Source organism: Mycobacterium sp. 852002-50816_SCH5313054-b (assembly GCF_001667185.1).
Taxonomy (GTDB): Bacteria; Actinomycetota; Actinomycetes; order Mycobacteriales; family Mycobacteriaceae; genus Mycobacterium.
Map to the genome: position 1 here is coordinate 1 of NZ_LZIC01000071.1, position 55,892 is coordinate 55,892.

Annotated in this window: 56 protein-coding genes; 30 read left to right on the forward strand and 26 right to left on the reverse strand. The window is 67.4% G+C overall.

Annotated features, from left to right (window positions below; genetic code table 11):
• Positions 1-348: hypothetical protein (locus tag A5787_RS15530; protein ID WP_197507161.1), on the forward strand; the 348-nt coding region annotated here is incomplete at its 5' end.
• A gap of 82 nt (positions 349-430) precedes the next feature.
• Here A5787_RS15530 and A5787_RS15535 read toward each other — a convergent pair.
• Positions 431-955, reverse strand: a complete 525-nt coding sequence (locus tag A5787_RS15535; protein WP_066968476.1) for a gamma carbonic anhydrase family protein — start codon at positions 953-955, stop codon at positions 431-433.
• 121 nt (positions 956-1,076) lie between these two features.
• Here A5787_RS15535 and A5787_RS15540 point away from each other — a divergent pair, with 121 nt between their 5' ends.
• Positions 1,077-2,237, forward strand: coding sequence for a Rieske 2Fe-2S domain-containing protein (locus A5787_RS15540; RefSeq protein WP_066968478.1), 1,161 nt, complete (start codon positions 1,077-1,079; stop codon positions 2,235-2,237).
• Positions 2,238-2,241: 4 nt separating this feature from the next.
• A complete protein-coding gene (locus tag A5787_RS15545; protein ID WP_066968480.1) occupies positions 2,242-2,688 on the forward strand; it encodes a hypothetical protein in 447 nt (148 codons plus the stop codon).
• 1 nt (position 2,689) lies between these two features.
• Here A5787_RS15545 and A5787_RS15550 read toward each other — a convergent pair whose 3' ends face one another.
• Positions 2,690-3,292 carry a TetR/AcrR family transcriptional regulator gene (locus A5787_RS15550; protein ID WP_066968481.1) on the reverse strand — a complete coding sequence of 201 codons (603 nt, stop codon included), beginning with the start codon at positions 3,290-3,292 and terminating at the stop codon, positions 2,690-2,692.
• Between the two features lie 103 nt (positions 3,293-3,395).
• Between A5787_RS15550 and A5787_RS15555 the strand changes: the two genes are divergently transcribed.
• Genes A5787_RS15555 through A5787_RS15570 form a run of 4 tightly spaced genes read left to right on the forward strand, consistent with a single transcriptional unit; the run spans position 3,396 to position 5,372 of the window.
• A complete protein-coding gene (locus tag A5787_RS15555) occupies positions 3,396-3,683 on the forward strand; it encodes a hypothetical protein (protein ID WP_066968597.1) in 288 nt (95 codons plus the stop codon).
• A 44-nt stretch (positions 3,684-3,727) separates the two neighbouring features.
• On the forward strand, positions 3,728-4,417 hold the full coding sequence (gene nthB, locus A5787_RS15560; protein WP_066968483.1) for a nitrile hydratase subunit beta: 690 nt from the start codon (positions 3,728-3,730) through the stop codon (positions 4,415-4,417).
• The gene (nthA, locus tag A5787_RS15565) at positions 4,414-5,034 is read left to right on the forward strand and encodes a nitrile hydratase subunit alpha (protein ID WP_066968485.1); all 621 of its coding nucleotides are present in this window, start codon (positions 4,414-4,416) and stop codon (positions 5,032-5,034) included. Before nthB ends, nthA begins: the two co-directional genes overlap by 4 nt.
• 14 nt (positions 5,035-5,048) lie before the next feature.
• Complete coding sequence (locus tag A5787_RS15570; RefSeq protein ID WP_197507163.1) at positions 5,049-5,372, forward strand: nitrile hydratase accessory protein; 324 nt, start codon at positions 5,049-5,051, stop codon at positions 5,370-5,372.
• A 10-nt stretch (positions 5,373-5,382) separates the two neighbouring features.
• Here A5787_RS15570 and A5787_RS15575 read toward each other — a convergent pair whose 3' ends face one another.
• From A5787_RS15575 to A5787_RS15610, 8 genes are all read right to left on the reverse strand, one after another.
• Entirely contained in the window at positions 5,383-6,528 is a 1,146-nt protein-coding gene (locus A5787_RS15575) for a sulfotransferase (RefSeq protein ID WP_066968489.1), read from the reverse strand.
• The gene (locus A5787_RS15580; RefSeq protein WP_066968491.1) at positions 6,528-7,310 is read right to left on the reverse strand and encodes an SDR family oxidoreductase; all 783 of its coding nucleotides are present in this window, start codon (positions 7,308-7,310) and stop codon (positions 6,528-6,530) included. The genes A5787_RS15575 and A5787_RS15580 overlap by 1 nt, the downstream gene beginning before the upstream one ends.
• Before the next feature lie 2 nt (positions 7,311-7,312).
• Positions 7,313-8,440, reverse strand: coding sequence for a hypothetical protein (locus tag A5787_RS15585; protein ID WP_066968493.1), 1,128 nt, complete (start codon positions 8,438-8,440; stop codon positions 7,313-7,315).
• Between the two features lie 88 nt (positions 8,441-8,528).
• Positions 8,529-8,831, reverse strand: a complete 303-nt coding sequence (locus A5787_RS15590) for a hypothetical protein (RefSeq protein ID WP_066968495.1) — start codon at positions 8,829-8,831, stop codon at positions 8,529-8,531.
• Between the two features lie 78 nt (positions 8,832-8,909).
• Positions 8,910-10,127: a PPE family protein gene (locus A5787_RS27765; protein ID WP_066968496.1), complete on the reverse strand. Its 1,218-nt coding sequence runs from the start codon at positions 10,125-10,127 to the stop codon at positions 8,910-8,912.
• 139 nt (positions 10,128-10,266) lie between these two features.
• Positions 10,267-11,322, reverse strand: coding sequence for a 4-hydroxy-2-oxovalerate aldolase (gene dmpG, locus A5787_RS15600; RefSeq protein ID WP_066968498.1), 1,056 nt, complete (start codon positions 11,320-11,322; stop codon positions 10,267-10,269).
• Positions 11,319-12,251 carry an acetaldehyde dehydrogenase (acetylating) gene (locus tag A5787_RS15605; protein ID WP_066968500.1) on the reverse strand — a complete coding sequence of 311 codons (933 nt, stop codon included), beginning with the start codon at positions 12,249-12,251 and terminating at the stop codon, positions 11,319-11,321. Before A5787_RS15605 ends, dmpG begins: the two co-directional genes overlap by 4 nt.
• 41 nt (positions 12,252-12,292) lie before the next feature.
• Complete coding sequence (locus A5787_RS15610) at positions 12,293-13,078, reverse strand: 2-keto-4-pentenoate hydratase (protein ID WP_066968502.1); 786 nt, start codon at positions 13,076-13,078, stop codon at positions 12,293-12,295.
• 72 nt (positions 13,079-13,150) lie between these two features.
• On the opposite strand from A5787_RS15610, the gene kstD reads away from it, so the two are divergent.
• The 4 genes from kstD to A5787_RS15630 all read left to right on the forward strand — a co-directional run bounded on the left by kstD (position 13,151) and on the right by A5787_RS15630 (position 18,562).
• Positions 13,151-14,833 (forward strand): 3-oxosteroid 1-dehydrogenase, encoded by a 1,683-nt coding sequence (kstD, locus tag A5787_RS15615; protein ID WP_066968599.1) that lies wholly within the window; start codon positions 13,151-13,153, stop codon positions 14,831-14,833.
• A gap of 1 nt (position 14,834) precedes the next feature.
• The gene (locus tag A5787_RS15620) at positions 14,835-15,695 is read left to right on the forward strand and encodes a MaoC/PaaZ C-terminal domain-containing protein (RefSeq protein WP_066968504.1); all 861 of its coding nucleotides are present in this window, start codon (positions 14,835-14,837) and stop codon (positions 15,693-15,695) included.
• An 86-nt stretch (positions 15,696-15,781) separates the two neighbouring features.
• Complete coding sequence (locus tag A5787_RS15625) at positions 15,782-17,536, forward strand: patatin-like phospholipase family protein (protein ID WP_066968506.1); 1,755 nt, start codon at positions 15,782-15,784, stop codon at positions 17,534-17,536.
• A 78-nt stretch (positions 17,537-17,614) separates the two neighbouring features.
• Positions 17,615-18,562: an adenylate/guanylate cyclase domain-containing protein gene (locus A5787_RS15630; protein WP_066968507.1), complete on the forward strand. Its 948-nt coding sequence runs from the start codon at positions 17,615-17,617 to the stop codon at positions 18,560-18,562.
• Positions 18,563-18,566: 4 nt separating this feature from the next.
• Here A5787_RS15630 and A5787_RS15635 read toward each other — a convergent pair whose 3' ends face one another.
• From A5787_RS15635 to A5787_RS15660, 6 genes are read right to left on the reverse strand one after another with little or no spacing between them, the layout of a single operon-like run.
• Entirely contained in the window at positions 18,567-19,724 is a 1,158-nt protein-coding gene (locus A5787_RS15635) for a lipid-transfer protein (RefSeq protein WP_066968509.1), read from the reverse strand.
• The gene (locus A5787_RS15640; protein WP_066968511.1) at positions 19,724-20,125 is read right to left on the reverse strand and encodes a MaoC family dehydratase; all 402 of its coding nucleotides are present in this window, start codon (positions 20,123-20,125) and stop codon (positions 19,724-19,726) included. The genes A5787_RS15635 and A5787_RS15640 overlap by 1 nt, the downstream gene beginning before the upstream one ends.
• Entirely contained in the window at positions 20,122-21,069 is a 948-nt protein-coding gene (locus tag A5787_RS15645; RefSeq protein ID WP_066968513.1) for a bifunctional MaoC family dehydratase N-terminal/OB-fold nucleic acid binding domain-containing protein, read from the reverse strand. Before A5787_RS15645 ends, A5787_RS15640 begins: the two co-directional genes overlap by 4 nt.
• A complete protein-coding gene (gene fadE29, locus A5787_RS15650; protein ID WP_066968515.1) occupies positions 21,066-22,229 on the reverse strand; it encodes an acyl-CoA dehydrogenase FadE29 in 1,164 nt (387 codons plus the stop codon). Before fadE29 ends, A5787_RS15645 begins: the two co-directional genes overlap by 4 nt.
• On the reverse strand, positions 22,220-23,233 hold the full coding sequence (locus A5787_RS15655) for an acyl-CoA dehydrogenase family protein (RefSeq protein ID WP_066968517.1): 1,014 nt from the start codon (positions 23,231-23,233) through the stop codon (positions 22,220-22,222). The genes fadE29 and A5787_RS15655 overlap by 10 nt, the downstream gene beginning before the upstream one ends.
• Entirely contained in the window at positions 23,233-24,486 is a 1,254-nt protein-coding gene (locus A5787_RS15660) for a cytochrome P450 (RefSeq protein WP_066968519.1), read from the reverse strand. Before A5787_RS15660 ends, A5787_RS15655 begins: the two co-directional genes overlap by 1 nt.
• A gap of 183 nt (positions 24,487-24,669) precedes the next feature.
• On the opposite strand from A5787_RS15660, the gene A5787_RS15665 reads away from it, so the two are divergent.
• The 4 genes from A5787_RS15665 to A5787_RS15680 are packed head-to-tail and all read left to right on the forward strand — an operon-like array spanning position 24,670 to position 27,184.
• Positions 24,670-25,833 carry a steroid 3-ketoacyl-CoA thiolase gene (locus tag A5787_RS15665; RefSeq protein ID WP_066968521.1) on the forward strand — a complete coding sequence of 388 codons (1,164 nt, stop codon included), beginning with the start codon at positions 24,670-24,672 and terminating at the stop codon, positions 25,831-25,833.
• Positions 25,833-26,207 (forward strand): hypothetical protein, encoded by a 375-nt coding sequence (locus A5787_RS15670; protein ID WP_066968523.1) that lies wholly within the window; start codon positions 25,833-25,835, stop codon positions 26,205-26,207. The genes A5787_RS15665 and A5787_RS15670 overlap by 1 nt, the downstream gene beginning before the upstream one ends.
• Before the next feature lie 21 nt (positions 26,208-26,228).
• Positions 26,229-26,684, forward strand: coding sequence for a nitroreductase family deazaflavin-dependent oxidoreductase (locus A5787_RS15675; protein ID WP_066968525.1), 456 nt, complete (start codon positions 26,229-26,231; stop codon positions 26,682-26,684).
• 2 nt (positions 26,685-26,686) lie between these two features.
• A complete protein-coding gene (locus A5787_RS15680; protein ID WP_066968527.1) occupies positions 26,687-27,184 on the forward strand; it encodes a nitroreductase family deazaflavin-dependent oxidoreductase in 498 nt (165 codons plus the stop codon).
• A gap of 23 nt (positions 27,185-27,207) precedes the next feature.
• Here the strand turns inward: A5787_RS15680 and A5787_RS15685 are convergent, their stop codons facing one another.
• Together A5787_RS15685 and A5787_RS15690 are read right to left on the reverse strand one after the other, a co-directional pair.
• Positions 27,208-28,122 carry an SDR family oxidoreductase gene (locus A5787_RS15685; RefSeq protein ID WP_066968529.1) on the reverse strand — a complete coding sequence of 305 codons (915 nt, stop codon included), beginning with the start codon at positions 28,120-28,122 and terminating at the stop codon, positions 27,208-27,210.
• 14 nt (positions 28,123-28,136) lie between these two features.
• Entirely contained in the window at positions 28,137-28,895 is a 759-nt protein-coding gene (locus tag A5787_RS15690) for an SDR family oxidoreductase (protein WP_066968601.1), read from the reverse strand.
• 84 nt (positions 28,896-28,979) lie between these two features.
• Here A5787_RS15690 and echA20 point away from each other — a divergent pair, with 84 nt between their 5' ends.
• The 6 genes from echA20 to A5787_RS15720 all read left to right on the forward strand — a co-directional run bounded on the left by echA20 (position 28,980) and on the right by A5787_RS15720 (position 33,954).
• Positions 28,980-29,738, forward strand: coding sequence for a (7aS)-7a-methyl-1,5-dioxo-2,3,5,6,7,7a-hexahydro-1H-indene-carboxyl-CoA hydrolase (gene echA20, locus A5787_RS15695; protein WP_066968531.1), 759 nt, complete (start codon positions 28,980-28,982; stop codon positions 29,736-29,738).
• Entirely contained in the window at positions 29,735-30,619 is an 885-nt protein-coding gene (gene ipdA / locus A5787_RS15700) for a cholesterol ring-cleaving hydrolase subunit IpdA (RefSeq protein WP_066968533.1), read from the forward strand. The genes echA20 and ipdA overlap by 4 nt, the downstream gene beginning before the upstream one ends.
• Positions 30,616-31,362: a cholesterol ring-cleaving hydrolase subunit IpdB gene (gene ipdB / locus A5787_RS15705; RefSeq protein ID WP_066968535.1), complete on the forward strand. Its 747-nt coding sequence runs from the start codon at positions 30,616-30,618 to the stop codon at positions 31,360-31,362. The genes ipdA and ipdB overlap by 4 nt, the downstream gene beginning before the upstream one ends.
• A complete protein-coding gene (ipdC, locus tag A5787_RS15710) occupies positions 31,359-32,429 on the forward strand; it encodes a (3aS,4S,5R,7aS)-5-hydroxy-7a-methyl-1-oxo-octahydro-1H-indene-4-carboxyl-CoA dehydrogenase (RefSeq protein WP_066968537.1) in 1,071 nt (356 codons plus the stop codon). Before ipdB ends, ipdC begins: the two co-directional genes overlap by 4 nt.
• 140 nt (positions 32,430-32,569) lie before the next feature.
• Positions 32,570-33,217: a SatD family protein gene (locus A5787_RS15715; RefSeq protein WP_082977249.1), complete on the forward strand. Its 648-nt coding sequence runs from the start codon at positions 32,570-32,572 to the stop codon at positions 33,215-33,217.
• Positions 33,214-33,954 (forward strand): hypothetical protein, encoded by a 741-nt coding sequence (locus A5787_RS15720; protein WP_066968539.1) that lies wholly within the window; start codon positions 33,214-33,216, stop codon positions 33,952-33,954. Before A5787_RS15715 ends, A5787_RS15720 begins: the two co-directional genes overlap by 4 nt.
• Positions 33,955-33,975: 21 nt before the next feature.
• On the opposite strand, the gene A5787_RS15725 is transcribed toward A5787_RS15720, so the two are convergent.
• The 3 genes from A5787_RS15725 to kstR2 all read right to left on the reverse strand — a co-directional run bounded on the left by A5787_RS15725 (position 33,976) and on the right by kstR2 (position 36,769).
• Positions 33,976-34,884, reverse strand: a complete 909-nt coding sequence (locus A5787_RS15725; protein ID WP_066968541.1) for an endonuclease domain-containing protein — start codon at positions 34,882-34,884, stop codon at positions 33,976-33,978.
• Positions 34,885-35,002: 118 nt separating this feature from the next.
• A complete protein-coding gene (gene fadA6 / locus A5787_RS15730; RefSeq protein ID WP_066968543.1) occupies positions 35,003-36,163 on the reverse strand; it encodes a steroid 3-ketoacyl-CoA thiolase FadA6 in 1,161 nt (386 codons plus the stop codon).
• 3 nt (positions 36,164-36,166) lie between these two features.
• Positions 36,167-36,769: a TetR family transcriptional regulator KstR2 gene (kstR2, locus tag A5787_RS15735; protein WP_066968545.1), complete on the reverse strand. Its 603-nt coding sequence runs from the start codon at positions 36,767-36,769 to the stop codon at positions 36,167-36,169.
• Positions 36,770-37,056: 287 nt separating this feature from the next.
• On the opposite strand from kstR2, the gene A5787_RS15740 reads away from it, so the two are divergent.
• The gene (locus tag A5787_RS15740) at positions 37,057-38,712 is read left to right on the forward strand and encodes a PPE family protein (RefSeq protein WP_066968547.1); all 1,656 of its coding nucleotides are present in this window, start codon (positions 37,057-37,059) and stop codon (positions 38,710-38,712) included.
• 234 nt (positions 38,713-38,946) lie between these two features.
• A complete protein-coding gene (locus tag A5787_RS15745; RefSeq protein ID WP_066968549.1) occupies positions 38,947-40,584 on the forward strand; it encodes a PPE family protein in 1,638 nt (545 codons plus the stop codon).
• Between the two features lie 49 nt (positions 40,585-40,633).
• On the opposite strand, the gene ipdF is transcribed toward A5787_RS15745, so the two are convergent.
• Together ipdF and ipdE1 are read right to left on the reverse strand one after the other, a co-directional pair.
• Positions 40,634-41,422: a (5R,7aS)-5-hydroxy-7a-methyl-1-oxo-2,3,5,6,7,7a-hexahydro-1H-indene-carboxyl-CoA reductase gene (gene ipdF, locus A5787_RS15750; RefSeq protein ID WP_066968551.1), complete on the reverse strand. Its 789-nt coding sequence runs from the start codon at positions 41,420-41,422 to the stop codon at positions 40,634-40,636.
• A gap of 28 nt (positions 41,423-41,450) precedes the next feature.
• Complete coding sequence (ipdE1, locus tag A5787_RS15755; protein WP_066968553.1) at positions 41,451-42,599, reverse strand: acyl-CoA dehydrogenase IpdE1; 1,149 nt, start codon at positions 42,597-42,599, stop codon at positions 41,451-41,453.
• Positions 42,600-42,658: 59 nt separating this feature from the next.
• On the opposite strand from ipdE1, the gene fadD3 reads away from it, so the two are divergent.
• Genes fadD3 through A5787_RS15780 form a run of 5 tightly spaced genes read left to right on the forward strand, consistent with a single transcriptional unit; the run spans position 42,659 to position 48,384 of the window.
• Positions 42,659-44,203, forward strand: coding sequence for a 3-((3aS,4S,7aS)-7a-methyl-1,5-dioxo-octahydro-1H-inden-4-yl)propanoate--CoA ligase FadD3 (gene fadD3 / locus A5787_RS15760; RefSeq protein ID WP_066968607.1), 1,545 nt, complete (start codon positions 42,659-42,661; stop codon positions 44,201-44,203).
• Positions 44,203-45,336: an acyl-CoA dehydrogenase family protein gene (locus A5787_RS15765; protein ID WP_066968555.1), complete on the forward strand. Its 1,134-nt coding sequence runs from the start codon at positions 44,203-44,205 to the stop codon at positions 45,334-45,336. The genes fadD3 and A5787_RS15765 overlap by 1 nt, the downstream gene beginning before the upstream one ends.
• The gene (locus A5787_RS15770; protein WP_156763963.1) at positions 45,333-46,274 is read left to right on the forward strand and encodes an acyl-CoA dehydrogenase family protein; all 942 of its coding nucleotides are present in this window, start codon (positions 45,333-45,335) and stop codon (positions 46,272-46,274) included. The genes A5787_RS15765 and A5787_RS15770 overlap by 4 nt, the downstream gene beginning before the upstream one ends.
• Entirely contained in the window at positions 46,271-47,218 is a 948-nt protein-coding gene (locus A5787_RS15775) for an acyl-CoA dehydrogenase family protein (RefSeq protein WP_066968557.1), read from the forward strand. Before A5787_RS15770 ends, A5787_RS15775 begins: the two co-directional genes overlap by 4 nt.
• Complete coding sequence (locus tag A5787_RS15780) at positions 47,215-48,384, forward strand: pyridoxal phosphate-dependent aminotransferase (RefSeq protein ID WP_066968559.1); 1,170 nt, start codon at positions 47,215-47,217, stop codon at positions 48,382-48,384. The genes A5787_RS15775 and A5787_RS15780 overlap by 4 nt, the downstream gene beginning before the upstream one ends.
• Here the strand turns inward: A5787_RS15780 and A5787_RS15785 are convergent.
• The gene (locus A5787_RS15785) at positions 48,374-50,152 is read right to left on the reverse strand and encodes a fatty acyl-AMP ligase (RefSeq protein ID WP_255361727.1); all 1,779 of its coding nucleotides are present in this window, start codon (positions 50,150-50,152) and stop codon (positions 48,374-48,376) included. The two genes, A5787_RS15780 and A5787_RS15785, sit on opposite strands and share 11 nt — an antisense overlap.
• A gap of 187 nt (positions 50,153-50,339) precedes the next feature.
• Entirely contained in the window at positions 50,340-51,170 is an 831-nt protein-coding gene (locus A5787_RS15790) for an arylamine N-acetyltransferase (protein ID WP_066968563.1), read from the reverse strand.
• Positions 51,171-51,349: 179 nt separating this feature from the next.
• Here A5787_RS15790 and A5787_RS15795 point away from each other — a divergent pair, with 179 nt between their 5' ends.
• Positions 51,350-54,445, forward strand: a complete 3,096-nt coding sequence (locus tag A5787_RS15795; RefSeq protein ID WP_066968565.1) for a serine/threonine-protein kinase — start codon at positions 51,350-51,352, stop codon at positions 54,443-54,445.
• A gap of 121 nt (positions 54,446-54,566) precedes the next feature.
• Positions 54,567-54,977, forward strand: a complete 411-nt coding sequence (locus A5787_RS15800) for a hypothetical protein (RefSeq protein WP_156763964.1) — start codon at positions 54,567-54,569, stop codon at positions 54,975-54,977.
• 56 nt (positions 54,978-55,033) lie between these two features.
• Here the strand turns inward: A5787_RS15800 and A5787_RS15805 are convergent, their stop codons facing one another.
• Positions 55,034-55,861 carry a CHAD domain-containing protein gene (locus tag A5787_RS15805; RefSeq protein ID WP_066968568.1) on the reverse strand — a complete coding sequence of 276 codons (828 nt, stop codon included), beginning with the start codon at positions 55,859-55,861 and terminating at the stop codon, positions 55,034-55,036.
• Positions 55,862-55,892 lie beyond the last annotated feature (31 nt).

A 55,892-nucleotide genomic window follows, 5' to 3' on the forward strand; every position in this document is an offset into this window, starting at 1 on the left:
GTGGTCGGGGGCATGGGTGGTCGAGGGGGCATCGGCGGCATGCTGGTCGGCGACGGCGGCGCGGGCGGCGCCGGCGGCCTTACCGCCATGGGCGCGACCGGCGCGGCAGGCGGGGCCGGCGGCAATGCCGGGCTGGTCGGCTCCGGCGGGTCCGGCGGCGCCGGCGGGCAGGCGCTCGCCGTCGGTGCCGTTGGCGGAAACGGTGGTAACGGCGGCAACGCCCAGGACATCGGTAACGGCGGTAACGGCGGTAACGGCGGCGTCGGCCAAGCGGGCAACGGCAATGGCGGCACCGGCGGCGGCCGCGGGCTGCTGCTGGGCTTGCCCGGGGCGCCCGGCCTGACGTAACCGACGAAGGCTTTCGAGGCCGAATGCGAAACCTGTGGCACGACAGCCCGATTCAGCGTCGAAGGCTTGCGCTCGGCGAACCCTAGATCGGCTCCAGCCCGACCAGGTGCCGCTGCGCCAGGTCGCGGTAGGCCTGCGGGTTGACGTTGATCCACATCTCCGCGCCGGTTCCGGCGACCGGTCCCTTCACCTGCGCGGGTGACCCGACCGCCAGCATGCCGGCCGGAATCTGGGTGCCGGCCAGCACCAGGGATCCCGCCGCGATCAGGCTGCGCGCCCCGATCACCGCCCCGTCCAGAACCGTTGCGTGGTTGGCGATCAGCGCCTCTTTGCCGACGTGGACCCCGTGCACGACGCACATGTGCGCCACCGTCGCCCCGGGGCCGATATCGACGGGAATGCCCGGCGGCGCGTGCAAGACCGATCCGTCCTGGATGTTGGCACCCTCGCGCACCACGATCGGCCCGTAGTCGCCGCGCAGTACGGCGTTGAACCAGACCGATGCCCCCGCCTCCACAGTGACGTCGCCGATCAGGGTCGCGGTCGGGGCCACGAACGCGGTGGGATCGATCCGCGGCGACCGACCTTCGAAAGCAAACAGCGGCATCGTCTAGATATACCCTAACGTCAATATGCTCGCTGAAAACCGCAGCCAGACGCATCGTCATTGCGCCGGGGACACCCAAAACTGTAACGTGTTCTAGTTAGAGACTACTTGGAGGTGGAAGGTGAGTACCGACACCAAGGCGGTCGGCATCCGGGAGATCGACCCCGGCGCATTGCCGACCAGATACGCCCGCGGCTGGCATTGCCTGGGCGTCGCAAAAGACTTTCAGGACGGCAAGCCGCACTCCGTGCAGGCGTTCGGCACCAAGCTGGTCGTTTTCGCCGATTCCCACGGGGACCTGAAGGTGCTCGACGGCTACTGCCGGCACATGGGCGGCGACCTGTCCGAGGGCACCATCAAGGGCGATGAGGTCGCCTGCCCGTTCCACGACTGGCGCTGGGGCGGTGACGGCCGCTGCAAGCTGGTGCCGTACGCTAAGCGCACCCCCAAGACCGCACGCACCCGGTCGTGGACCACCGACGTCCGTGGCGGCCTGCTGTTCGTCTGGCACGACCACGAGGGCAATCCGCCGGACCCCGCGGTCAGGATCCCCGAGATCCCCGAAGCCCACAGCGGCGAATGGACCGAATGGCGGTGGAACCGCATCCTCATCGAGGGGTCCAACTGCCGCGACATCATCGACAACGTCACCGACATGGCGCACTTCTTCTACATCCATTTCGGGTTGCCGACGTCCTTCAAGAACGTCTTCGAGGGCCACATCGCCTCGCAGTACCTGCACAACGTGGGCCGGCCCGACGTGGACGACCTGGGGACGTCTTACGGTGAGGCGCACCTGGATTCGGAGGCGTCCTACTTCGGGCCGTCGTTCATGATCAACTGGTTGCACAACAGCTACGGCGGCTTTAAGGCCGAGTCGATCCTGATCAACTGCCACTACCCGGTCACGCAGAACTCGTTCGTGCTGCAGTGGGGCGTCATCGTCGAAAAGCCCAAGGGCATGGACGAGGCGATGAGCGACAAGCTGTCGCGGGTCTTCACCGAGGGGGTCAGCAAGGGCTTCATGCAGGACGTTGAAATCTGGCAACACAAGACCCGGATCGACAACCCGCTGCTGGTCGAGGAGGACGGCGCGGTCTACCAGCTGCGGCGCTGGTATCAGCAGTTCTACGTCGATGTTGCCGACATCACGCCAGAAATGGTGGAGCGCTTCGAGATTGAGATCGACACCACCCGCGCCAACGAATACTGGAACGCCGAGGTCGAGGAGAACCTGAAGGCACGGGAGGTCCCGGAGGACGTCCCGGCCGAGCAACACTAGGACCATGGCCGAAGATCAGCCGGCAGTACCCGACGTCGATCGGCTCGCCCGGTCGATGCTGATGCTGCATGGCGATTACCACGATCACGACGAATCGTCTGGGCGAAACGATGGGACGGGATCCTGGTCCAAATCAAGGGATTTCGCTGACGACCCGCAACGCGCCGCCGCCGTCGCCGAGGCCAGCCGCGCCGATCGGGAGCGCTACCTGACGTCGGGGCTGCTGCCGGTGGATTGCCGGTTCTGCCACGTCACGGTCACGGTCAAAAGGCTGGGCCCGGGTCACACCGCGGTGCAGTGGAACACCCAGGCGGCGCAGCGTTGCGCGTACTTCAGCGAGATCCGCGAAGCCGGCGGGGACACCGCCCGTGCGCGCGCCTGCCCGAAGCTCAGCGACAGCATCGAGCACGCCTTCGCCGAGGGCTACCTGGACCACCCGGACGACGACTGAGTCAGTCGCCTTGGGGCAGTTTGGTTATCGCCTCAAAGGCCTCGAGGAACACCGCGGCGATGTCGTCGTCGCGCGCGCCGGCCAGTGGCTTCTTCTGTAACAGCACTCGCTGCACGCCGATGCCCAACAACAGGGCCGTGACCATGTCCGCGCGAATCCGCGGATTCTCCGCGGTGATCCGCTTCGCCAGATTGCGGGTGAGGCCGGTTTCGATCTGCAGGTTGAGGCGCGCGACGACCTCGGGGTCTCCGCTGGAGCGCAGCAGCGCGAACAGGGGAGCGTCGATGTCGCGGCGAGCTTGCAGAACCCGGTCGATCAACAGCTGTCCTACCGCGTCGTCGGCGGCGCGGCGGGCCGCGGGAACGTTGTCTGAGACGTCGGTGGCCGCGGTAAAGAGTTCCTGCTTGGAGCCGAAATAGCGGCGGATCAGCATCACATCCACGCCGGCTTGGGCGGCGATCGAGCGCAGCGAGGTGCCCCGGTACCCGTGTTGCAAGAACTGTTGCCTGGCCGCCTCCAATAGGCGGTTGCGGGTAGCCGCGGCGTTGCGAGGGCGCGGCGGCCCAGGCTCGGATTCGGGATCGCCGCCGGCCTGTTGCGTCATGGTGTCCTCCGAGTGTGTCTACAACCGTAGACATCCTATTGATACAGCGCTATCATTGCATATCTACGACTGTAGACATGCGGGAGTGATCATGGTTGGAGTCATGCTCGTCAAGCAAAAAGTCGAGAGCGTCGGACAGTGGAACGCCGTCTTCCGCAATCCTGACTTGGATGCCGTGCGCCGTGAGCACGGTTTGGTAGTGACCGGGACCTACGCCGACGCCAACGATCCGAACACAGTCATCGTCGTGATGGATATGCACGACCTCGCCAAGGCGCGCAGGTTCGCAGGCTCCGCGGAATTGGCGGCTGCCCGCGAGCGGGCTGGCGCAATCGGGTCTCCGGACGGTGTGTGGTTCGGGTCGCAGCAAATAATCTGGCCTGCCTCCTGACGCTAAACACCAGTACCACAAGCTACGAGTGACGGAGGAGACCCGTGAACGGAGAGCATGACCAGGGCGGAACGCAATCCTTCGGGCTTATTCCTCTTCCACAGAACGAGCCGGTCTTTCACGCCCCCTGGGAGGGACGCGTCCAAGCCATGACCATCGCGTTGCTCGTCGCCGGGCACTTCGGTAGCGGCGGTGTGCTGCGCTACGCCATCGAAAGCCTGCCGCCGCTTCGGTACTTGCAATGCGGCTACTTCGAGCGCCACCTTGAGGGGTTAGAAGGGGCGCTGGTGAAGCGAATGCTTTTGGGCCGAGCCGAGATCGACGATCGTCTACAACATCTCGCTAGCGGTGGAGATGGCAATGACCCGCAGCGGAGCAGCACCGGAGCTCACCCCGCGAGCACACCGGGTCCGCCGACAAAGGGTGGTGATCCGAGTAACCGTCGCGAGGCTGACCACCCGCGATGCTTCGCGGTGGGCGACGAAGTCATTGCGCGCAATCTTCACTCCCGCGGTCACACCAGGCTGCCCCGCTATGTACGCGGTCGTCGCGGCCAAATCATCGGAATTCACCCAGCAGCGGTCTTCCCGGACACCGACGCTCATGGAATGGGCGAAAACCCCCAGGCCATCTACACGGTGAGCTTCGACGGTCAGGAACTGTGGGGCGACGTCGCGGAACCCAATCTGAAAGTACAGCTCGGACTGTGGGAAAGCTACCTGGTTGCGGCATGAATCATCAAAGCCGCCAACGATATTCCGCCCCGTCCGATCCCGCCCTGCGTACCCGGGCGATCGAATCACTCCTGCTGGAAAAGGGGCTGATCGTCCCCGAAGCAATCGATGCGGTAGCGGCGATGCTTGAACACGACATCGGACCGTTCAACGGAGCACGGGTCGTGGCCCGAGCCTGGAGCGACCCCGAGTACAAAAAGCGGCTACTTGCCAACGGTAATGCCGGTCTCGAAGAACTGGGCCTCACCGCCCCAACCGAATTGATCGTCTTGGAAAACACCGACCACGTCCACAACATGGTCGTCTGCACACTGTGCTCGTGTTATCCGTGGACACTGCTGGGCCTGCCGCCGACCTGGTACAAATCTCCCGAATACCGTGCCCGCGTGGTGATCGAGCCACGCGCGGTGCTCGCCGAGTTCGGATTGGAGCTGCCCGAATCGATGGAAATCCGCGTGTGGGACTCCACCGCGGAAACCCGCTACTTGGTCCTGCCGCGTCGGCCTGCCAACACCAACGACTGGAGCATCGACGACCTCGTTGGCATCGTCACACGCGACGCGATGACCGGTGCTGCTGACGTCGCCGACCCCAACGAACAGCAGGCCCACCTGTGACTCGACTCGCAATCGTGGAACGCCTCGATGCCCACAGCCAGAGTGCACTCCCCCGCATCAATGGCGAATTGCTGTTCTCCGCGCCCTGGGAAGCGACTGTTTTCGCGCTCGCCATCGCGCTGTCCGATGCACACAGGTTCGACTGGCGCGAGTTCCACCAACGACTGATCACCGAAATCCAGCACTGGGGAGACCAGCCGCATCGAGCAGAAGACTGGGACTATTACCAGCGATGGCTGGCCGCGCTGGAATACGTCCTCTGCCATCGCGGAATCCTCATGCAGTCCGAACTCCACGACAGAGCGGCCGCGCTCGCCGCTCATGACCACCACGAATAGCACCGGTTGACTAGAGCCCCGCGAATCGCTCCTTCACCGCTTCCTCGGTCAACCCGTAATCGGCAAGCGAATACGTATGTTTCGGCGCACGCTCGCCGGACTGGCTGGCGGCATGGCTCTCCTCCATGGCCGTCCGGGCCTCGTCGGTCAGCGTCAGGCCGAAGTGCCGGTAGACGTCGGCCACCGTTCCCAACGGATCGGCGATCAAGGCCCGATAGTCGACATCGTAGAACTGGGCCGGGTCGTATTTGGCTCGTGCGGTGTTGAACCGTTCCAAACCGCGTGACCAGGTTTCCATTGAGTCAGCACCGATTTGGGCGCCCACGTATGTCGTCGACCATCCCTCCGCGGTGTGCTGCGCCAGCGAGCACATCGAGGCCATGATGGTCTCGACCGGCCGGTGGGTCTGAATGACCAGTGCGTCCGGGTAGGTCGCCATCAGCGCGTCCAACGCGAAGAGGTGGCTGGGGTTCTTCAGCACCCACCGCTTGTCGGGGTCGTTGAGTCCGATCAGCTGGAGGTTCCTACGGTGCCGGTGATACGACGGCGTCCAGTCCTGCTGCGACAACCACTTTGAGTAGCTGGGCAGGTGCGACAGCGTCTCGTAGGACACCGAATGCAGCGACTGTCGCAGCAACTGCCAGCATTCCTCCAGCTCGTAGGCGGCCATGAAGTGCAGACCGGTGTAGCCGGGGTTTTCCTGATGGTGCTGGGTGAATTGCGCGTCAAGCTGGCGATACATCGGGTTCGATTCCCAGGTTTCGCGCGGCGGGCGCGGCTGCGGGAACTCCGCCAGCCACATGTGCAGACCTTGATGCGCCGGGTCGGCGCCCAGCAGGCGGTGCAGCGCCGTGGTGCCGGTGCGCACCAGCCCGGTGACGAAGATCGGCCGTTCGATCACAACGTCGGCGTGCTGCGGGTATTGCTTCCACGAGGATTCGGACAGCAGCCGGGCCACCAGCGCGCCGCGCAGAAAGAACCGATTCATCTTGCTGCCCAACACGGTAAGGCCCGCTTCGCTCCGGTAGGAGTCCAGCAGCACCCCCAGCGCCTCGCGATAGTTGTCGTCGTCGGCGCCGAAGTCGTCCAGCCCGGTCAGCTTGGTGGCCGACGCGTGCAGTTCGTCGACGGTGCCGACATCAGTGCGGTCAGCCATCAGTTGTGATACTCCCCGCAGTTGACGTCCAGCGTCTGTCCCGTGATGCCGCTGGACAAATCGCTGGCCAGGAAGAGGATCGCCGAGGCCACCTCGTCCTCGGAGGGCAGTCGCTTCAGGTCGGAGTTCGCGGCGGTGGCCTGGTAGATCTGGTCGGCTGTGGTGCCGTACTTGCCGGCCTGGTGTTCGAAGTAGGCCTTCAGCGTCTCGCCCCAGATATAGCCTGGTGCAACGGAATTGACGCGAATACCCTTCTCGCCGAGTTCGGTGGCCAGCGACTGCGACATTGCCAGCAGAGCCGACTTGGCCATCTTGTACGCACCGTACTTGGCTTGCGAGTGGCGCAGCACCATCGAGTTGACGTTGACGATCGATCCGTGCGACTTCTCGAGCGCCGGCGTCAGGGCCTGGACGAGCCGCAACGCCCCCAGCGCGCTCAGCTCGATCGCATCGCGGATGTGCTGAAACGACGTGCCGGCCAAGGGCTTCATCGACGGCACCCGGAACGCATTGTTGACCAGCACGTCGACCTTGCCGTAGCTCGCCATGGCGGTCTCGACGAGGTAGTCCACCTCTTCGTCGTTGGTGATGTCGGCACGCACCGCCAGCGCCTTGTGCCCGGAGTCGTTGATCTCCTTGGCCACCGCCTCCAGCCGGTCCAGGCTCCGGGCGGCCAGCACCAATTCGGCGCCGTCGCGCGCGCATCGGTGCGCCAGCGTGGTGCCGAGCCCCGGCCCGACGCCACTGATGACGACCACCTTTTGTTCGAGCATTCCCGACATCGTCACCCCAGCATCCTGGCCGCAATTTGTTGTTGACGCAACGCAATTCGCGCACGCCACTGGTCCTCGGAAATCTTATTGTGCTCGAAATACGGCAGAGCGGCCGGCACCGCGTCAAAGTCCACGAGCTCGACGGTGGGCCCGTCGGCGTCGGTGAGCTCACGCGACACCCGCTGCCAGCGGAACTGCACGTAGCCCCGCCGGTGGCCGAGCGTTTCCACCCAGTTGGTCACGCCCGGGTTCTGATCGGCGACGACGATGCGGACCTTGCCGTCCGGATCCGCCTGGGCCTGCGTGTTGTTGAGCGACGTCTGGTGGTTGATGTAGTCCAGCGAGATGTACCACAAGCTGCCAAGTTGAAAACCGAGATAGGGGGCATCCGAGACCGGGATCGTGATCACCAGCGCCTGGTCCGGCCGCAGCTCGAAATGCCCCGCCGACGAGTACTGCGTCGCCAGGCCGCCCGGGGTCAGCCGGGGCGCGACCATGGTGTTGACCGGGATGTTCAGGTAGAACCACTGCGGGAACTGGAGCCAGGTCTTCACCCGGTTGACCAACTGCTTAGCGGCTGTGGCATAACGCTTTTCGATCGTCTGCCGGGTCAGCGGCGGCGGCGCAGTGCCGGCGGTGTCGAGCCTGGAGATGGTCAGCGTGCCGCGCTGGGCCGACCAGTCGCCGTACACCTCGCGGATCACCAGTTGCCCCGGGCTGTTCGGTCGCACCCGCCACTCGAAGCTGCCGTCGGCGGCGATCTCGAGTTCGCGATCGTCGAACGCGGCTTGGCTGACGGGCACGTTGTCGTCGGTGTACTCACCGCCGAGCAACTGGAAGCTCAGGTCGGTGGTGGTGCCGCGCCGGCCGGTGACGACATAGTCGTGCTCGGCCTGCACGCGGGTGCCGAAGTATAGCGTGTCGGGATTGTCCAGGCCCATCTTGGTGAACGGCCCGGTGCCCGACTGCAGGAACGGATGGTCGCGCTCGTAGTCGAAGGCCAGGTGCGTGCAGGCCGCGATGCAGCCGGCCAGATATTGCAGGCCTTCGAGCAGGTCGGCCTCGGTCTCGATGTGCGGGGCGGCGGCGACGAGCTGCTCGGCTTCGGCGATCGCGTCGGTAAGGGGATTAGAGAACACGCCTAGACGCTAGAACGTGTTCTACTTTTTAGTCAATGGCGAACGTTACTGCGCGTCGCCGGCGGCATTTATCGACGAGGCCCGCTCACTATGGTGCGCACTGCTGGGACAGGTCGATCAGGTGCTGCCGCACATCGGGATGCCGGTTCAGGTAGTCGATGACGTTGCCGCCGCCACCCTCGGCCTGAGACTTGGCCTGCAACTGCTGCTTCACGTCCGGATGCCGGGTGAGGTACGAGTCAATGGACTGGCCCACGGTCTGATCGCATTGCGGTTCCGCGTTGGCCTGCGGCAACGCGATCATCACCGGGGCGGTCACGCTCAGCACAGCGCCGGCAAGCACGCCGTACAGTCCGCGTCGAAGGCTGGCGGTCCTGAATGTCACGGTCATAGAGCCGAGGTTACCCGCGTAAATCGAGTGCCGACCACCGCCGATCGGCGCTGAGGTCACCGTGCCCTGGGATGCGGGCTAGTTGGCCCGGGCTTCGGGTTCGGGCGCTTCGTCCGACGGCAGCTCCATAGCCACCCTCTCCCCCGACGCCGGCGCTTCGGCTGCCTTGGGTTTGATTGCCGAGATCTCTGCGGCCGGTCCTGCCGCGGCCTGTGTGGTCGCGAGAGGTGTGGCGGCGAGCGGAACCGGTGCTTCCTCGACTTCCGGTGCGACCGCTTCCGGCGCCGGCGGCGCAGCGGGCGTCAGAGTTTCCTCCGCGGCCTTCGTGGTGGGGACCGGGATGCCCGTCGTGGAACCTGTGGACGAAGAGGAGCTCATCGCCGCGGACGCCATCATCATCGCGCCCATGCCACCGGCCCCGATAAAGCCCGGGCTTCCGCCGCCGCCGATCATGCCGCCGGCATTCGCCGCGCCGACGTTTCCGCTGCCGACGTAGGCGCCGCCCGTCGTCGTCGGGCCGGCCGCGCCGGCGTCGGTCGCCGGGGCCCCGCCGGCGTAGCTGCTGTCCATACTTCCGCCGCCGACCGCGGCACCCGTGCCGGGATTGGAACTTCCGCCGCCGCCGGTGCCGGCAGCCACGTTCGCGCCGGCCGGGGCGTCGCCACCACCGCCACCGCCACCGGCACCACCACCGGCCGCGCCCGCGGCGGCAGCGGTGCCGCCCGCCGGGCTCGAACCGGCACCGATGCCCCCGAGGCCGGGGAGGCTGGGGATGGCCGGCAGACTGGCCTGCCCCGACAGCAATTGCCCGGCCGCCGCCGACGCGCCGCCGTGATAGCCCACCATCGCCGCCACGTCCTGGGCCCACATCTCCATGTAGTTGAACTCGGTCTCCGCGATCGCCGGCCAGTTCTGGCCGAACAGGTTGCTCATCACCAACTGGAACAGGCCGTTGCGGTTGGCCTCGACCTGCAACGGGTGCACCGTCGCCGCCACTGCGCTCTCGAAGGCGCTGACGACCGCCTGAGCCTGAGCCGCCGCCCCGGCCGCCTGGGACGCCGCGGCCGTCAACCAACTCGCGTACGGGGCCGCCGCCGCCGCCATCGCCTGCGCGGCCGCACCCTGCCACGCCTGGCTGGCCAAGTTCGACGTGACCGAAGCAAACGACTGAGCTGCGGAGCCCAACTCGGCGGCCAGCCCATTCCAGGCCGCCGCAGCCTGCAGCATCGGACCCGAACCGGCGCCCGAGTACATCAGCAGCGAATTGATCTCCGGCGGCAACATCAAGAAACTCACAACAACCCCTAGCAACGCATGCAGTCGATCAAACAAACGCTAAGCCAAACCGGGCGGAGGTTTTTCGCCTTCCGCCAGATTCAAAGGATTCTAAGGCGACGGCCGGGGGCGCACACCCCCGAACCCGGTCAGAACACCGCTAATGGGTGACGACGGCGCCGCTCTCCTGCTCGCGCTTGATTTCCAGGGCGATGTCGATCAGCTGGTCTTCCTGGCCGCCGATGAGCTTGCGCTGACCGGCCCGGTGCAGCAGCGCCGCGGCGGGTACACCGTAGCGCTCGGCCTGGCGCACGGCGTGCTTGAGGAAGCTGGAATAGACGCCCGAGTAGCCCATGATCAGCGCGTTGCGGTCGAGCAGGCATTCGGCGGGCATCGCCGGGCGCACGACGTCCTCCGCGGCGTCGGCGATATCGAAGAAGTCGATGCCGGTCTTGACGCCGATCTTGTCGAACACCCCGATCAGCGCCTCGACGGGCGCGTTGCCCGCACCGGCCCCGAAGCGGCGGCACGAGCCGTCGATCTGTTTGGCGCCGGCCCGGACGGCCTCCACCGAGTTGGCCACCCCCAGCCCCAGGTTTTCGTGGCCATGGAATCCGACCTGGGCGTCGTCGCCCAGTTCGGCGACCAGCGCCGCCACCCGGTCGCGCACCCCTTCGAGGACCAGCGCCCCGGCGGAGTCGACCACGTAGACGCACTGGCAGCCCGCGTCGGCCATGATGCGCGCCTGCTGCGCGAGCTTCTCCGGCGCAATGGTGTGGGACATCATCAGGAACCCGACGGTCTCCAGACCCAGCTCACGCGCCAGGCCGAAGTGCTGGATCGAGACATCGGCCTCGGTGCAATGGGTGGCGATCCGGCAGATCGAGCCGCCGTTGTTCTGGGCCTCCTTGATGTCCTCCTTGGTGCCCACCCCGGGCAGCATCAGGAAAGCGATCTTGGCCTCCTTGGCCGTCTCGGCCGCGAGCTTGATCAGCTCCTGCTCGGGGGTCTTGGAGAACCCGTAGTTGAAGCTCGAGCCGCCCAGCCCGTCGCCGTGGGTCACCTCGATGACCGGCACACCCGCGGCGTCCAGGGCGGCGACGATGGCGCCGACCTCGTCCTTGGTGAACTGGTGGCGCTTGTGGTGGGACCCGTCGCGCAGGGACGTGTCGGTCATCCGGACGTCCCAGATCGGGTTGAAAAAGATGTCACTCATGCTTGCGCTCCTCCCGCCGTCCCACCAGCAGCCGCCGCCAGGGATTCCTTCGCGATCTCCTCGCCGACCTTGGTGGCCGCGGCGGTCATGATGTCGAGGTTGCCCGCGTAGGGCGGCAGGTAATCGCCGGCGCCCTCGACCTCGACGAAGGTGGTCACCAGGGCCTGGCCACCGGAGTTGAGCGACGGGTCGTCGAACTGCGGCTCGTTGAGCAGCCGGTAGCCCGGCACATAGGTCTGCACCTCGGCCACCACGTCGTGGATGGACTTGGCGATGGCATCGCGGTCGGCGTCCTCGGGAATGGCGCAGAAGATCGTGTCGCGCATGATCATTGGCGGGTCGGCCGGGTTCAGGATGATGATGGCCTTGCCGCGTTTGGCGCCGCCGATGGTCTCGACGCCCTTGCTGGTGGTCTTGGTGAATTCGTCGATGTTCGCGCGGGTTCCAGGACCCGCGGAAACTGAAGCCACCGAAGCGACGATTTCCGCGTACGGCACTTCGACGGCGCGACTGACCGCGTAGACGATCGGGATCGTCGCCTGTCCCCCGCAGGTGATCATGTTGACGTTGGGCGCGTCCAGGTGCTCGCGCAGGTTCGCCGGGGGGATCACCGCGGGGCCCACCGCGGCCGGTGTCAGGTCAATGGCCCGAATGCCCGCGGCCGCGTATTTCGGCGCCGCGTCCCGGTGCACGTAGGCGCTGGTCGCCTCGAACACCAGATCGGGTTTCTCCGGCTGGGCCAGCAGCCAGTCGACCCCTTCGTGGGTGGTCTCCAGACCCAGTTTGCGAGCCCGTGCCAGGCCCTCGCTTTCCGGGTCGATGCCCACCATCCAGCGCGGCTCCAGCCAGTCCGATCGGAGGAGTTTGTACAGCAGGTCGGTGCTGATGTTGCCCGACCCGACAATGGCCACACTCGCCTTGGACGGCATGATGCTCCTTTTATTTGGACTAATTCAAAACTAATCCGGCGCTATTCAAAGGACAACCGCACGGAACCCAGTCCCGTGAAGTCGGCGACGAATTCGTCTCCAGCGTGTGCATCTATCGCTCGCGTGCACGATCCGGGTAACACGATGTCACCTTTTTTCAGCCGCACCCCGAAGCTTTCCACCTTGCGCGCCAACCACGCGACGGCGGTGACCGGGTTACCCAGCACGGCGTCGCTGCGGCCCTCGGCGATCACCTCGCCGTTGCGGGTCAGCACCGCGTCGATCGCCTTGACATCGACGTCGCCCGGCGACACCCGGGCCTCGCCCAGCACGAAGCCCGCCGATGAGGCGTTGTCGGCGATGGTGTCGCACAACGCGATCTTCCAGTCGGTGATCCTGGTGTCGATCAGCTCGATCGAAGGCACCAGGGCTTCGGTGCCCGCCAGCACGTCCTGCTCGGTGCAACTTGCCCCGGGGAGGTCGGCGGACAGGATGAATCCCACCTCCACCTCCACCCGCGGGTACAGGTAGCGGCCGGCCTTGACCGGGGTGTCTTCGAACACCTGCATCTCGTCGAGCAGGTGGCCGTAATCCGGCTCGTCGACGCCCATCATCTGCTGCATCGCCAACGACGACAGGCCCACCTTGTGGCCCAGCACCCGGGCGCCTTCGGCCACCCGCTGGCGGATGTTGATCAGCTGAACTTCGTAGGCGTCGACGACGTCGATGTCCGGGTATCGGGCGGTCAGCGGAGCGATGGGCGCACGGCTGCGCTCGGCCTGTGCCAGGTCGGCGGCCAGCTCGTCGCGGATCGCAACACTGAGCATTTACCGAAGTCCCCTCGTTCTTGTGACCGGGCCGGTAGCGCCCAACCCGGGCAATTCTATAACGTGTTCTACATGACAGCGCAGGAGTACGACGTCGTCGTGGTGGGGAGCGGCGGAGCCGGCATGGTTGCTGCCCTTGCCGCCGCGCACCGCGGCCTTTCGACAGTAGTCATCGAGAAGGCCCCGCATTTTGGCGGCTCTACCGCGCGGTCCGGGGGCGGGGTCTGGATTCCGAACAACGAGGTGCTCAAGCGCGACGGCGTGCAAGACTCCCCGGAGGCCGCCCGCACCTACCTGCACGGCATCATCGGTGACATCGTGGAGCCGGAGCGCATCGACGCCTACCTCGAACGCGGCCCTGAGATGCTGTCCTTCGTGTTGAAGCACACCCCCTTGAAGATGTGCTGGGTGCCGCGCTACTCCGACTACTACCCCGAGGCGCCGGGGGGCCGCGCGGGCGGCCGGTCGATCGAGCCCAAGCCGTTCAACGCGCGCAAGCTCGGCGCCGACGAAGCCGGGCTCGAACCGGCCTACGGCAAGGTTCCGCTCAACGTGGTTGTGATGCAGCAGGATTACGTGCGCCTCAATCAGCTCAAGCGGCACCCGCGGGGCGTGGCGCGCAGCCTGAAGGTCGGCGCGCGCACGATGTGGGCCAAGGCGACGGGTAAGAACCTGGTCGGCATGGGACGCGCCCTGATCGGCCCGCTGCGGATCGGGTTGCAGCGCGCCGGCGTTCCGGTCGCGCTCAACACCGCGCTCACCGACCTCTACGTCGAGGACGGCGTGGTGCGCGGGGTTTACGTCAGCGACACCGGCGCGTCGGAATCGGTTGAGCCGCGCCTGATCCGGGCCCGTCGGGGCGTGATCCTCGCGTCCGGCGGGTTCGAGCACAACGAGCAGATGCGGGTGAAGTACCAGCGTGCGCCCATCACCACCGAGTGGACCGTCGGCGCCAAGGCCAACACCGGCGACGGGATTCTCGCCGGCGAAAAGCTCGGAGCCGCACTGGAGTTGATGGAGGACGCGTGGTGGGGCCCGACGGTGCCGCTGGTGGGCGCGCCGTGGTTCGCCCTGTCGGAGCGCAACTCGCCCGGCTCGATCATCGTCAACATGTCGGGCAAGCGGTTCATGAACGAGTCGATGCCCTACGTCGAGGCCTGCCACCACATGTACGGCGGCGAATTCGGTCAGGGCCCTGGGCCGGGCGAGAACATCCCGGCGTGGCTGGTGTTCGACCAGCAGTACCGCGACCGCTACATCTTCGCGGGATTGCAACCGGGACAACGCATTCCGCGCAAATGGCTGGATTCCGGCGTGATCGTGCAGGCCGACACCCTTTCGCAACTGGCCGAGACGGCCGGCCTGCCGGGCGATGAGTTGGTGGCCACCGTGCAGCGCTTCAACGGCTTCGCGCGCTCGGGCGTCGACGAGGACTACCGCCGCGGGGAAAGCGCCTACGACCGCTACTACGGCGACCCCACCAACAAGCCGAACCCCAACCTCGGCGAGATCAGCCACCCGCCCTACTACGCCGCCAAGATGGTGCCCGGCGACCTGGGCACCAAGGGCGGCATCCGCACCGACGTGCACGGCCGTGCGCTGCGCGACGACGGCAGCATCATCGAAGGCCTCTACGCCGCGGGCAATGTCAGCGCCCCGGTGATGGGCCACACTTACCCCGGCCCGGGCGGCACCATCGGGCCGGCGATGACCTTCGGTTATCTGGCGGCGCTGCACATCGCGGGGAGTAACTGAGATGCCGATCGATGTAGACGTCGCGCTGAGCGCCGAGCTGGACCCCATCGAATTCTCTTGGAGCAGCAGCGATATCCAGCTCTACCACCTGGGTTTGGGGGCTGGTTCCGATCCGATGGATCCCCGCGAGCTGCGCTATCTGGTGGACGACACCCCGCAGGTGCTGCCGACGTTCGGCAACGTCGCGGCCTCCTTTCACATGACCAAGCCACCGACGGTGCAGTTTCCCGGCATCGACATCGAGCTGAGCAGGGTGTTGCACGCCAGCGAACGGATCGAGGTGCCCGGCCCGCTGCCACCGTCGGGTTCCGCCAAGGCCGTCACCCGGTTCACCGACATCTGGGACAAGGGCAAGGCCGCCGTGATCTGGAGCGAGACAACAGCCAGCGCCCCGGACGGCACCGTGCTGTGGACCCAGCGGCGGTCGATCTTCGCCCGCGGCGAGGGCGGATTCGGCGGCGAGCGCGGACCCTCCTCGTCGGATGCGGCGCCGGACCGCGCGCCCGACCTCGAGGTCGACGTGCCGATCCTGCCGCAGCAGGCGCTGCTGTACCGGCTCTGCGGCGACCGCAACCCGCTGCACTCCGATCCCGAATTCGCCGCCGCCGCAGGCTTTCCCAGGCCCATCCTGCATGGCCTGTGCACCTACGGGATGACCTGTAAGGCCATCACCGACGCGCTGCTGGACGGCGACGCGGGGGCGGTCGCGGCCTACAGCGCGCGCTTCGCCGGCGTGGCGTATCCCGGCGAGACGCTCAAGGTCGGCATCTGGAAGGACAACGGCCGATTCCTGGCCAGCGTGGTCGCGCCCGCGCGCGAGAACGCCGTCGTGCTGTCCGGGGTTGAACTTCTCCCTGCGTAGCGACTTTGCTGCGGGCCGAGGACGGCTAAACTGCGGAATATGCTGGGCGCGCAGGTTGCGGGCAGGGACACCGACAGCTGCACCTCATGAGCCCTGACGGGCGGTCACCCGAACCGCATGTGACCGACGAACGCACCGCGCTGCGCAGTATCCCGATATTCGCTGAGATCGACGACGAACAGCTCGACCAACTTTCGCTCGCCGTCGATCGCCAACACATCCCCGCCAACGAGTGGCTCTTTCACATGGGAGAACCCTCCGACGCCGTCTATCTCATCGCCTCCGGGCGATTCGCGGCCGTCGGCCCCGATGGACAAGTGCTTCGCGAGATGGCGACCGGTGAGTCGATCGGAGAGCTGGGCGTGATCACCGGCGCCGTTCGCTCGGCCGGGATACGGGCCCTCCGGGACGGCGTGGTCTGGCGGATCGCCGCTGACACGTTCACCGAGGTGCTGGCAAAGGCTCCGCAGCTGCAATCGGCGATGTTCCGAGCGATGGCGGGCACGCTTCGCGAGTCCCGATCCGCCAACGTCTCTCGGGGTCTTCGGGTCGTCGGCGTGCTGTCGACCGGCGATGCGGTTGCGGCTCCGATCGTCGACGCCGTCGCGACCCGTCTGAACTCGTACGGCCGGACCGCGGTGGTCGCGCCCCCCGTCGACACGACGGCCGCCGCCGGGCACTACGGCGAGCTCGTCGAAGCGTTCAGCGAGACCCTCGACCGGGCCGAACGAAGCAACGACTGGGTCCTGGTGGTGGCCGATCGGGGCTCGGGCGACAGCTGGCGCCGATACGTTGTCGCGCAAAGCGACCGCCTCGTGGTCCTGGCGGATCGAGCCCGTCCGCCGGCAGCGCTCGATCCACCCGCCACCCAACGGCCCGTCCATTTGGTCACGTGCAACGTCGTACCGGATCCGAACTGGTTCGATCTGCTGCAGCCGGTCTCGCATCACGCCGCCGACGACGACGGCATGGGCGCCCTGGCCCGCAGAATCGCCGGCCGCTCTCTCGGCATGGTGCTGGGAGGTGGCGGCGCCCGGGGGCTCGCGCACTACGGCGTCTACGAAGAGCTCACCCGCGCGGGCATCGTCATCGACCGATTCGCCGGAACCAGTTCCGGTGCCCTCGCTGCCGCCACCTTCGCGCTCGGGTTGGACGCAAGGGATTGCACCGCCGCGGCACGCAAGTACGTGGCGGAGACCAGGCCTGTCAGCGACTACACGATCCCCGCGATCGCCCTCACGCGAGGTCGCCGTGTCGACCGGCTGATAGAAGGATTCTTCGGCAGCACCACCTTGATCGAGCATCTGCCAAAAGAGTTTTTCTCAGTCTCCACCGACATCATCACGGGCGATCAGGTCATCCATCGGCGGGGGCTGCTGTGGGTCGCGGTGCGCGCATCGATCTCGATCCCCGGTCTCCTGCCGCCGGTGCAGTATGGCGAGCGGCTGCTCGTCGACGGTGGACTGCTGAACATCCTCCCGGCCGACGTCATGTGCGCGGACCCGGATGGCGACGTCATCTGCGTCGATCTGCGCCGAACGTATGTGCCGTCGAAGGGATTCGGCCCGCTGCCGGCAAAACTGCAGCCCCCCGCGTTCATCCGGCGGCTCGTCACCGGCACGGAGGCGGCCCTACCACCGCTGCAGGAGACGTTGCTTCGCAGCGTGGAGCTTGCCGCGCCCAAGGGAAACCTGCGCGAGCTGCCCCGGGTTACGGCGATCATCGAGCCGGACGTCTCGGCGATCGGTCCCTTGGACTTCAAAAACATCGATGCCGCCCTGGAAGCCGGGCGGATCGCGGCCCGGGCGGTCCTCGAGGCGCAGCCGACGCTCGTTGGCTGACCAACTCTTCGCGTTCTCTGCAGCTTGTACTATTACCTCTGCAGCAAACAGCTTCGTGTGCAGCTAGGTCGTTAAGCGATGGGCTCCGATTGGTGGGACAAGCCGTTGGCCCATCTCGTCATGCACATGAACGGTGGCGAGAAGAGCGTACCGATCTTCGATCAGCTGTTCGTCGGCCGGCAGTGCACCGGGATCGACGAACACCGCCGACTGGTGATCCCCGATCCGAACATCTCGCGCAACCACCTCGAGATCCGTCTGGACGTCGCCACCGACCGGGCGTTCCTGATCGACGTCAGCACCAATGGGACGTTGCTCAACGGCATGCCGCTGGAGCGGGCCATGCAGGTCCCCCTCAAGCCCGACGATCAGATCGCCGTCGGCGACGCCGTGCTGATCTTCCGATCGGACCGGTTCAACGCCGCCGGGGTGACCAACACCAGCCCGACCCTGACCCGGATCGTCGAGGAGACCATGGTGATGGTGGTCGGGGACATCACCAACTACTCGACGATCTCCGAAGTCACCGACAACCGGGTGATCGCCCGGAGCCTGAACTATCTCTGGCACGAGCTCAACCTCGTGCTGCGCGCCCATCGCGGCACGCTCAACCATTACGCCGGCGACGCGCTGTACGCGGTGTGGGAACTGCGGACGATTCCGGCGGCCAACGAGCTCGCCATCGACTTCGCGCTCGCCGCCAACCGCAGGGTCGAGGAGCTCGGGCCCACGCTCCCGCTGCGCGCGCCGGACGGTTCGCCGATCCGCATGGGCTGGGGGGTGGTGCAGGGCCGGGCCGCGATCGCCGCGATGACGAGGACGGTCACGGCCGTGATCGGCGACGCGACGAACGTGGCGTTCCGGTTGGCCGGCATCGCCGGGCGGGCCGGGCACCCGGACGTGATGGTGAGCTCCGGCGTGCACGCTGCCGTCGAGGCGGGCTACGTCTGGGGCCAGGCCGAGCAGGTAGCGATCAAGGGCCGGCGTGGAGCGGAGACCGTCTTTCCGGTCCTGGCGCGGTCGTAGCTGCCTACCCCAGGATCAGTCCCGACGTCGGCACACCCGTGCCGGCCGTGACCAACACGTGCTCGACGTCGGGCACCGGGTTCACCGAGGTGCCGCGCAGCTGCCGCACGCCCTCGGCGATCCCGTTCATGCCGTGGATGTAAGCCTCCCCGAGCTGGCCGCCGTGCGTGTTGATCGGCAGCCTGCCGCCCACCTCGATCGCGCCGTCGGCGATGAAGTCCTTGGCCTCGCCGCGACCGCAGAACCCCAACTCCTCCAACTGAATCAGCGTGAACGGCGTGAAGTGGTCATACAGAATCGCGGTCTGAATGTCAGAAGGCTGCAAACCCGACTGCCCCCAGAGCTGCCGACCCACGACACCCATCTCGGGCAGGCCGAGCTCGGGCCGGTAGTAGCTGACCATCGAATACTGATCGGGGCTCGACCCCTGCGCGGCCGCGTCGATGACGGCGGGCCGATGCTTGAGATCCTTCGCGCGCTCCGCTGATGTAATGACAAGCGCGACACCGCCGTCCGTCTCCTGGCAGCAGTCCAGCAGCCTCAGCGGTTCGGCGATCCACCGCGAGTTCTGGTGGTCCTCGATCGTGATCGGCTTCTCGTAGAAGTACGCCTTCGGGTTTGTGGCGGCATGTTTGCGGTCGGCCACCGAGATGGCGCCGAAGTCTCTGCTCGTTGCTCCCGACAGGTGCATGTAGCGCTGGGCGATCATCGCCACCTGCGCGGCAGGCGTAGACAACCCATGCGGATACACGAAGGAGTTGTCGACACCGGTCGAGTCGGCGTTCTCCACCAACCGCATCTGCACCTGGCCGAACCGCTGACCCGAGCGCTCGTTGAAAGCACGGTATGCGACGACGCAATCAGCCACACCGGTTGCCACCGCGATGGCCGCCTGCTGGACGGTGGCGCACGCAGCGCCGCCGCCGTGGTGGATCTTGGAGAAGAACTTCAGCTCCCCGATGCCCGTCGCCCGCGCGATGGCCACCTCGGTGTTGGAGTCCATCGTGAACGTGACCATGCCGTCGACGTCGGCCGGACTCAGGCCCGCATCGTCCAACGCATCCAGGACGGCCTCGGCCGCCAACCGCAGCTCGCTTCGGCCGGAGTCCTTCGAGAAGTCGGTGGCCCCGATTCCGACGATCGCCGCTTTACCCGAGAGCATCAGGCGTCCCCCACCGTCAGCGTGGCCGTCGCGATGACATGATCGCCAAGGCTGTTGCTGCCCACCACCTTTACGGTGATCAGGCCATCCTCCACGGCGGTGACCTCACCGGAGAACGTCACCGTGTCGTACGCATACCACGGCACCCCCAGCCGCAGCCCGATCGACTTGATCAGCGCCGACGGCCCCGCCCAGTCGGTGACGTAGCGCTGCACCAGCCCGGTGTCGGTAAGGATGTTGACGAAGATGTCCTTCGACCCCTTGGCCTGCGCGAGGTCACGGTCGTGGTGCACGTCCTGGAAGTCCCGGGTGGCCAGCGCCGTCGAGATGATGAACGTGGGGTCGCCGTGCAGTTTCAGCTCGGGCAGCTGGGTGCCCACCTCGATCACCGGCGCGCTCATGCGTCAGGCTCCCAGGCGTAGAGGGTCCATTCCGGTCCGCTGTCGCCGGCCGGGAAGTCGATATACGTTGCGCGCACCGGCAATCCGATCTTCACCTCGGCGGGGTCGATCCCGCGCAGCTCGCCCAGCATGCGCACGCCCTCGTCGAGCTCGACCAAGGCGATGACGAAGGGCAGCGTGCGACCGGGCACCTTGGGAGCGTGGTGCACCACAAAGCTGAACACCGTGCCGCGACCGCTGGCCACCGCGTAATCGATCGGAGCGGCCTTGTCCTGCCACACCGCCGGCACCGGCGGGTGCTGCAGGCTGCCGTCGGGACGGCGTTGGATGCGCAGTTCGTGCGCCTTGACGCCCTCCCAGAAGAACGCGGTGTCCCGCGACGAGGAGGGACGCATCATGGCGTCAGCGTCCAGGTCGGCGGGCACCGGGGACGGTGCCGCTTCCCGGGGCTTGAACTTGAGGATGCGCCAGTTCATTTCGGCGACATCCTCGTCACCGACCCGCCAGATGATGTGCTGGTTGATGAAATAGCCCTCGCCCAGACCGGTCTGCTTGGGGCCGACCACGTCACCCATCTCGGAGGTGATGCTGACCTGCTCGCCGGGTTGGAGATAGCGGTGGTAGGTCTGCTCGCAGTTGGTGGCGACCACGCCGATGTAGCCGGCGTCGTCGAACAGCTTCATCATGGGGCCCATCGGGTCGTCCTTCGGGCGATCCCCGCCGAGTCCGAACATCGTCCACACCTGAATCATGGCCGGTGGCGCGACAATTCCGGGGTGACCGACCGCGCGGGCCGCGGCCTCGTCGACGTAGATCGGGTTGCGGTCGCCGATGGCCTCCACCCAGTTGTTGATCATCGGGCGATTCACCGGATCACGGCCGGCGCGCGGCTTCGGGTCGCCGGCCGCCTTGATCTCGGCGACGGCTTCGGCAATGTCCGTCATCTCGGCACCCTCGGCACTTTGAGGCCGGCGGCCGCGATCATTTCACGCATGACTTCGTTCACGCCTCCGCCGAAGGTGATGACCAGGTTCCGCTTGGTTTGCGAGTCAAGCCAGTCGAGCAGCTCCGCGGTATCCGCGTCGGCGGGGTTGCCGTACTTTCCGACGATCTCCTCGGCAAGCCGACCGATATATTGAATGCGCTCGGTGCCAAATACTTTCGTCGAGGCGGCGTCGGCCACGTTGATGTCCTCGCCCGCGGCGGCCACCTGCCAGTTCAGCAACTCGTTGATCCGCCACATCGCATGGATCTCACCAAGCGCGCGCTTGACGTCGTGGTGATCGATCGGCGTGACACCGTCACTGCCCGGCTTGCTCGCCCAGGCGTGCACCCGGTCGTAGATGCCGGCGACGCGGCCCGCCGGGCCGAGCATCACCCGCTCGTTGTTGAGCTGAGTGGTGATCAGTCGCCATCCGCCGTTCTCCTCGCCGACCAGCATGTCGACGGGCACCCGCACGTCGTTGTAGTAGGTGGCGTTCGTGTGGTGGGCGCCGTCGGACAGGATGATCGGCGTCCAGGAGTAGCCCGGATCCTTGGTGTCGACGATCAGGATCGAAATGCCCTTGTGCTTCATGGCTTCCGGGTCAGTGCGGCAGGCCAGCCAGATGTAGTCCGCGTCGTGCGCACCGGTGGTGAAGATCTTCTGCCCGTTGACGATGTACTCGTCGCCCTGGCGCACGGCGGTGGTCCGCAACGAAGCCAGGTCGGTACCGGCCTCGGGCTCGGTGTAGCCGATCGCGAAGTGGACCTCGCCGGCCAGGATCGCCGGTAGGAACTTCTTCTTCTGCGCCTCGCTGCCGAACTGCTGGAGGGTCGGGCCGACCGTCTGCAACGTCACCGCGGGCAGTGGCACGTCGGCACGATGCGCCTCGTTGACGAAGATCGATTGTTCGATGGGCCCGAAGCCCAAGCCGCCGAATTCTTTTGGCCACCCGACCCCAAGCTTGCGGTCCTGGCCCATCCGCCGGATCACCGCGCGGTAGGCCTCGTTGTGGCGGTCCTGCTCCATCGCCTTCATCTCGTCGGTCGAGATCAGATTCGAAAAGTATTCCCGTAGTTCGGCTTGCAGCTGACGCTGCTCCGGGGTCAGCTCTATGAACATTGCGCTCCCACCAGATCGAGGCGATGAGATGGCCCGCCCAGTATCCGGGACAGGTCCTTGATCGTGGAGTAGTACCGGTGCATGGGATAGGTGATGTCCATACCCATCCCGCCGTGCAGGTGGTGGCAGAGCTGCATCACCGGCGGTGCCTGCGAGGCAATCCAGTAGCCGAGGACGTCCACGTCGTCGTCGGCATCCCGTCCCTCCGACAGCCGCCAGACGACCGACTTGGCCGCCAGATCGATGGTGCGCGAGGCGATGTAAATCTCGGACAGCTGCGCCGCCACGGTCTGGAAGGTCGACAGCGGCTTACCGAACTGCTTGCGGTTGGCCACGTAGTCGGCGGTGAGGCGCAGCGCCCCGGCCACCAGCCCGTCGGCGTAGGCGCCCATCGCAGCCAGCGCCAGCTGGTTGACCCGGTGCGCCGAGGCACCCGCCAACACGTCCGAATCACCCACCGCCACACCGTCGAACGTGACCGTGTACTCGTCCGAGCCGTTGGACGCCGGGGTGCGCACCAGCCGCACACCGTCGGCCTTGGGCGACACCACCACAACGGCGCTGTCGGCGGTCACGATCATCAAATCGGCTTGCTCGGCATACCCGACGCCGAGTTTGGTGCCCGACAACCGGCCGTCGGCGAACGCGACCCCGGGCCGGTCGGGCAAGGCGGTACCCGGCTCGTTGAGCGCCGCGGTCAACACGCCGCCCTTGGCGACCCCGGCCAGGAAGCGGTCCTGTTGCTGCTCGGAGGCCAGGTCCAGCAGCGGTACCACGCCCAGCCCCAGCGTGGCCAGCGCGGGCGTGATCGCACCATGGCGGCCGGCTTCGGTCAGCACCGTGGCGACCTCGGGCAGGCCCACGCCGTCACCGCCGAGGCGTTCCGGCACCGGCAGCGCCGTCACGCCGCCGCTGACCAGCGCCTCCCACGAGAGATCCCGGTCCAGCACCGACGTCGCCACGTCGGCGACCGCCTGCTGCTCGGCGGTGAGGTCGAAGTCCATCAGTGGTTCACCGGGCACTTGCCGGTGTAGTCGACCTGCCAGTGCTTGATGCCGTTGAGCCAACCGGACCGCAGCCGCTCGGGCGCCGAGATCGGCTTCAGGTCGGGCATGTGATCGGCCACGGCGTTGAAGATCAGGCTGATCGTCATCTTGGCCAGGTTGGCGCCGATGCAGTAGTGCGCGCCGGTGCCGCCGAAACCGACGTGCGGGTTGGGGTCCCGGAGGATGTTGAAGGTGAACGGATCGTCGAAGACTTCCTCGTCGAAGTTCGCCGACCGGTAGAAGAGCACCACCCGCTGGCCCTTCTTGATCTGCACACCGGACAGTTCGTAGTCCTCGAGCGCGGTGCGCTGGAAGCAGGTCACGGGGGTGGCCCAGCGGACGATCTCGTCGGCCGCGGTCTCCGGGCGCTCCTTCTTGAAGAGCTCCCACTGGTCGGGGAAGTCGGCGAAGGCCATCATCCCCTGCGTGATGGAGTTTCGGGTGGTCTCGTTGCCGGCCACCGCGAGCATCATCACGAAGAAACCGAACTCGTCGTCGGAGAGCTTTTCACCGTCGATGTCGGCGTTGATCAGCGTGGTGACGATGTCCTCGCCGGGATTCTCGGCCTTCAGGGCAGCCATCTGCATGGCGTACGTGAGCACCTCCATCGACGACGCCTTGGCATCGATGTCGGCGTATTCGGGATCGTCGCTGCCGGTCATCTCATTGGACCAGCGGAAAAGCTTGTCGCGGTCGTCTTGCGGCACCCCGAGCAGATCAGCGATCGCCTGCAGTGGCAGCTCACAGGCCACCTGCTCGACGAAGTCGCCGGAGCCGGCGGCTGCCGCAACCTTGGCGATGTTCTGGGCGCGTTCGTTGAGGTCGTCGCGCAGGCGTCCGATGGCGCGCGGCGTGAAACCGCGGGAGATGATCTTGCGCAGCCGGGTGTGGTGCGGCGCGTCCATGTTCAGCATGACGTACCGCTGAAGGTCGATGTCCTCACGCGCGATGTCGTCGTTGAACCGCGGAATCACGCAGTTCTCGTAGCTGGAGAAGACGTCGCTGCGCCGCGAGATCTCCTTGACGTCGTCGAGCTTGGTGATCGCCCAGAAGCCGCCGTCGTGGAACCCGCCGCCCTTGCCCGGGGCCTGTTCGTTCCACCAGATCGGCGCGGTCGCGCGCACCTCGGCAAATTCTTCGACGGGGATCCGCTCGATGTAGATGTCGGGGTCGGTGAAATCGAACCCGGGCGGAAGGTTGGGGCTGGGCACGCTACTTCTCCTTTAACTGCTGGTCCCTATGCTGGTCCGGCGACTGGCCTCTGACTGGCGATCCCAGGACACTAGCTCTCCTAGTGGAGCTCTGTTGCCAGTAAAACATGCCTCCACCGCAGAAAAAAGGCGCTCGAGCATCGTCGCTTGTCATAGTAATGAAACGTGTTCTAGCCTGGCCCCATGGGTAACCCGGTAATCGTTGAAGCCACCCGCAGCCCGATCGGCAAACGCAATGGATGGCTGTCAGGACTACACGCCACCGAGCTGCTGGGCGCGGTGCAGAAGGCAGTGGTCGAGAAGGCCGGCATCGACGCGAACGACGTCGAGCAGGTCATCGGCGGCTGCGTGACCCAGTTCGGCGAACAGTCCAACAACATCACCAGGGTGAGCTGGCTCGTCGCCGGCCTGCCGGAGCACGTCGGAGCCGCCACCGTGGACTGCCAGTGCGGCAGCAGCCAGCAGGCCAACGGCCTGGTCGCCGGCCTGATTGCGGCGGGTGCCATCGACATCGGCATCGCGTGCGGTATCGAGGCCATGAGCCGCGTCGGGCTCGGCGCAAACGCCGGCCCCGACCGCAGCATCCTGCGGCCCGCGTCGTGGGACATCGATCTGCCCGACCAGTTCACCGCCGCCGAGCGCATCGCCAAGCGCCGCGGCATCACCCGCGAGGACATCGACGCGTGGGGTTTCCAGTCGCAGCTGCGCGCCAAGCGGGCCTGGGAGGAGGGGCGTTTCGACCGGGAAATCTCGCCGATCGAGGCGCCGGTGCTTGACGAGCAGAAGCAGCCCACCAGCGAGCGCCACATGGTGGGCCGCGACCAGGGCCTGCGTGACACCACGCTGGAGGGGCTGGGCCAGCTCAAGCCGGTGATCGAGGGCGGGATCCACACGGCGGGCACCTCGTCGCAGATCTCCGACGGCGCCGCGGCGGTGTTGTGGATGGACGAAGACAAGGCCAAGGCGCTCGGGCTGCGGCCGCGGGCCCGGATCGTCAGCCAGGCGCTCGTCGGCGCCGAGCCCTACTACCACCTCGACGGCCCGGTGCAGTCGACGGCGAAGGTGCTGGAGAAGGCCGGGATGAAGATGGGCGACATCGACATCACCGAGATCAACGAGGCCTTCGCGTCGGTGGTGTTGTCCTGGGCGCGGGTGCACGAACCCGACATGGCCAAGGTCAACGTCAACGGCGGCGCGATCGCGCTCGGACACCCGGTGGGCAGCACCGGCAGCCGGCTGATCACCACCGCGCTGCACGAGCTGGAGCGCACCGATCAGAGCACCGCGCTGATCACCATGTGCGCGGGCGGCGCCCTGTCCACCGGCACCATCATCGAGCGCATTTAGTGGGGGTCTCCGAGGCCGACCGCATCGCGGCGGCCCAGGCGTACATCGACGCGCTGGTCACCCACGACGCCGACGCTGTCCCGTTCGCGCCGCACTGCGTCCGCATCGAGGTGGGGCTCAAATCGGGGTTCTCCGGAAATCACCTGCGGCGCAGCCTCAATCGCGGGCCGCAATACCGCATCATCGCGGCCACCACCCCGCCGCAGTACACCGTGTCCGGCGACGAAGTGCGCGCGGTGTACGACGTGCTGACCAAGGTCGCGTTCGGCGGGCGGCGGGTCGCGTCCCGGGTCGACGAGGCCTTCGTGATACCGGAAGACGACGGGCTGATCCACCACATCAGGGCCAGGCTGCGTCCATTCATCCAGCGCTGAACCAGCCGTAGGATCACAGTCATGCCGAAATCACCCCCGCGGTTTCACGACTCGCCATACGCCGACTTCCTGATCAAGTGGATGTCGCGCCTCAACACGTTCATGTACCGCCGCAACGGCGGCGAGGGCCTCGGTGGCACGTTCCAGAAGATTCCCGTCGCGCTGCTGACCACCACCGGCCGCAAGACCGGCGAGCCCCGCGTCAGCCCGCTGTACTTCTTGCGCGACGGCGACCGGGTGATCGTCGCGGCCTCCAAGGGCGGCGCCTCGAAGAACCCGATGTGGTACCTGAACCTGAAGGCCGACCCCAAGGTGCGGGTGCAGATCAAAAAAGAGGTGCTCGACCTGACCGCGCGCGACGCGACCGACGAGGAGCGGGCCCGGTACTGGCCGCAACTGGTGGACATGTACCCGTCCTACGACGACTACCAGTCCTGGACCGACCGGACCATCCCGATCGTCATCTGCGACCCCTGACGGTGTCGAGCCGACACCGTATCCGCAATTCCCGGTCAATAGCGCTGCTGCTCAAATGGTTTGCGCGCGCCCATATTTGGGTGTATCTCCGGACCGGCGGCAGGATCGGCGCGAAACTGCTGCGGTACCCGGCGGCGCTGCTGACTACGACGGGACGCAAGACGGACGAGCCGCGAACCACCGCCACCCTGTACCTGCGCGACGGTGACCGGGTGATCCTGCCGGCGTCCTTCGGGGGGCGCGACGAAAACCCGCTGTGGTACCGCAATCTCAAGGAGAACCCCGAGGTGCAGGTGCAGATTCGCGCGCAGCGCCTGTCGCTCGTCGCCCGGGACGCCACCGACGCCGAACGCGACCGGTACTGGCCGCCGCTGACGCGGATCTACCCGCGCTACCGGAAGTACCGCGAGGCCGCGGATCGGGTGATCCCCTTGGTGGTGTGCGAACCGCTACGCCGAACGTGCACTGGTGGCGAAGAATCGCCGAAAACATCGCCCTGAGTGCACGTTCGGCGCGAGCCGCGTTAGGCCCCGTAGACCGGAACCGGCGGCCGCGCCTTGGCCAGCAGGTCGGCGACGACGGGCCCCAGCTCGGCGGGATCCCACCGGGCGCCCTTGTCGATCTGCGGGCCGTGCGCCCAGCCCTCGGCGACGCGGATCTTGCCGCCCTCGACCTCGAACACCTTGCCGGTGACGTCGCGGGACTCGGCGCTGCCGAGCCAGACAACCAGCGGCGAGACGTTCTCCGGCGCCATGGCGTCGAAATCCTGGCCCTGCGTTGCCATCATCTCGGCGAACACGGTCTCGGTCATGCGGGTGCGGGCCGACGGCGCGATGGCGTTGACGGTCACGCCGTACCGCCCCATTTCGGCCGCGCCCACGAGCGTCATCGCCGCGATGCCCGCCTTGGCGGCGCTGTAATTGCCCTGCCCGACGCTGCCCTGCAGGCCCGCCCCGGAACTGGTGTTGATGATCCGCGCGTCAATGTCTTTCGGTGCTTTGCCTCTTTTGGCCAGCCCCCGCCAATACGACGCGGCGTGGCGCATCGTGGCGAAGTGGCCCTTGAGGTGCACGGCGATGACGGCGTCGAATTCTTCCTCGCTGGTGTTGGCCATCATCCGGTCGCGGACGATGCCGGCGTTGTTGACCACAACGTCGAGGCCGCCGAACGTGTCGACGGCGGTCTGGATCAGGCCGGCCACTTGGTCCCAGTCGGCGATGTTGGATCCGTTGGCGACGGCTTCTCCACCGGCAGCGGTGATTTCGTCGACCACGCCCTGCGCGGCGCTGCCGCCGCCCGCCGGCGAACCGTCCAGGCCCACCCCGATGTCGTTGACCACCACGCGCGCTCCTTCGGCCGCGAAGGCCAGCGCGTGCGCGCGGCCGATACCGCCGCCCGCCCCGGTGACGATGACGACACGGCCGTCAACCAAACCCATAGCTCCTGACTCCTCTACTTGATCGCGCTCGCGTTCGTTGCTGCCAGATAGTGCGGCGGCTCGCCGCCGCCGTGCACCTCGAGCGCGGCACCGCTGATGTAGGACGCCGCACCCGAAGCCAAAAACGCTGTGGCCCAACCGACGTCCTCCGGCTTGGCCAGCCGCCCCAGCGGCACGTTCTTCGAGATCGCGGCGATCGAGTCGGCGTCACCATAAAACAGTTCCGACTGTTCGGTCTCCACCATCCCGACCACGCAGGCGTTCACCCGGACCTTCGGCCCCCATTCGACCGCCAACGTCTGGGTGAGGCTTTCCAGGCCGGCCTTGGCCGCCCCGTACGCCCCGGTACCCGGGGACGGCCGCCGGCCGCTGAGGCTGCAGATGTTGATGATCGACCCGCCGCGCGGTTGGTTCTGCATCTTCTCGTTCGCGTGCTGCGAAACCCACAGCGCCCCAATGAGGTTGAGCTCGATGATCTTGCGGTTGAACTTCGCGCTGGACTCCGCGGTCAGCATGTACGGCGAACCGCCGGCATTGTTGACGACGACGTCGAGCCGGCCATGCCGGTCGACGATCGCGTCGACCATTGCCTTGACGGCGTCCTCGTCGCGCACGTCGCACGAGTGGAACTCATGGGCAAAGCCCTCGACGGGCCGGCGCGCGCAGGCGATCACGGTCGCGCCCTGCTGGGCGAAAATCGAGCTGATGCCGGCACCTACGCCGCGTACACCGCCGGTAACAAGGACCACCCGCCCGTCCAGCCCCAGGTTAATACCGTCGGCTGCTTCGGCGGGAGTCACTGTGCTAGCGTACCAAGCAAGTGCTTGCTTAGGTAGTCAGCCCACCCAGGAAGTGCAATGACGATCAATTCCACCACCATCGAACCGGGCATCGTCGCGGTCACCGTCGACTACCCGCCCGTCAACGCCATCCCGTCGCGCGGCTGGTTCGAACTGGCCGACGCGATCACGGCGGCCGGCGCCAATCCCGATACCCACGCGGTGATCCTGCGGGCCGAGGGCCGCGGCTTCAACGCGGGCGTGGACATCAAGGAGATGCAGCGCACCGAGGGGTTCAGCGCCCTGATCGACGCCAACCGCGGGTGTTTCGCCGCGTTCCGCGCGGTCTACGAATGCGCCGTGCCGGTGATTGCGGCGGTGAACGGGTTCTGCGTCGGCGGCGGCATCGGCGTGGTGGGCAACTCCGATGTCATCGTGGCCTCCGACGACGCCACCTTCGGCCTGCCCGAGGTCGAACGCGGCGCGCTCGGCGCCGCGACCCACCTGTCGCGGTTGGTGCCGCAGCACATGATGCGGCGGCTGTTCTTCACCGCCGCCACCGTGGATGCCGCCACCCTGCACCACTTCGGCTCGGTGCACGAGGTGGTGCCGCGGGAGCAGTTGGACGAGGCCGCGTTGCGGGTGGCCCGCGACATCGCCGCCAAGGACACGCGCGTCATCCGCGCCGCCAAGGAGGCGCTCAATCTCATCGACGTGCAACGGGTCAACTCGAGTTACCGCATGGAACAAGGCTTTACGTTTGAGCTCAACCTCGCCGGCGTCTCCGACGAGCACCGCGATGCGTTTGCCGGCACCAAGAAGGGCAAGGACGCGTGAGCGACAAGAGAACCACCCTGGACGAGGCCGTCTCGGAACTGCGCAGCGGCATGACGATCGGCATCGGTGGCTGGGGATCGCGGCGCAAGCCCATGGCGTTCGTGCGCGCCATGCTGCGCACCGACGTCAAGGACTTGACCGTGGTCACCTACGGCGGACCCGACCTGGGATTGCTCTGCTCGGCGGGCAAGGTCAAGCGGGTCTACTACGGATTTGTGTCGCTGGACTCCGCCCCGTTCTACGACCCGTGGTTCGCGAAGGCGCGCACCGACGGAGCCATCGAGGCCCGGGAGATGGACGAGGGCATGCTGCGCTGCGGATTGCAGGCGGCGGCGCAGCGGCTGCCGTTCCTGCCGATCCGTGCCGGGCTGGGCAGTTCGGTCCCGGACTTCTGGGAGGGCGAGCTGCGGACGGTGACCAGCCCCTACCCGGCGCCCGGCGGCGGGCACGAGACGCTGCTCGCCATGCCGGCCCTGCGCCTGGACGCTGCCTTTGTGCACCTCAATCTCGGTGACAGCCAGGGCAATGCCGCCTACACCGGCATCGACCCCTATTTCGACGATCTCTTCTTGATGGCCGCCGAGCGGCGCTACCTGTCGGCGGAGCGCGTCGTCTCCACCGAGGAGCTCGTCAAGGCGGTGCCCCCGCAGGCGCTGCTGGTGAATCGGATGATGGTCGACGCGGTGGTGGAGGCTCCAGGTGGTGCCCACTTCACCACCGCCGCACCGGATTACGGCCGCGACGAGAAGTTCCAGCGGCACTACGCCCAGGCCGCCTCCACGGAGGAGGGCTGGCAGCAGTTCGTCCAGACCTATCTGTCCGGCGGCGAGGACGACTACCAGGCGGCGGTTCGCGCATTCGCAGAGGAGGCGTCCAAGTGAGCAGCACCCGAGCCGAGGTCTGCGCGGTGGCTTGCGCCGAGTTATTCAGGGACGCCGGCGAAATCATGATCAGCCCGATGACCAACATGGCCGCCGTCGGCGCCCGGCTGGCGCGCTTGACCTTCTCGCCGGACATCCTGCTGACCGACGGCGAGGCGCAGCTGCTGGCGGACACGCCGGCGCTGGGCAAGACCGGGCCGGTCGAAGGCTGGATGCCGTTTGGCCGGGTGTTCGAGACGCTGGCCTGGGGGCGCCGCCACGTGGTGATGGGCGCCAATCAGGTTGACCGCTTTGGCAATCAGAACATCTCGGCGTTCGGCCCGCTGCAGCACCCGACCCGGCAGATGTTCGGCCTGCGCGGCGCGCCCGGCAACGCGATCAACCACTCGACCAGTTACTGGGTCGGCAACCACTCCAAGCGGGTGTTCTGCGAGACCGTCGACGTGGTGTGCGGCATCGGCTGGGACAAGATCGACGCCGACAACCCGGCGTTCCGATTCGCCCACCCGTATCGGGTGGTGTCCAACCTGGGGGTGTTCGACTTCGACGGCCCCGACCACACCATGCGGGCGGTGTCCCTGCATCCCGGCGTGAGCCCCGACGAGGTCCGCGAGAACACGTCGTTCGGGGTGGACGGGCTCGACGAGGCCGAGGAGACCCGGCTGCCGACCGACGACGAGCTGCGCCTGATCCGCGAGGTGATCGACCCGAAGGCATTGCGCGACCGCGAGATACGTTCATGAGATTGCGCACGCCGCTGACCGAGCTGGTCGGTGTCGAACACCCGGTGGTGCAAACCGGGATGGGCTGGGTGGCCGGCGCGCGGCTGGTGTCGGCCACGGCGAATGCGGGCGGGCTGGGGATCCTGGCCTCGGCGACGATGACGCTGGGCGAGTTGGCGACGGCCATCGGCAAGGTCAAGGCCGCGACCGACAAGCCGTTCGGGGTGAACATCCGCGCCGACGCCGCCGACGCCGGCGATCGCGTCGAGCTGATGATCCGCGAGGGCGTGAAGGTGGCGTCCTTCGCCCTGGCGCCCAAGCAGGAGCTAATCGCCCGGCTGAAAGAGGCTGGGGCGGTGGTTATCCCGTCGATCGGGGCAGCCAAACACGCGCGCAAGGTCGCGGGCTGGGGCGCCGACGCGATGATCGTCCAGGGCGGCGAGGGCGGCGGGCACACCGGGCCCGTCGCGACCACGCTGCTGCTACCGTCCGTGCTCGACGCCGTGCAGGGCACCGGGATCCCGGTGATCGCGGCGGGCGGATTCTTCGACGGCCGCGGACTCGCCGCCGCGTTGTCCTACGGCGCCGCCGGCGTCGCGATGGGCACCCGCTTCCTGCTCACCTCGGATTCCACCGTGCCCGATGCGGTCAAGCGGCGCTACCTCGAGGCGGCGCTGGACGGCACCGTGGTCACCACGCGCGTCGACGGCATGCCGCACCGGGTGTTGCGCACCGGCCTGGTAGAGAGGCTGGAAAGCGGTTCTCCGGTAAGGGGTTTCGCGGCGGCGGTGGGTAACGCGGCGAAGTTCAAGAAAATGTCCCAGATGACCTGGGCGTCGATGATCCGCGACGGCCTGGCGATGCGCCACGGCAAGGAACTGACCTGGTCGCAGGTGGTGATGGCGGCCAACACGCCGATGCTGCTCAAAGCCGGGCTGGTCGAGGGCAACACCGAGGCCGGGGTGCTGGCCTCCGGGCAGGTGGCCGGCATCCTCGACGACTTGCCGTCGTGCGCCGAGCTGATCGAGTCGATCGTGCACGACGCGATCGAACACCTGCGGGCGGCGTCCGCGCTGGTGGAGAACTAGCGCCGCACGCCGAGTGTGAACCGGACGACGCGACGCGCCGCTGAGGCGTCGCGTGTTTCACACTCGGCGTTGGCGGGCGACGCACTCAGCTAAATTAAGCGTATAGCTGAATCCTAGAGCAATTAAGCTATACTCTTTATATGGTGAAGATGAAGATAGGCTCTTCACTCCGTGCGACCGTGATCGGCGATGTCGTCGGGTCCCGGCGCGCCCGCGACCGGCCCGGCCTGCATCGACGCGTCGCCACGGCGCTGGGCCAAGTCGCCGCCGGTGCCGTCGGCCCGCCCGCCTTCACGGTCGGCGACGAGTTCCAGGGCAGCTACCCCACCCTCGGTGCCGCCATCGACGCGGCATTGACCATCCGCCTCCTGCTTGCCCCGGAGATCGACGTCCGTTTCGGCATCGGCTGGGGCACGGTCACCGTCCTCGACGCCGATGCCGGAATCCAGGACGGGCCGGGCTGGTGGAGCGCGCGCGAGGCGATCCAGCGGACGGCGGACACTCAGCGACAGCCCGGCTTCACGCTGGTGCGCACGACATTCCGGGCGGCCGACGACACGCGCACCGACGTCGCCGCCGTCAACGCGGCCCTGATTTGTCGGGACCATCTGCTTGGATCGCTCGATGAAAGATCGTTGCGAATTGTGAGGGGCTTGATGACCGGCCGAACCAAAAAGGAACTCGCCGCTGCCGAGGGCATCAGCGCGTCCGCGGTGTCCCAACGGGCGGCCCGTGACGGTTTGGACCTGATTGTCGTTGCCTCTCAGTATCTTCGGGGCCTGCCGTGAGCGGCGTGGCGGTCCTGCTGCTCGCGGTCGGAATCGCCGACCTGTGCCGGCGCGCGGTCCGCGCGGCGTGGGCCCCGCTCGCGGCGGGACCGGCCGTGGTGGTGGCGTGCGTGGCGCTGGGTGCGCTGTGGCATCGCGGCGACATCCTGTTGCTTGTGGTGGCGGCCGCCGCGTCAGTCGTCTGGGAGTGGCTCTGCCTGCGCAGTGAGCGCAGCGGCCGGCAGCAGGCGGCCCCGTTGGCCGTGTTCGCTGCGGCGCTGGTGCTGCTGATCGTCTTGTCCGGATGGTCCTCGGCGGTCGGCGGCGTCGTCGGGCGGTGGTCGGGGTGGGTGCAGCTGCCGCTGAGCCACGTGACGCCCACCCGACTGCTGATGATCCTCGGAGTGGTGCTGGTGCAGTTCGCGACCGGAAATCAGTTGGTGCGCCTCGTGCTCGGGTCGGTGGGGGCGGTGCGCCCGGCCGGCGAGCCGCAGCCGTCGGACCGGCTCAAGGGCGGCCGGCTGCTGGGCCCGATGGAACGACTGCTGATCCTGAGCCTCGGCGTCGGCGGTCAGGTGGCCGCGGCCAGCGCCGTCGTCGCCGCCAAAGGCATCATCCGCTTCCCCGAATTGAGCGCGCAGAAAAACCGCAACGGTGACGTCGGCATCGACGAGGTGACCGAGTACTTTCTGGTGGGCAGCTTCACGAGTTGGCTGCTGGCGCTCGCCGGGATCGCGCTGGTGCTGGCCGCCCGGTGATCGCAACGCCCAGCGTGCAATTCACGACGCGACACGCCGTTGAAGCGGCGCAGATTGCACGCGCGGAGGCGAGGGGCGCCAGCCCGCGGCGCGCATCGCGGCGACCACTCGGACGACGAGCGTCCCTTGCCGATAGCGGAGCAGGTCGCTGCTTACCCGGATGATCGACCAGCCCAAGTCGAGCAGCGCGGCGTGCCGGTCGATGTCACGTTGGCGCTGCGCCGGGTCCGTCCAGTGTTGGGGTCCGTCGTACTCGATGCCGACATGCAGCTCGCGATAACCCATGTCGATGCGCGCAACGAAGCCGCCGTACTCGTCGAAGACTCGGATCTGCGTTTCTGGCGCAGGCAGCCCTGCGCCGATCAACACCAAACGGGTTCGCGTTTCCTGGGGAGATTCGCAGCCACCGTCCATGAGCGGCAACACCGCTCGAAGGCGGACCAGACCGCGCGCGCCACGATGTGCGGCGATTACGGCCTCGACGTCATTGATCTTGACATTGGTCGCGTTCGCCAGCGCATCGAGTCGCTGGACTGCATGCAGCCGCGAGGATGTCCAACGCCCAACGTCGAAAGCCGTACGTGCCGGGCTGGTTACGGGCATGCCGTCGACTTCGACCACGTCTCCAGGGAGCAAGGCTTCGGAGTGCGCCGCGATGCCGGCAGGCGGGTGGCGATTGTCGTGGATCAGGTCGGCATCGAGCGCCGGGCTTACCCACTTGGCCCCGAGAACCGCCGCCGCGGAGTTGCCGGCGACGACCGCCTTGCGTCGCGACCACAGCCACGCCGCCCGCGCGCGTTCGCGCGCCGTCAGCTCGATGTCGCCGGGGCCGTAAACGCCCGGGTAGACCGCCACGTAGAGCGATCGCATGGCCCGCTCCGGCATGAGGTTGGCGGCCAAGGCCTCACTGCCGAGGAATAGCTCCGTCATGACGGCAATGGTGCCAACGCAGACCGACAACGTGCCGAGTGTGAAACGCACGACGCAACACGCCGCTCTGGCGTCGTGGATTTCACACTGGGCGCCGCAGCGGGGCGGGCCTCGCCCGCTAGAGGCGCTCGATGATCGTGACGTTGGCGGTGCCGCCGCCCTCGCACATCGTCTGCAGGCCGTAGCGACCGCCGATGCGTTCCAGCTCATTGAGCATGGTGGTAAACAGCTTGGCCCCGGTGGCGCCCAGCGGATGTCCTAGCGCGATCGCGCCGCCGTTGGGGTTGACCTTCTCGGGATCGGCCTTGATCTCCTTGAGCCAGGCCATCACAACGGGCGCGAAGGCCTCGTTGATCTCCACGGTGTCGATGTCGTCGATGGACAACCCCGTCTTTTCCAGGGCGTAGCGGGTGGCCGGGATGGGGCCGGTGAGCATGAAGACCGGGTCGGCGGCGCGCGCACTGATGTGGTGGATGCGGGCGCGCGGGGTCAGCTTGTGGTCCTTCACGGCCTGCTCGGACGCCAGCAGCACGGCGCTGGCGGCGTCGGAGATTTGACTGGCCATCGCCGCCGTGAGCTTGCCGCCCTCTACCAGTGTCTTGAGGCCGGCCATCTTCTCGAGGGACGACTCGCGGGGACCCTCGTCGAGCCGGAACGGACCGGATTCGGTTTCCACAGCGATGATTTCGTTGTCGAAGTGCCCGCCGCGGATGGCCGCGAACGCGCGCTCGTGACTGGTGAGCGCGTACTGCTCCATCTCTTCGCGCGACAGGTTCCACTTTTCGGCGATCATCTCCGAGCCGCGGAATTGCGAGATCTCCTGGTCGCCGTACCGGTGCAGCCACTGCTTGGATTCGTTGGTCGGTGAGGTGAACCCGAACTGCTCGCCGACGGTCATCGCCGACGAGATCGGGATCTGGCTCATGTTCTGCATGCCGCCGGCCACGATCAGGTCGGCCGTTCCGGACATGATCGCCTGCGCGCCAAAGGAAATGGCCTGCTGGCTGGACCCGCACTGCCGGTCCACGGTGACACCGGGAACCTCTTCGGGGTAACCGGCGGCCAGCCAGGAGAGCCGGGCGATGTTGCCCGCCTGCCCCCCGATGGCGTCGACGCAACCGGCGATCACGTCGTCCACGGCGGCGGGGTCGACGTCGACGCGATCGAGCAACCCGCGCCACCCATAAGCACCGAGGTCGACCGGGTGTACCCCGGCCAGGGCGCCGTTGCGCTTGCCAACCGCGGTACGTACAGCGTCAATGACGTACGCCTCTGCCATCTTTCAGACTCCTTCTTTGGTAATCCCGCCAAGCACGATGGCGAGATATTGCCGCCCCACCTGTTGTGCGGTGAGCGGCCCGCCGGGCTGATACCAGCGCACCGACACCCAGGTGGTGTCGCGGATGAATCGGTAGACAAGGTCGACGTCGAGGTCGGGCCGGAAGTAACCCTCGTCGACGCCCTGATGGAGCACCTCGACCCACATCTTTCGCTGCTGCCGGTTCATGTCCTCGATGTAGGAGAACCGGGGCTGTGACCGCAGATGCTTGGCCTCGTCCTGGTAGATGACGACCTGCGCGTGCCGATCCTCGATCGCCTCAAACGACGCCATGAACAGCCCCTTGAGCCGCTCCAGCGGATTGGGCTCGCTGTCCACGATTTCCCGATAGCGGGTGAACAACCAGTCCAGGAAGCCGCGCAGCAACTCGTCGACCATCTCCTCCTTGGACGAGAAATGGTGATACAGGCTGCCGGAGAGGATGCCGGCACCGTCGGCGATGTCGCGTACCGTGGTGGCGCGCAATCCGCGCTCGGCGAACATCGTCGCGGCGAGCTCTAACAACTCGTCCCGGCGGCTGTTCGCCTGACCGGCCACTCGGTCCATCCGATCAGGGTATCAACCAAGCGCTTGCTCGGCTAGCGAGGCCGCTGGGATACGGCCCCGAAGACATTTCCGCGAAAACGTCCGCTTTCGGCCGAATCGACGTACCCTACCAACCGTGGCGATTTGCTGTGACGCGAGCGGCGCAGTGGCGGGCCAGCAGAGCGCAGTGGCGTTCGTCGGCGCCCGGCCGGGGCACGCCCGACGGCACGGATCGCCAAAGGAGCAGTCCCCCATCTATTAAGGCTGGCCGCGGCGGCGGCAGGCTGAACGGCTAGGAGGCTACGGTCATGAGCTTTTTGGTGTTGCCCCCGGAGTTGAATTCGGCACTGATATTTGCTGGCGCGGGCTCGGCGCCCCTGCTCGACGCGGCAGCCGCCTGGGACGGGTTGGCCTCGGAACTGGGTTCGGCGGCGTCGTCGTTCTCATCGGTGACGTCCGGCTTGGCGGGTCAGGCCTGGCAGGGCCCGGCGGCCCAGGCGATGACGGCGGCGGCGGCGCCCTACAGCGGGTGGTTGGGCGCGGCGGCCTCCCACGCGGCTACGGCCGCCGGGCAGGCCCGCGCGGTGATCAGCGCTTTCGAGGCCGCGCAGGCGGCGACGGTGCATCCGATCATGGTGGAGTTGAACCGCAATTCGCTGGTGCAGATGGTGGTGTCGAACTGGTTCGGCCTCAACGCGCCGGCGATCGCCCAACTCGAGGGCGACTACGAGGCGATGTGGGCCCAGGACGTGGCGGCCATGGTGGGCTACCACGGCGGGGCATCGGCGGCGGCCGCGCAGTTGGTGCCCGCGCAGACCCTCCAGGACCTGCTGGCGGGCCTGCCCAACCTCGGCGTCGGCAACCTCGGCAGCGCCAACCTGGGCGGGGGCAACACCGGCAGCGGCAACGCGGGCAACGGCAACACCGGTAGCTCCAACCTGGGCGGCGGAAACATCGGCAACCACAACGTCGGAGACGGAAACACCGGCAACCGTAACTTCGGCTCCGGAAACGCCGGTTTCGGAAACATCGGCTTCGGCAACACCGGAAAGACGCCCACTACGGGAGGCAACGTGGGCATGGGCAATAACGGCAACAACAACATCGGCTTCGGCAACAGCGGCGACGGTAACCGCGGGGGCGGGAACTTCGGCACCAACAACATCGGCGGTGGGAACGCCGGCAGCAACAACATCGGCTTCGGGCTGACCGGTAACAACGAGATCGGTATCGGCAACACCTATTTCAACACCGCGACCAACCAGTTCCACTTCGGCGGACTGAACTCGGGCGCCGGCAACATCGGCATCGGGAACTCGGGCACCGGCAACATCGGCTTCTTCAACTCCGGCAGCGGCAACGTCGGCATCTTCAACACCGGGGCCAACACCCTCAACCTCGGCAACATCAACGACATCGGCTTCGGGAACTCCGGCAGCAACAACATCGGCTTCGGAAACTCTGGCCTGGGAAACAACGGTTTCGGCAACTCGTGGGAGTTCAACACCGGTTTCGGGAACTCCGGCGCCCAGAACACCGGCATGGGTAATGCGGGCGTCGACAACACGGGGAACTGGAATTCGGGCGGCATCAACACCGGCGACGGGAATTCGGGCTTCGCCAACACCGGGATGTGGAATTCCGGCAGCGCAAACACGGGCGTCGGCTTCATCACCGACTCGGGCCTTCCCAACTCCGGCTTCGGCAATGTCGGTGACGACGTGTCGGGCTTCTACAACACGGCCAGCGGCGGCGCCAACTTCAACGGTTTTGTCTCGGGCTTCTTCAACTCGGTCACCGGCGGATCGGTTTTCGACTACCAGGTCTCGGGCATTGGAAACCACATCGTCCCGGACCCGAACAACGTCTTCTTGGGGACCGCCGTTGCGGGCTACGCCTCGGGCATGTTCAATGCGATCACCGGCTCGTCTGGCCTGTTCGGTCTCAGCCGGATGTTGCCCTAACTGCTCACGGATGCCGGCGGAATACCGAGATCTCGCCCCCGGCGAGCGTGGGTTTGCCACATTTTGCCAAAGCCGGATATTCGCCCCGGCATCGTCGTAGCGTCTCTGCTGTTGTTGATTGCTCGATTACGAACGACCCGATGTCGCTGGCGTGGGCGTAGCCGCCGTTCTTAACCGCACAGTCGGATACCGGTCGCCGCGGTGGCGGCCGTCGGATCGGGTGGGAGGTCGACAGTGGTCAATTTCGCGGTGTTAGCGCCGGAAATCAACTCTTTGCTGATGTACACCGGCGCCGGTTCGGCGCCGATGCTGGACGCGGCGGTGGCCTGGGACGGGTTGGCGGCGGAGTTGGGGTCCGCGGCGTCGTCGTTTTCCTCCGTCACCTCGGGGTTGGCGGGACAGTCGTGGCAGGGCGCGGCATCGGCGGCGATGACCGCTGCGGCGGCCCCATATGCGGGGTTCTTGAACGCGGCGTCAGCGCAGGCATTCGGCACGGCCGGCCAAGCCCGGGCGGTGGCCAGCGTGTTCGAGGCGGCCCGGGCTGCGACGGTGCATCCGTTGGCGGTGGCGGCCAACCGCACTGCGTTTGTGCAGTTGGTTCGGTCGAATTTCTTCGGGTTCAACGCACCGGCCATCATGGCCGCTGAGGGCCAGTATGAGGAGATGTGGGCTGCGGATGTGGCGGCGATGACGGGATATCACGCCGGGGCGTCCACGGCGGCGGCGTCGCTGATTCCGATCCCGGCCAGTCTGCAGCAGTTCCTGCAGACCCTGCCCAACCTGGGCATCGGCAACCTCGGCAACGCCAACCTGGGCAACGGCAACATCGGCAGCGGCAACGTCGGTAGCGGCAACAAGGGCAGCTCCAACCTGGGCGGCGGAAACGCGGGCAACAACAACACCGGCAGCGGAAACACGGGCAACAACAACTTCGGCTCCGGAAACCGCGGCGCGGGAAACATCGGCATGGGAAACCGTTCCACCAGCCTGACCACCGGCCTCAATGTCGGCCTGGGCAACTTGGGGACCAACAATTTCGGCGTGGGTAACACCGGCATCGGGAACCAGGGTGGCGGCAACACCGGGAACAACAACCTCGGCTTCGGCCTCACCGGCAACAATTTGGTCGGTATCGGCAACGCCTATGTCGACCGCACGACTGGGCAGTTCGTGTTCAACGGTCTGAACTCCGGCAGCGGCAACATCGGCTTCGGCAACTCGGGCACCGGCAACATCGGCTTCTTCAACTCCGGGGACGGCAACGTCGGCCTCTTCAGCTCGGGCGCCAATACCGTCCCTGCTGATCTGGGCAAACTCCAAAGCATCGGCGTTGGGAACTCCGGCTTCGGCAACCTCGGCTTCGGGAACGCGGGCCAAGGGAACTTCGGCTTCGGGAACGCGGGGAACCTGAACACCGGTTTCGGGAACTCGGGCGGCGAGAACACCGGCTTCGGGAATGCGGGCAACTTGAACACGGGCTTCGATAACGGGGACTCCGAGAACACCGGCTTTGGCAATTCGGGAGGCACGAACACGGGCTTCTGGAATTCGGGCAACGTGAACACGGCCGTCGGGGCCACCACCGACAGCGGCGCCACTAACTCGGGCTATGGAAACACCGGTGCCAACATCTCTGGCTTCTTCAACACGGCCACCGGCAACGGGCCCATCAGCATGTCGGGCATTGGAAACACGGCCAGCGGCGGTTCCGCTATTAACGGTGACATCTCGGGCTTCTTCAACACCGGCGTCACAGGTCCCGTCCCGCCTTTCCCGAGTGGCGTCTTTAGCGGCTTGGACTCGGGCCTGTTCAACTCGGGCACCGGCGTGGCCGGCTTGTTCAGCCTCACTCAGCTGTTGAAGAGCCTGTAGCCGTCAGTCGGCTTTTCGCGGGTTAGGCCGGCTGCGCGCCGCTCAGCCCTCACGGATGCTGGCTGGATATCGAAATCACCTCTCCGGTCAGGTAACTCGAGTAGTCGCTGGCCAGAAACGCGATGGTGGAGGCGATTTCCCACGGCTCGGCGGCCCGCCCGAACGCCTCGCCGGCGGAGAGCCGGTCGAGCAGGTCGGCCGAGGTCGTCTTGTCCAGAAACTTGTGCCGGGCGATGCTGGGCGAGACGGCGTTGATGCGGACCCCGTATTCGACGGCCTCGATTGCGCTGCACCGGGTTAACGCCATCACGCCGGCCTTGGCGGCGGCGTAGTGGGACTGCGAGTGCTGGGCGCGCCAGCCCAGCACGCTGGCGTTGTTGACGATCACGCCGCCATGCGACGCCTCGCGGAAGTAGCGCAGCGCCGCGCGGGTCGCCCGGAACACCGACGTCAGCGTCACGTCCAGCACCCGGTCCCATTCGTCGTCGGTCATGTCGACCACGGGCGTCTGCCCGCCCAGGCCCGCGTTGTTCACCAGCACGTCCAACCGACCCATGCGCGCGGTGGTCGAGTCGATCAGGGCGTCGACCTGCGCGGTGGACGTCACGTCGCACACCACCTTCTCAACCCGGCCCAGGCCGAGCGCGGCGAGCTCATCGGCGGTCTCCCCCAGCCGTCGTTCGTGGTGATCGGACACCACCACGTCGGCCCCCTCGGCCAGCGCGCGGCGGGCGGTCGCCGAACCGATGCCGGTCCCCGCGGCCGCGGTTACCACGACCACCTTTCCTTCCAGAAGGCCGTGTCCGGCAACCTCTTTCGGAGTTTCGGACAGACTCATGCTTCCTCCAGTGTCTTCGCGCAAGCGCTCATCCACGAACTTCTCGGGGTAGGCCGAGCACCCGCTCGGCGATGATGTTGCGCTGGATCTCGTTGGACCCGCCGTAGATGGTGTCCGCACGGGTGAACAGGAACAGGCGCTGCCACTCGTCGAATTCGCCGTCGGGCAGCGCCATCCCGGCCTTGCCGACCACATCCATCGCCAGCTCGCCCAGGGCGCGATGCCAGTTGGCCCACAACAACTTTGACACGTTGTCCTGACCCGGCTGCTCAACGTCCATGGTGGCCAGCGCGTACGACCGCATGGCCCGCAACCCGGTCCAGGTCCGGGTCAGGCGTTCCCGGATGAACGGGTCGTCGGCGGCGCCGTTGCGCTGCGCGAGCTCGGCCAGGTTGGAAAGCTCACGGGCGTAGACGATTTGCTGCCCGAGCGTGGATACGCCGCGCTCGAAGGTCAGCGTCCCCATCGCGACGCGCCAGCCGTCGCCGGGCTGCCCCACCACCATCGAGGCATCGGTGCGGGCGTCGTCGAAGAACACCTCGTTGAATTCCGCGGTGCCGGTGATCTGCACGATCGGCCGGACCTGCACGCCGGGTTGGTCCAGCGGCACCAGCAGGTACGACAGACCGGCGTGCCGCTTGGAGCCCTTTTCGGTGCGTGCCACCACAAAGCACCACTGCGACAGGTGCGCCAGCGACGTCCACACCTTCTGGCCGTTGATCACCCATTCGTCGCCGTCGAGTTCGCCGGTCGTCGAGACATTGGCCAGGTCGCTGCCGGCGCCGGGTTCGGAATAACCCTGGCACCACAGCTCGGTGACGTCGAGGATGCGCGGCAGGAAGCGCTGCTGTTGCTCGGGCGTCCCGAACGCGATCAACGTCGGGCCGAGCAGCTCTTCGCCGAAGTGGTTGACCTTGTCCGGCGCGTCCGCCTTCGCATACTCCTCGTAGAACGCCACCCGGTGCGCGGTCGAAAGTCCGCGGCCCCCATGCTCGACGGGCCAGCCCAGGCAGGTCAGTCCGGCCTTGGCGAGGTGCTGGTTCCACGCCCGGCGTTCCTCGAAGGCCTCGTGCTCGCGGCCCGGCCCGCCGAGCCCCTTGAGCGCCGCGAATTCGCCGACCAGATTGTCGGCGAGCCACTGGCGGACCTCGGCCCGGAACTCCTCGACGTCCTGCATGCCCTGTAGGCTAACCTACCAAGCACTTGCTTTGTTAGGAGCGGTCCAGAGGAGCAATGATGATCGGCGACCCGCGCACCGTGCCGGCGGCGCTGGATCGTCTGGCGCAGCAACTCCCCGATCACGACGCCCTGATCACCGACGAACGGTCCTTCACGTCGGCCGCACTGCGCGCCGAGGTGCACCGGGCGGCGGCCGCGCTCATCGCGCTGGGCGTCCGGGCCGGAGACCGGGTCGCGATCTGGTCGCCGAACACCTGGCACTGGGTGGTGGCGTGCCTCGCGATTCACCACGCCGGGGCCGCGATGGTGCCGCTGAACACCCGCTACACCGCCGAGGAAGCGGCCGACATCCTGGCGCGCACCGGCGCGCCGGTGCTGTTCGGGATGGGGCGATTCCTCGGCAACGATCGCCTCGCCGACCTGGACCGCTTGGGCTCTCAAGCCCTGCCGGCGCTGCGGCACATCGTCCGAATCCCGATCGACGCCGACGACGGGACGTGGGACGAGTTCATCGCCCGCGGGACCGACACGGATGCGGTGGCGGACCGCGCCGCCGCCGTCAGCCCCGACGACGTCAGCGACATCCTGTTCACCTCCGGCACCACCGGCCGCAGCAAAGGCGTGCTGTGTGCGCATCGGCAGTCGCTGTCGGCCTCGGCGTCGTGGGCGGCCAACGGCAAGATCACCAGCGACGACCGCTACCTGTGCATCAACCCGTTCTTCCACAACTTCGGCTACAAGGCCGGCATCCTGGCCTGCCTGCAGACCGGCGCGACGCTGATCCCCCACCTGACCTTCGACCCGCTGCGGGCCCTGCAGGCGATCGGGCAACACCGCATCACGGTGCTGCCCGGGCCGCCCACCATCTATCAGACGCTGCTGGACCATCCGGCCCGCCGCGACCACGACCTGAGCTCGCTGCGGTTCGCGGTGACGGGAGCGGCCACGGTGCCGGTCGTGTTGGTCGAGCGCATGCAGTCCGAGCTCGACATCGACATCGTGCTGACGGCCTACGGGCTGACCGAGGCCAACGGCATGGGCACCATGTGCCGCGCCGACGACGACGCGGTCACCGTCGCCACCACCTGCGGGCGGCCGTTCGCCGACTTCGAATTGCGGATCGACTCAAGCGCTTCGGGGGAAGCGGGCGAGGTGCTGCTGCGCGGGCCGAACGTGATGCTGGGCTACCTCGACGACCCGGCCGCGACGGCCGCCGCCATTGACTCAGACGGCTGGCTGCACACCGGCGACATCGGCGCCGTCGACGAGGCCGGCAACCTGCGCATCACCGACCGGCTCAAGGACATGTACATCTGCGGCGGATTCAACGTCTACCCGGCCGAGGTCGAGCAGGTCTTGGCCCGCATGGAGGGGGTGGCCGACGCCGCGGTGATCGGGGTCCCCGACGAGCGGCTGGGCGAGGTCGGCCGCGCGTTCGTGGTGGCGCGGCCGGGCGCCAACCTCGACGAAAAATCCGTGATCTCCTACACCCGTGAGCATTTGGCGAACTTCAAGGCACCGCGCTCGGTGCGGTTCGTCGACGCGCTGCCGCGCAACCCGGGTGGCAAGGTGGTCAAACCACAACTGCGGGAGCTGGCCTGATGGACCTGCAATTAGACGACGACACGCTGGCCTTCCAGGCCGAGGTCCGGGAATTCCTCTCGGCCAACGCCCAGGAGATCCCGACAAAGTCCTACGACAACGCCGAAGGCTTTGCCCAGCACCGGCATTGGGACAAGGTACTGTTCGACGCCGGCCTGTCGGCGATCACCTGGCCGAAGCGCTACGGTGGCCGCGACGCGCCGCTGCTGCACTGGGTGGTGTTCGAGGAGGAGTACTTTCGCGCCGGCGCACCGGGACGGGCCAGCGCAAACGGAACCTCCATGCTGGCCCCGACGCTGTTCGCGCACGGCACCTCCGAGCAGCTCGACCGGATCCTGCCGAAAATGGCCAGCGGCGAACAGATCTGGGCGCAGGCATGGTCGGAGCCCGAATCCGGCAGCGACCTGGCATCGCTGCGGTCCACCGCCACCAGAACCGACGGCGGCTGGCTGCTCAACGGCCAGAAGATCTGGAGCTCGCGGGCGCCGTTCGCCGAAATGGGATTTGGGCTATTCCGTTCCGACCCGTCGGCCGAGCGGCACAACGGCCTGACCTACCTCATGTTCGACCTCAAGGCCAAGGGCGTGACCGTGCGGCCCATCGTGCAGCTCGGCGGCGACACCGGCTTCGGGGAGATCTTCCTCGACGACGTGTTCGTTCCCGACGAGGACGTCATCGGCACCCCGAACGAGGGCTGGCGGGCGGCCATGAGCACATCCAGCAACGAGCGCGGCATGTCGCTGCGCAGCCCGGCCCGCTTCCTCGCGGCGGCGGAACGCTTGGTGCGCCTGTGGAAGGACCGCGGGTCCCCCGCCGCATTCGCCGACCGGGTTGCCGACGCGTGGATCAAGGCCCAGGCCTACCGGCTGCAGACGTTCGGCACGGTGACCAGGCTGGCCGCCGGCGGCGAGCTCGGCGCGGAATCGTCGGTGACCAAGGTGTTCTGGTCTGACCTCGACGTGGCGATACATCAGACGGCGCTCGACGTCCTCGACGCCGAAGGCGAGCTGGCCGGCGCATGGACCGACGGGCTGCTGTTCGCACTGGGCGGACCAATTTACGCCGGCACCAACGAAATCCAGCGCAACATCATTTCCGAACGGCTGCTGGGCCTGCCCCGAGAGAAGAAGTGACCGTGGACTTCGCACTAGACGAACAGCAGCGCGACTTCGCGGCCAGCATCGACGCGGCGCTCGGCGCGGCGGACCTGCCGGGCACGATCCGCGCGTGGTCCGCTGGGGATACCGCGCCCGGCCGCAAGGTGTGGGAGCAGCTGGCCAACCTCGGCGTCACCGCGCTGGCCGTGCCGGAGAAATTCGACGGCATCGGCGCGGAGCCCGTCGACCTGGTGGTCGCCCTCGAACGGCTGGGCCGCTGGTGCGTGCCGGGCCCGGTGGCCGAATCCATCGCGGTGGCACCGATTCTGCTGGCGGACGACGAGCGCTGCGCGGGCCTGGCCTCCGGCGAGCTCATCGCCACCGTCGCGTACCCGCCGCACACCCCGCGCGCCGTCGACGCCGACACGGCCGGGCTGGTGCTGCTGGCCACCGACACTGGCGTCACCGAAGCCCAGGCAGCCGAACGACACGAGTCGGTCGACCCCGGCCGCCGCCTCTACGAGGTCACCGCGTCTGGTGCGCCCTGGCAGGCGGACGTCAAGCGCGCCTTCGAGTTCGGGGCGCTGGCGACCGCGGCGCAGCTGGTCGGCGCCGCCGAGGCGCTGCTGAACGGTGCCGTCGACTACGCCAAGCAACGCAGCCAGTTCGGCCGGGTGATCGGTTCGTACCAGGCGATCAAGCACAAGCTGGCCGATGTGCACATCGCGATCGAGCTGGCCCGTCCCCTGGTGTACGGCGCGGCGCTCACGGCCGAGCCGCGCGACGTCGGCGCGGCGAAGGCCGCGGCGTCCGAGGCGGCCCTGCTGGCGGCGCGCGCTTCGCTGCAAACCCACGGCGCGATCGGGTTCACCCAGGAACACGACCTGTCGCTGTGGCTGCTGCGGGTGCAGGCGTTACGCTCGGCCTGGGGTACGCCCGAGGCGCATCGGCGCCGAGTGCTGGAGGCGCTATGAGTGAAGAACGGGAGCTGCTGCGCGAGACCGTCGCAGCCCTGGTAGCCAAGCACGCGGATCCGGCGGCGGTGCGCGCCGCGATGGAGTCCGAGCGCGGCTACGACGAGTCGCTGTGGCGGCTGCTGTGTGAGCAGGTCGGCGCGGCGGCGCTGGTGATCCCCGAGGAGCTCGGCGGCGCGGACGGCGAATTGGCCGATGCCGCAACGGTTCTGCAGGAGCTGGGCCGCGCCCTCGTCCCCTCCCCGCTGCTGGGTACGACGCTGGCGGAGCTGGCGTTGCTGGCCGCGGCCGAGCCGGACGGCGAGACCCTGGCCGGGCTTGCCGAGGGCGGTTCGATCGGCGCGCTGGTGCTCGACGCCGACTACGTGGTCAACGGGGACCTCGCCGACGTCGGCGCCGCCGCCGACGGCGGCCGGCTGAGCAGGTGGTCCCGGTTCACCGCTCAGCCGGTAGCCACGATGGACCCCACCCGGCGGCTGGCCCGGCTGCAGCCCGAAGAGACCGAGGAGATCGGCGCCGACCCTGGCATCGCGCACGCCGCGGCCATCCTGCTGGCGGCCGAGCAGATCGGCGCCGCCGAGCGTTGCCTGGAACTGACCGTCGAATACACCAAGAGCCGGGTCCAATTCGGCCGTCCGATCGGCAGCTTTCAGGCACTCAAGCATCGGATGGCCGATCTGTATGTCACCGTCGCCGCGGCGAAGGCCGTGGTGTCCGACGCGTGCGACGACCCCACGCCCACCAACGCCGCCACCGCGCGCCTTGCGGCCACCGAGGCCCTGAAAGCCGTAGCCGCCGAGGGGATTCAGTTGCACGGGGGCATCGCGATCACGTGGGAACACGACATGCACCTGTACTTCAAACGCGCCCACGGCAGCGCGCACCTGCTCGACTCGCCGCGAGAGCTGCTGCGCCAACTGGAATCCGAAGTATTGCCGACGTGACCGATCACGTCGCACTGCGCGCCGGCATCCCGCCGTTCTATGTGATGGATGTCTGGCTGGCCGCCGCGGAGCGCCAGCGCAGCCACGGCGACCTGGTGAACTTGTCGGCGGGCCAGCCCAGCGTCGGCGCGCCCGAACCGGTGCGGGCGGCGGCGGCCGCCGCGCTGCACGCCAATCAGCTGGGTTACACCGTCGCGCTGGGTATCCCGGAGCTACGCACCGCGATAGCGGACGACTACCAACGTAAACACGGCATCGACGTGGAGCCCGACGCGGTCGTCGTGACCACTGGCTCCTCGGGCGGATTCCTGCTCGCGTTCCTGGCGTGCTTCGACGTCGGCGACCGGGTGGCGCTGGCCAGTCCGGGCTACCCCTGCTATCGAAACATCCTGTCGGCGTTGGGCTGTGAGGTGGTGGACATCGCATGCGGGCCGGACACCCGATTCCAGCCCACGGCGCGGATGCTCGCCGAACTGGACCCACCGATCCAGGGCGTGATCGTCGCCAGCCCCGCCAATCCCACCGGGACGGTCATCCCGCCGGCCGAGTTGTCCGCGATCGCATCGTGGTGCGCGGCATCCGGGGTTCGGCTGATCAGCGATGAGGTCTACCACGGCCTGGTCTACGACGGGGCGCCGGAGACCAGCTGCGCCTGGCAGACGTCACGAGATGCGGTGGTGGTCAACAGCTTTTCGAAGTATTACGCGATGACGGGCTGGAGGCTTGGCTGGCTGCTGGTGCCGGGCGAGCTGCGCCGGGCGGTGGACTGCCTGACCGGCAACTTCACCATCTGCCCGCCGGTGCTGTCGCAGATCGCCGCGGTGGCGGCGTTCACCCCGGAGGCCACCGCCGAGGCCGACGGCAATCTGCGCCACTACGCGGTCAACCGCTCGCTGCTGCTCGACGGGCTGCGCGCGATCGGCGTCGACCGGCTGGCGCCCACCGACGGCGCGTTCTACGTGTACGCCGACGTCTCGGACTTCACCAGCGACTCGCTGGGATTCTGCTCAAAGCTGCTGGCCGACACCGGTGTTGCCATCGCGCCGGGCATCGACTTCGACACTGGGCGCGGCAATTCGTTCGTCCGGCTCTCGTTCGCGGGACCCACGAGCGACATCGAGGAGGCCCTGCGCAGGCTCGGGCCCTGGCTGCCGGTCAGCGGTTGAAACGCCCTTCGAGGTACTCGGCGCGGCAGGCATTGCGGGCAAGTTTACCGCTGGTGGTGCGGGGAATGGCCCCGGCGGCCACGAGCCGCACATCGGCGACGCGAATCTGGTGATGCCGCGAGATCGCGGCGCGCACGGTGTCGGCGATCGGTGCCAGCTCGCGGCCCGCCCCGGCGGCGCGCTCGGCCACGACGACCACCTGCTCGCCGGAGCGACCGCTGCCGGTAAGAGATGAAACCGCCTCGGCAGGAACGGAAAACGCGGCGACGTAGCCGGAGCGGATGGCCGACGAGGCTTCGCTCACCGTCGTTTCGATGTCGTGCGGGTAATGGTTGCGGCCATCGATGATGATGAGGTCCTTGATCCGGCCCGTCAGGTACAGCTCGCCGTCGACGTAGACACCGAGATCGCCGGTGGCAAGCCAGGACCCGTTGTCCGGGGCGCCCTCGGCGTGGCTACCGACCTCGAGCCTGGACTGCAGCTTGTTGCCGAACACCCGTCGTGTTTCATCCTCGCGCCCGAAGTAGCCGCGGCCGACGTTGTTGCCGTGCAACCAGATTTCCCCGACGGTGCCGTCGGGCACCTCCGCGCCGTCCGGATCGGCGATCACCGCCCACTGCTCGAGGATCGGCTGGCCGCACGAGACAAGGGAGAGCGCACCGGGGGCGGTCGGCTCGACGACCACCGCGCGGCCGGCACCGAGCTGCTCCCGGTCGAGGAAGATCGCGCTGGCGGCGGCGTCCGAGGCGATGCTGGCGACCGACAGTGTCGCTTCCGCCATCCCGTAGGACGGCTTGACCACCGACGCGGGCAGGCCATACGGGGCGAACGCGTTGGTGAACTGCTCGATGGCCGACATGCTCACGGGCTCCGACCCGTTGAGCAGGCACACCACGTTGCTGAGGTCGAGATCCTCCCCTTTGGGCGGGAGACCACGCTGGGCCGTCAACTCGAAAGCGAAGTTCGGCGCCGCCGCCATGGTCCGGCCGCGGGTCGCCGCAATGCCCAGCTGCTTCATCCATCGGTAAGGCCGCCGAAGGAACGCCATCGGATCCATCAGCGTGACGTGCGCCCCGAAATACGCCGTGAACACGATCATCATCAGGCCCATGTCGTGATACAGCGGCAGCCAGCTCACGCATTGGACGTCGGTGTTCAGCCCGCCGTGCAGGATCATCTGCATCGCATTGGTGTAGACGGCGCGATGGGTGATCTCCACACCGGCCGGCGTTCGGGTCGAGCCCGACGTGTACTGCAGATAGGCGAGGTCGTCGGTATCCCTGATGGGGTCGGTGAAAGTCGCCCCGAGCGTTGCGGGCACGGCGTCCACCGCGATCATCCGCGGCCGCTCCTGCGCGGGCAACGTCCGGATGAACGTCCGAACCGATTCGGCCGCCGAGGTCGTGGTCAAGACCGCGGCGGGCCGGCCGTCGGCCAGCACCGCCGCCAGCCGCTCGCCGTGCCCGGCCAAAGTCGGCGCAAAGAGTGGGATCGCGACATTGCCGGCATGGATGGCGCCGAAGAAGCCCGCCACATAGTCGAGACCCTGCGGCGCGAGGATCGCCACCCGGTCCCCGGGCTGGGTGACCTGCTGCAAACGGGCACCGATCGCGCAGACCCGCGACCACAGCTCGTTCCAGCTGAGCTCGACGACCCGCCCGTCCTGGTCCTGCGAGTAGTCGAGGAAGCGGTACGCCGGGCTGTCACCGAGCTGAGCCCGGTTCTGATCGAAATTCGAGGTCAGCGTCACGCCCTCGGGCACCACGATCTTGCCGGCAGCGACGGCGTCAGCGGCTACGCCGCCCGAGGCGCCGCCAAGAGCATTGGTTGGCCCGTGATCCCGACTCACGTCGGAAAAGATTAATAGACGTTCTTATAAATTGCCGCATTTAGCACGGTATGGCGGTGATCACCATGGTGTAACGGGCTGCGGCCGATCACAGCACGACGCTCGGTTAAGCGTCGAGGACCTTGTCGATGCGGGCCTCCAGCGCGCCGCGCTCGCCGACATCTTCCACGTTGACCCCGAACCGTTCGGCGAGGGTGTCGACGACGGCGGCCGGGTCCTGCAGGCGGATTTTCTCGCTGCCTTCGGCGCGGTGGACGGTCAGGTAGCGGCCGGCCAGGTTCAGCCGGGCGTCGTCGGTGACCCTCGCGGCCATCAGGCCGGTCACGAAGTGCGACGCGGGGTGAGTGGAGACGAACCAGCTGGCCACCTTCAGGTCGATGTCCGGCTGGGTACGCGTGGTGAATTCGTAGAGCGGCACCCACTGGTCACGCAGGAGGGCCTGCAGGACCAGCCCGTCGCGACTGTCGTCGAGCCGGTACGGCTCGCGCGTCGTCTGTTGGACGCTGCCGGTTTCGATGCGCAGCGGCGAGGTCGGTGTCTGGCCGCCGAACCCGACGTCGACGAGATACGGCCCCTGGGAGCCGGGGAAGGTCACCGCCAACACCGTGTGCGTCTGCGCCGGGAAGGGCGCGTCGGCCGGCAGCATCCAGACCACCCGGCCGGCCAATCGCCGCACCCGAAAGCCGATTTCGCGAAGCGCGTAACCCATCAGCCCGTTCTGCTCGAAGCAATAGCCGCCCCGGCGGCGGTGAACGAGCTTGTCGGTCAGCGCCTCTGGGGTCAGGTCGTCGACCGGCACCCCGGTCAGCGGATCGAGATTCTCGAACGGGATCGTTCGCGTGTGGGCGGTCACCAGGGCCTGCAAGACGTCCAGGTTCGGCTCGGCGGCGCCGCGGAAGCCGATGCGATCGAAGTACCCGTTGAGATCAAGCGTCATAGGGCCATTGTGGCCCGACTCCGCCGCGATCGCCCGTGCCAAACCCGTTGCACCCACAAGCGGTTGGCCAAACAGATCGTGGCTTGATAACGAAGCGCGCCGAAAGATATACCCGCGGGGTTGCGGGAGTTACTCTTGAGCTCTCTGAGCTCCATGAACCGGAGGTTAAGCGCCGAGGAATGCCCGAAGAACCCAGGTCCGACGGCGTCGCGTCGGTGTCCGGCGGAATTGCCACGGAGCTGGCGGCCGCCGGTTTCGAGGATGCACGCCAGGTGGCCAGGGGTGGCGCCGGCGTCATCTATCTCTGTTACGAGACGGCACTGGGCCGAAACGTTGCGGTAAAGATGCTGCCGTCGCACATGGACGAGGAGAGCCGGGAACGTTTCCTGCGCGAAGGCTACGCGATGGGCGGGCTGTCCGGGCATCCGAACATCGTCAACATCCTGCGGGTCGGCGTCACCGCCAGTAACCGCCCATTCATCGTGATGCCCTACCACTCCGCGGATTCCCTGGCGGTGCGGTTGCGCCGGGAGGGACCGGTGTCCTGGCCCGAGGCCTTGCGGATCGGCGTAAAGCTTTGCGGCGCACTGGAGACCGCGCATCGGGCCGGGACGCTGCATCGCGACATCAAGCCCGCGAACATCCTCATCAACGACTACGGCGAACCGCAGTTGAGCGATTTCGGCATCGCCCACATCGAGGGCGGCTACGAGACCGCGACCGGGTTCTTCTCCGGCACGATCGATTACACCGCGCCCGAGGTGATGACGGGTAGCCCGGCGACGGTTGCCGCCGACATGTACTCACTCGGTGCCACCATTTATGCCCTCATCGCCGGCAACGCCGCCCACGAGCGCCGGAAGGGCGAAGACCTGATCGCGCAGTATCTGCGGATCAGCACCACCGGGGTCCCGGACATGCGCCCCGACGGAATCCCGGACGCGGTGTGCTCGGCGATCGAGAGGGCGATGGCGCTCGACCCGGCCGATCGCCCCGCCTCGGCCGAGGAGTTCGGCCGAGAACTGCAGGCCGCGCAGCGCCTCAACGGCCTGAAGCCCGATGCGATGGCGATCACCGGTCCCGCAGTCGCCCCCAACACCAACGGCGGGGAAGCGCAGCCGCCCGCTCACGACGGAGCGACCTCGGCGATCGGCGCGCCGATCGGTCACGAGGACACGAACCAGACCGCGCCGCTTTCTCCCTCGGGGCCCGATCCTGGTGAATATTCCGAAGCGGCCAGCCTGTTGCGCAGCGGGCACGGCATGGAAACACAGCCCGAGACGCCGGCCGGCGACTCGAACGGCCCGCCGCGCGAGGCCCGCAGCGCTGCGCCGCCGCCTGTCCCGCCGCCCTGGCGCAAACCGGCGGCGGTGCGGGTGAAGGAGTGGTTCGCGGAACCGGGTAAGACGCGGAGCCGCGTGGGCCTGGTCGTGGGTGCGGCCGCCGTCGTCGCCGTGTTGGTGGCCGGCGCCGTCTTTCTCGGGCTCAGGCCCAACGACAGCCACCACACCGCCGCGAGCGCGCCGACCACCGCGGCCCCGGCGGCGTGGAAACCGATCACCAACGCTCGCGTCGCGCGCGACGCGGTCGCTACCACCCAGGCCGACGGCACGATCTGGGTATTCGGCGGCATTCGAGGCGACGGCGCCGCCACCACCAGGCACGAGGGCTACGACCCCGCCATCGACGAATGGAAGGGCGGCGACGATATGCCGGTGGCGCTGCAGCATGCGGCGGCGGTCACGTGGCAGGGAAACCCGGTCGTGCTCGGCGGCTGGAAGACGGACAACGGCAAAAACATTGCCAGCGACCAGGTTTGGCGCGTCGTCAACAGTCGCTGGGTGGAGCTGCCGCACTTGTTACAGCCCAGGGCGGCAGCCGCGGCGGCGGTGGCCGGAGACCGCCTCGTCGTCACCGGCGGCGTGGATGCCAACGGCGCGCTGCTGAACACGACCGAGGTCTTCGACGGCAACTCGTGGAGCCTGGGTGCGCCCATACCGACACCGCGGCAGCTGCTGGCCGCGGCGTCGGACGGAAAGCTGGTGTATGCGGTGGGTGGCAGTAACCGCGGCTCGGACCTGGCCACGGTCGAGGCGTATGACCCCGCCGCGAAGACGTGGACGGCGCTGGCCGCACTTCCGCAGCCGCGCAGCGACCTGGGCGTGGCGATCGCCGACGGACGCCTGGTCGCGGTCGGGGGCGTGTCGTCGGGGCAGGTGCTGAAGAGCGTCTCCGTCTTGGACCTCATGATGAAAACCTGGGACGGCCTGCCGGACATGGCGACGGCGCGACACGGGATGGCCGTGGCCGCGGTCGAGAAGTCCGTGTACGCGATCGGTGGGTCGACGGCCGTCGGGGATAGCCAGCTGGTGTCGACGGCCGAAGCGCTGAAGCTGCCGGCCCGGCAGATTCAGCCCGCGTCGCAATGGCGTTCCCTGCCCGACGCGCCGACGCCCCGGTTGATGATGGCGTGGGCCGTGCAGGGCGACAAGATCTGGCTCATGGGTGGCCTGCGCAACGGCGCCACCCTGCAGACGGTCGAGAGCTACGACCCGCGCACCGGGACCTGGGAGACCGGACCGCCGTTGCCCATCCCCCTGCATCACGCGGCGGCGGCGACCTACCGCGGCGAGGTGGTCGTGCTCGGGGGTACCAGCGACAACATCGCGGATGCGTCCAACAAGGTCTTCGCGCTGCGCGGCGGCAACTGGGCGGAACTACCAAGCCTGACCCACGCCCGGGCGGCGCCGGCGGCGGCCGCGGCCGGTGACAAGCTCGTCGTCGTCGGCGGCCAGAACGACAAGCAGCTCGTCCCCCAGACCGAGGTCTTCGACGGCAACTCCTGGAGGGACGCCGCCGACATGCCCATCCCCCGCGAACACCTGGCCGCGGTGTCGGACGGCACCTACGTATACGCGATCGGCGGCAGGTTCTTGTCCTCCGACAAGAACTCCGCGGCGCTGGAACGGTTCGATCCCGGATCGGGGAAATGGACCACCTTGGTGGGCATGCCGACGCCGCGCGGGAGCTATGGCGCCGCGTACCTCGACGGCCGGATCGTGGTGGTCGGCGGCGAGGAACCGACGATGGTGCTGAACGTGGTCGAGATGTACGACATCGCGGCCGGCAAATGGAGCACCATCACCCCCATGACGACGCCCCGCCACGCCGCGGCGGTGGCGGCGGTCGGCAACACGGTGTACTGCATCGGTGGCGCGAACCGGCCGACCCACGAAGGCCCCATCGCGACCGTCGAGGCGCTCGACTTCAGGTAGCCACGCACCAGCCGGGCTCGGCTTGTTTTATATCTGTCGAATATGGGGAAACCGGTACGGACGGGCCGCACACACACCCACAAACCGACCGGAGCCCCTGATGAGCAGCACTATTTGGATCGTGATCGCCGTGATCGTGGCGGTCCTGGTGATCGCCGCCGTGATCTTCGCGGCGAACAGAGCGACGCGTCGCCGCCGGCAGCGGCAGGCCGAAGAGATTCGCCAACAGGCCACCGTCGCGTCGTCGCGGGTCGAACGGCGGCAAGCGCTCGCCGACGAGACGGCCGCCAAGGCGCGTGCGGCGCAGGCCGAGGCCGAAGCCAAGGCGGCCGAAGCCGCAAGGCTGCAGGAACGAGCCGCCAGTCACCACAGCGACGCGGCGACATCCCGCGAGCAACTCGAGGATCAGTTGAAGCGCGCCGACAGCCTCGACCCGAACGTCAGGGAAACAGATGAGACGGCCGGGGAGGCGTCGCACGAGCCAGTGGCCGACGCGGAATCCGCTCGACCTCGCCGGCCCGCATCAGGCTAAAGACCCGGGCACACCCGATGGCCCGCCCCCCTCAAGCGGGCCATCGGGTGTGCCTCTCACACGAGCTGCAACGCGCCTTCCCGGCATCGGCGGGCGATCTGTTGCTCGCGCGCGTACAACATGCCGTAGCTGAAACCGTTCTCGCCCACCGTCGTGCCCGCCGTCAACGCCATCTGCCGAAGCGCCTCGGTGGCGACGACGGTGTCCTGGTGGTCACCGAGCAGGCCTTGAATCTTCTTGTAGTGCTTGATGGTTCGCTTGGCGCGCTTATCCAGTGGCTTGCGCAGTTCGGCGGCGTAGCGAGCGCGCTTGGCGGCCTTGCGCGCCTTGTGCAGCATTACGTCGTCACCGGAGTCGAGCGCCGCGACCAGCCGCCGATCCGCCTTGCGTTGCGCCCCCCGGGCCCGCTTGCGCAGCGCCTTGGCGGAGAGCCGTTGGCCGATGGGCGGTTCGTCGCGCCACCGGCGCAGCGCCGCCTGCAGCCGGTGGTAGCGGTCGGAGTCCATCGCCTCGCTCAGCCGGGCGCGGGCCGGCAGCTCGACTGCCCGCAGATCGCTGCGGATCCGCGAGCGGACGGGACCGAGAATCAGCTCCTCGGGCATCGCGTCCAGGGCCGCGGCGAACCGGCGCCTTTGAACCTGACAGTCGCGGACGTCGCCGAGCAGTCCCGCATACCACTTCAGTTCGCGATCCAGGTCGCCCGTGTCGCCGTCGAGGAGCTTGGCGAAGACGCGCAGCGTGCTGCGGAATCGCCGGGTCGCGACGCGGGTGTCGTGAATGGTGTCCGGGTTTTCCCCGTGGCGCAGCTCGGAGTCGCCCTTCTCTATCTGATCGACCTGAGCGTTGAGGTAGTCGATCAACGCCCGTGTCGCCGGTGAGCGCATGACACCACGCATTCCCGCAAGTGCGCGGCTG

Bases quoted from the DNA above. Each gene is read 5' to 3' on its own strand.
- A5787_RS15535 (WP_066968476.1), bottom strand. From the start codon at position 955: ATGCCGCTGTTTGCTTTCGAAGGTCGGTCGCCGCGGATCGATCCCACC.
- A5787_RS15545 (WP_066968480.1), top strand. From the start codon at position 2,242: ATGGCCGAAGATCAGCCGGCAGTACCCGACGTCGATCGGCTCGCCCGG.
- A5787_RS15550 (WP_066968481.1), bottom strand. From the start codon at position 3,292: ATGACGCAACAGGCCGGCGGCGATCCCGAATCCGAGCCTGGGCCGCCG.
- A5787_RS15555 (WP_066968597.1), top strand. From the start codon at position 3,396: ATGCTCGTCAAGCAAAAAGTCGAGAGCGTCGGACAGTGGAACGCCGTC.
- nthA (WP_066968485.1), top strand. From the start codon at position 4,414: ATGAATCATCAAAGCCGCCAACGATATTCCGCCCCGTCCGATCCCGCC.
- A5787_RS15575 (WP_066968489.1), bottom strand. From the start codon at position 6,528: ATGGCTGACCGCACTGATGTCGGCACCGTCGACGAACTGCACGCGTCG.
- A5787_RS15580 (WP_066968491.1), bottom strand. From the start codon at position 7,310: ATGTCGGGAATGCTCGAACAAAAGGTGGTCGTCATCAGTGGCGTCGGG.
- A5787_RS15590 (WP_066968495.1), bottom strand. From the start codon at position 8,831: ATGACCGTGACATTCAGGACCGCCAGCCTTCGACGCGGACTGTACGGC.
- dmpG (WP_066968498.1), bottom strand. From the start codon at position 11,322: ATGAGTGACATCTTTTTCAACCCGATCTGGGACGTCCGGATGACCGAC.
- A5787_RS15605 (WP_066968500.1), bottom strand. From the start codon at position 12,251: ATGCCGTCCAAGGCGAGTGTGGCCATTGTCGGGTCGGGCAACATCAGC.
- A5787_RS15610 (WP_066968502.1), bottom strand. From the start codon at position 13,078: ATGCTCAGTGTTGCGATCCGCGACGAGCTGGCCGCCGACCTGGCACAG.
- kstD (WP_066968599.1), top strand. From the start codon at position 13,151: ATGACAGCGCAGGAGTACGACGTCGTCGTGGTGGGGAGCGGCGGAGCC.
- A5787_RS15620 (WP_066968504.1), top strand. From the start codon at position 14,835: ATGCCGATCGATGTAGACGTCGCGCTGAGCGCCGAGCTGGACCCCATC.
- A5787_RS15625 (WP_066968506.1), top strand. From the start codon at position 15,782: ATGAGCCCTGACGGGCGGTCACCCGAACCGCATGTGACCGACGAACGC.
- A5787_RS15630 (WP_066968507.1), top strand. From the start codon at position 17,615: ATGGGCTCCGATTGGTGGGACAAGCCGTTGGCCCATCTCGTCATGCAC.
- A5787_RS15635 (WP_066968509.1), bottom strand. From the start codon at position 19,724: ATGCTCTCGGGTAAAGCGGCGATCGTCGGAATCGGGGCCACCGACTTC.
- A5787_RS15640 (WP_066968511.1), bottom strand. From the start codon at position 20,125: ATGAGCGCGCCGGTGATCGAGGTGGGCACCCAGCTGCCCGAGCTGAAA.
- A5787_RS15645 (WP_066968513.1), bottom strand. From the start codon at position 21,069: ATGACGGACATTGCCGAAGCCGTCGCCGAGATCAAGGCGGCCGGCGAC.
- fadE29 (WP_066968515.1), bottom strand. From the start codon at position 22,229: ATGTTCATAGAGCTGACCCCGGAGCAGCGTCAGCTGCAAGCCGAACTA.
- A5787_RS15655 (WP_066968517.1), bottom strand. From the start codon at position 23,233: ATGGACTTCGACCTCACCGCCGAGCAGCAGGCGGTCGCCGACGTGGCG.
- A5787_RS15665 (WP_066968521.1), top strand. From the start codon at position 24,670: ATGGGTAACCCGGTAATCGTTGAAGCCACCCGCAGCCCGATCGGCAAA.
- A5787_RS15675 (WP_066968525.1), top strand. From the start codon at position 26,229: ATGCCGAAATCACCCCCGCGGTTTCACGACTCGCCATACGCCGACTTC.
- A5787_RS15685 (WP_066968529.1), bottom strand. From the start codon at position 28,122: ATGGGTTTGGTTGACGGCCGTGTCGTCATCGTCACCGGGGCGGGCGGC.
- echA20 (WP_066968531.1), top strand. From the start codon at position 28,980: ATGACGATCAATTCCACCACCATCGAACCGGGCATCGTCGCGGTCACC.
- ipdC (WP_066968537.1), top strand. From the start codon at position 31,359: ATGAGATTGCGCACGCCGCTGACCGAGCTGGTCGGTGTCGAACACCCG.
- A5787_RS15715 (WP_082977249.1), top strand. From the start codon at position 32,570: ATGGTGAAGATGAAGATAGGCTCTTCACTCCGTGCGACCGTGATCGGC.
- A5787_RS15725 (WP_066968541.1), bottom strand. From the start codon at position 34,884: ATGACGGAGCTATTCCTCGGCAGTGAGGCCTTGGCCGCCAACCTCATG.
- fadA6 (WP_066968543.1), bottom strand. From the start codon at position 36,163: ATGGCAGAGGCGTACGTCATTGACGCTGTACGTACCGCGGTTGGCAAG.
- kstR2 (WP_066968545.1), bottom strand. From the start codon at position 36,769: ATGGACCGAGTGGCCGGTCAGGCGAACAGCCGCCGGGACGAGTTGTTA.
- A5787_RS15740 (WP_066968547.1), top strand. From the start codon at position 37,057: ATGAGCTTTTTGGTGTTGCCCCCGGAGTTGAATTCGGCACTGATATTT.
- ipdF (WP_066968551.1), bottom strand. From the start codon at position 41,422: ATGAGTCTGTCCGAAACTCCGAAAGAGGTTGCCGGACACGGCCTTCTG.
- ipdE1 (WP_066968553.1), bottom strand. From the start codon at position 42,599: ATGCAGGACGTCGAGGAGTTCCGGGCCGAGGTCCGCCAGTGGCTCGCC.
- fadD3 (WP_066968607.1), top strand. From the start codon at position 42,659: ATGATCGGCGACCCGCGCACCGTGCCGGCGGCGCTGGATCGTCTGGCG.
- A5787_RS15765 (WP_066968555.1), top strand. From the start codon at position 44,203: ATGGACCTGCAATTAGACGACGACACGCTGGCCTTCCAGGCCGAGGTC.
- A5787_RS15775 (WP_066968557.1), top strand. From the start codon at position 46,271: ATGAGTGAAGAACGGGAGCTGCTGCGCGAGACCGTCGCAGCCCTGGTA.
- A5787_RS15790 (WP_066968563.1), bottom strand. From the start codon at position 51,170: ATGACGCTTGATCTCAACGGGTACTTCGATCGCATCGGCTTCCGCGGC.
- A5787_RS15795 (WP_066968565.1), top strand. From the start codon at position 51,350: ATGCCCGAAGAACCCAGGTCCGACGGCGTCGCGTCGGTGTCCGGCGGA.
- A5787_RS15805 (WP_066968568.1), bottom strand. From the start codon at position 55,861: ATGCGCTCACCGGCGACACGGGCGTTGATCGACTACCTCAACGCTCAG.